Raw genomic sequence first — 57,671 nt, 5'->3', positions numbered from 1 at the left:
CATGATACCGGGCGGCATCAATGAGCAGATGCACAGCGAACTCTGTCGTCGAGGGGCATGCGCCCTGTACAAGGACGCACTTGATGGGGTGCTGAAGCGAATCCAGGGCACGCATAGCAGGCAGCCGCGAAGCGTAATATAGACAGATGGGGCGGCTGACATTGGCTGCCTGCTCTCGTCAGCTAACCCGAAGACTCACAAACCATTTCTGCGCGAGAGCGCTTTGGCTCGGACGTGGGCTCGACGCACCGTCAGGGGCACTGCGCGGCGTTCACGGCGCTATCTTCAGGCCGCCCGGGCGCTTCCGCTTCACAGGGTGATAGCCATGCAAAAGAAACAGGTGTTTGCCGACCGATTGCTCACTCAGATGCCGTCTTTACGGGCGCTCAAATGCTTCGTCACGGCCGCTCGATACGAAAGCTTCACACAGGCAGCCGAGGTGCTGTGTGTTACGCAGGCGGCAATCAGCAGACAAATCAAGGAACTTGAAGACTCGCTCGAAGTTGCGCTGTTCGAGCGCACGGGAAGGCACATCGCGCTCACGGACGCGGGGCGCATTCTGTACAACGCGTCCTATCTGTCCATCATGAACATCGCCGAGGCGGCACAGGCGGTACGCCGGACCGACAAACATGCGCTGACGCTGTGCGTTTCGCACACTTTCTCGGCGCTATGGCTGTCGTTCAGGCTGCGCTCGTTCCGCAAGCGCTTTCCAGATATCCGGTTGCACGTGATGGTGACGGAGCATTTCATGGAACTCGATGATCTGATGGAACCGGACATCATCATCACCAAGAATCCGCCACGCGAATCGGAATACGAAACCGAGCCGCTCTTTCATGATGTCGTGTATCCGGTCTGCAGCCAGTCGTTTTACGAGCGTCATTTTCAAGGCAGGTACGTGAAACCGCTGGACCTTCTGTCGCACGCCACGCTCAATCTTTCGTTGTTGGGGCGAGCCCAGATTTGCGAACACGTCGACTGGTCCGTGTGGCGAAACTGGTTTCAGGAAGGTGATGGTCCGGACAAACTGGTCGAGAACGAACGCCTGGAAAGCAACGACTATCGACTTCTGGTATCGCAAGCTGAAGCTGGCGAGGGCACCTTGCTTGGCTGGCATCACCTCGTCCACCGCCAGGTCGAGCAAGGGATACTGGTTCGTCCGGTACAAAACGCGCTCGAATTTCACGACCGGCACCATTACTTGATAACGCACAAGAACGCAAAGCTTCGTCCGGAATACCTTCAGTTCCGCGCATGGCTCGGGGAGGAAGTGGGCGCAATGATGCGCGAATGGCGAGGGGTCGAGGCCGAAACGACGAAATAAGGCGTGCGGATCTCGGTCGCGGAACGTGCGAACGTCGTTGCATGATGGTCGCGGCCAACTCAGCAAGCATTAATGCAGGCAGTTCATGTTTAACGATCCAATCAGCTCCAAAGCCAGTGCCACGCGGCCACTTCGCTTTGGAATCGTGCTGCTGCCCAACTTCACGTTAACCGCATTTTCCGGGTTCGTGGATGTGCTCAGGTTGGCAAGCGATGAAAGCGACATGAGCAGACACGTTCGCTGTTCGTGGACCATCGTCGGGGAGTCGCTGGTTCCAGTCAGAGCAAGCTGCGGAATTCAGGTAACGCCGTGGACGACTTTCGATGAGGCGGGGTCCTTCGATTACGTCGTGGTCGTCGGTGGATTGTTGCACTCGGGACCGCCCGCAAGCAAAGCCACGATTCAGTTCATTCATGATGCAGCGGCAACGTCGGCGACGCTGGTCGGAATCTGCACCGGGGTATTTGCGTTGATGCGTGCCGAAGTCATGGACGGATATCGGATGTGTGTGAGCTGGTTTCACTATTGGGACTTCGTCGAGCGTTTTCCTGGCGTGGACGAACGCAATCTCGTTGCCGACCGGCTCTTCGTCATCGACCGACGTCGCATTACGTGCTCGGGCGGGCGCGCTTCCATCGACGTTGCCGCAGCTATTTTGCTGCGACATTTTGAGGCGACGATCGTACAAAAGGCGCTGCGTATCATGCTCGTCGATGATGCACAAAAGGGAAACGCCCCCCAGCCATACCCACCGGGGCTCGAACCGGCGACGCATCCCAAAGTAAGGCGCGCAATCCTGCTGATGGAGCAGCACATCGGGCAGCCGCTTTGCATGGCTGAACTGGCGCGACGTCTCGAGATGTCGGTCCGTCAGATCGAACGTCTGTTTACGGCGCAGACAGGCAAGTCGCCCCAGGGGTATGCACGGCAGATTCGGATACGAATGGCGTCGTGGCTGCTTACCAGTTCGGACCGCACGGTCGCTGACATTGCTTCCTCGTGCGGCTTTTCGGACGCTTCTCACCTTGGCCGCGAGTTCAGAAAGGAGTTTGGCGAATCGCCTAACGCTTATCGCGTGGCGCGACCGCCGAGTCAAACACATGCGTTTGCCGATGCTTAGCGATTGACGAGCGTGATGGCCCGGTCGCGAGCGGCGCTGCGCATAGTGACGACAAGGGAAGAGTGGTGCGGCAAAACCAACGTGCTAGACTGCGTCGGTGGTCATTCGCAACATAAACATTGCCGATACCCAACATGAATACTACGTTCGTGAATCCGTTGCCAGGCGTTCCCGATGTCGAATCGCCGTTCTTCGACGAGCTATTCGCCCAGAAGGAGGCATCTGAAAACGTTTTACGTGTGGCCAGACAGCTGCGTGAGAATGGCTTCGCGATTATCGATTTTCCAGATGCCGAGTTCGACGCTCGCGCGGAGCGAATCAAATCGAAATTTCATGGAAGGTTTGATTTCGATCACTGGCGCGACGAGCTCTGGTATAAAAATGACGGCATGAGAGTGCAGGACGCGTGGGAGAGCGACGCGGACGTGAGATCGCTGGCCTCCAATCCACAGATTCTTCATCTTCTTTTCCAGCTCTACGGGCGCCGCGCCATCCCATTTCAGACCTTGAACTTTCCTGTCGGAACGCAGCAGCCTATCCACAACGACGCCATACACTTTTCGTGCGTTCCCGAGCGCTTCATGTGCGGCGTATGGGTCGCCCTCGAGGACGTGGACGGCACCAATGGCGCGCTCGAATACTATCCGGGCAGTCACAAGTTTCCGACCTATGTGAACGAGCATATGGGCGTCTGCTCGGCGACGCAGCACAAGCCGACGGCCCACTACGCTCAATACCTGAACCTCTGGAAGCAGTTGATCGGCAAAGCGGGAATCGCGCCGGCAACGTTCCACGCCCGGAAGGGGCAAGCACTGATTTGGGCTTCGAACCTGCTGCATGGCGGCTCGAAGCAATCCGATCCAACCCGCACCCGTTGGAGTCAGGTCACGCACTATTACTTCGAAAACTGCGTGTACTACACCCCTGTGGTATCTGACCCGGCGTTCGGTCAGACCCACTACCGACAGATCAAGGATGCCAGCACGGGTTTTGTACAGCCCAATATTTATTCTGGAGTCGAGGTCGAGCATGCCGTGATCGAACGCAGCATGCCTGATGCGTTCGAGCCTTCCGCGAGGCCGAAACTCCCAGCGGACTTCGATCCCGCGGTCTACCTGCAACTCAATCCCGACGTCGCGGCAGCCAATGCAGATCCCGCGGCGCACTTCCTCGAATACGGATGTCGGGAAGGGCGTCGGTGGCGGTAGCCTGCCCGTGGCATGCTGGCAACTGATGTCGCGCTGATCGTCACGAGAAGCGCGACGCCCGGCAAGCCTCAGCTCTCGTCGTTCTCACGCAGGTCCCCCGTATCCCCGCGGTTCGCACTCGCCCCCGTGGCAGGTGGACGCCCCCGCGTCGCCCGCCACAGCGGCACCCCCTGCTGGGTCCCAGCCTTGGCCAGCATATGTGCACTGATCGGCGCGGTAAGAAACAGGAACGCCGGAATCAGCAACTCATGCAGGCTCGCGAAGTTGTTATGCGCGCTGAAATACACCACCGACGCGAGCACGATGCCGCCCACACCGAGCGTGGTCGACTTGGTCGGACCGTGCAGCCGCATGAAAAAGTCAGGCAGTCGCGCGAGCCCGAGCGCCCCGATCAGCGTAAACAGACTGCCGACGAGCAACAGCAAACAAACGATCGCTTCGACAAAGGTTTCCATCGGCATACCTCACGCTAGTTGAGTTCGATGATGTCGCCGCGCTGCAGGTACTTGGTGAGCGCGACAGTGCCCACGAAACCCATCACCGCGATCAGCAACGCCACCTCGAAGAGAACCGTCGAGCGCAGGCTGATGCCGTACACGACGATCAACGCGATCGCATTGATGTTCAGCGAGTCGAGCGCGACGATGCGATCGGGCAGCGACGGACCGCGCACGAGGCGCCACAGCGTGAGCAGGAACGCGATGCCGAGGATCGCGAGCGAGATCGGAATCACGATGGCTAGCATGCGAAGATCTCCATCAAAGGGGCTTCATAACGGGACTTGATCAGCGCGATGAGCGCCGCTTCATCGTCGAGGTCGAGCACGTGCACGGTGAGGCGCGTGCGGTCGTCGCTGAGTTCGGCGCACAGCGTGCCGGGGCTCAGCGAGACCACGCTGATGAGCACCGTGAGCGCGATTTCATGGGTGCTGTCGAGCGGCACTTCGATGAACGCCGGGCGCAGCCGCCTGATCGGGCCGAGCACGAGCAGCGCAACCTCGACGTTGGCCACGATGATGTCGACCAACACATGCCAGGCGAGACGCACGAGCAGCCGCGGCCGGCCGAAGCGCATCGGCCGCAGCCACAAGCCTTCGGCGACGCGAAAGGAGATCACGCAGCCGAGCACGGCGCCGAGCAGCAGATTGCCCGGCGAGACGTCGTTCATCAGCAGCACCCAGCAGATGATCAGCAACACGGTGAGCCACGGGTGGGGGAAGAGCCTTTTCAGCATCGTCAGTTCCCCTGAGCGTCGGCCGCGGTCGCGGCGGCCGCCGGTGGCGAAGATCGCGGCGCGGGCAGGATCGCGTGCACATAGGAGGCGCGATCGAATAGCTGCGCGGCGGTATCGGTGAGATAGTGCCGTACCGCGCCCGCGCCGAGCGTGATGGCCACGACGCAGCCGAGCAGGACCGCGCAGGCGGCGAGCTTCGCATTGCTGCCGCGCGGCGCGTGCTCCTCTTTGCCTTCGGCGGCGCGCGCGGCCGGCGCAGCCCACATCAGGCGCGTGCCCGTGCGGCTCAGCGCGACGATCGACAGCAGGCCCGACAACAGTACGGCCGGCCACAGCACGCCTGCCGCGCCGGTCGGCGTCGCGGCCAGCACCATCGCCTTGCCGAGGAAACCCGACAGCGGCGGCAAGCCAGCGGCACCCACCGCGGCGATCAGATAGAGCAGCGCGGCAAGGTTCGACGGCCACGGTGCACGCGTGTGCGAGGCCGCGTCGGGCGGAGCTTCGGCTGCGGCGCGAGCCGGTTCTGCGGCTAGCGCGGCGAGCGCGCCGGCCGTTTCGACCAGCGGCGGCTGCACGCGCGCCTGCGTCGCCACCGCCTCGCCGTCGGGGTCGGGCGAGAAGACCGCCGCGGCCGCGTCGTCGAGCGCTTCGAGGGAGCCGGGCTCGATCGCATTGGTATCGGCATCGGCATCGGCATCGGCGGAAACGGCTGGATGGATGGCTTGCGCGGTCGAAGCTTGCTCGGGTTCCAGCGTGTCGGCGAGCAGGAACAGCGCGCCTGTGCAGAGCGTCGTGCTGATCAGGTAGTAGAGCAGCGCGCTCCATGCAAGCGGCGTCTGTTGCGCGATCGCCGCGATCAGCAGCCCCACCGAAACCAGCACGAGATAGCCCGTCGTGGTCTTGAGACTCGACACCGCCAGCGCACCCAGCGCGCCGAACCCGATCGTCGCGATCGCGAGCCACCATGCCCACTGATGCATGAACGCATCGAGCACGCCGCCCGCTGCGCCGAATACGAGCGCGTCGCAGCGCAGCATCGCGTAGATGCCGACCTTGGTCATGATCGCGAACAGCGCGGCCACCGGGCCGATGGCGCTGCGGTAGGCCTGCGGCAACCAGAACGACATCGGAAACACGGCGGCCTTCAGGCCGAACACCAGCATCAGCGTCGCGCCCGCGAACTGCGCGAGTGGCAGCGTGTCGGGGTCGAGCCGCGCCAGACGTTCACCCATGTCGACCATGTTCAGCGTGCCCGTGACGCCGTAGAGCACGCCGATCGCGACAAGAAAGAACGACGAGCCGACCAGGTTCAGCAACAGATAGTGCAGTCCGTTGCGCACCCGTCGCGCGCCGCCACCATGCAGCAGCAGCGCGTACGACGCGATCAGCAGCAGCTCGAAGAACACGAACAGGTTGAAGAGATCGCCCGCGAGGAAGGCACCGTTCAGACCCATCAGCTCGAACTGGAACAGCGCGCGGAAATAGCGGCCGCGCCTCGCGTCCTCGCTCGATGTGCCGAGCAGGCAGCAGACCGCGAGCACGGCGGTGAGCACCAGCATCAGCGCGCCGAGCCGGTCGAGTTCCAGCACGATGCCGAACGGTGCGGGCCATGCGCCGAGCGCGTAGCTGGCGATCTCGCCTTGCGCGGCGCGCGCCATCAGCAGGCACGCGACGGGCAGCAGCGAGATGATGGCGAGCGCGTTCAGCGCACGCTGCAGGCGCTGAACGCGCAGCGGCAGCGCGACGATCACGCCAGCGGAAAACAGCGGAATCAGGATCGGGAGCAGGAGGACGTGGTTCATTCGCCGCGCGTCTCCTCGCCATCGACGTGATCGTTGCCCGTGCTCGCGAACGAGCGCAGCGCGAGCACCACGGTGAAGGCCGTCATCGCGAAGCCGATCACGATGGCCGTCAGCACGAGCGCCTGCGGCACCGGGTCGACGTATTGCGCCCCGGCCGTAATGACCGCTGGTTTGCCGATCGCAAGCCGGCCCATGCCGAGCAGGAACAGGTTGATCGCATAAGAGAACAGCGTGATGCCGAGAATCACCGGCAACACGCGCGCGCACAGCAGCAGGTAGATGCCGCACGCGCAAAGCACGCCGATCGCGACGGCAAAAGCGGCTTCCATCAGCTTTTCTCCACGGACTGCATGTCCTTGTCGCGCACGCCGAGGTGCGAGACGATCGTGAGCGTCGTGCCGACCACTGCGCCCATCACGCCGAGATCGAACAGCATCGCCGTGGACAGTTCGATTTCGCCGATCAGCGGCACGTGCAGATGCCCGAACGCGCTGGTCAAAAACGGCTGACCGAACGCGAGGCTGCCGAGTCCCGTGGCCGCGGCGATCAGAATGCCGAGGCCCGCGAGCGCGCGGTAGTTCAGGTGGATGCGCGACTCCGTCCACAGCACCCCGCTCGCGACGTACTGCAGCAATAGCGCGATCGAGACGATCAGCGACGCGATGAAGCCGCCGCCCGGCAGGTTGTGGCCGCGCAGGAACACGAACACGGCGACGAGCACGGTGAGCGGCAGCATCAGTCGCGCGAGGATCGCCAGCATCAGCGGATGCGATTGCGACGACCACGGCCGGCCGTCCGGCCCCGCCTCGGGCGACTTCAGGCGCAGCCCGCGCAGCAGCGCCTTGACGGCGAGCCCTGCGACCACGAGCACACTGATTTCGACCATCGTATCGAAGCCCCGGAAATCCACGAGGATCACGTTGACGACGTTATGGCCGCCGCTGCCGGGCAGCGCGTTGGCGAGGAAGTACGGTGCGATGCCAGCCAGCGGCGCGCTCGTCATGATCCTGTACGACACGGCGCCGAGCAATGCGCCGCCCGCGAGCGCGAGCACGCCGTTGCGCAGCCGGACCGGGAGCGGCTCGACGGCGCGTTGCAGCGCGGGCAGGAAATAGACGGCCAGCACGAGCAGCAGGATCGTGACCACTTCGACGGAGATCTGCGTGAGCGCGAGATCGGGCGCGGAGAAGCGCACGAAGGCAAGCGACACGAGCAGACCGCAGGTGCTCAGCATCACGAGTGCATAAAGCGTGCGCGCACGCACCAGCACTACGCCGACGGCGAGCAACGCCATCAGCACGAGGCCGGCAAGCGTGAACGGATCGGGTGGCAGGCGCGTGTAGTTGCCGCTCCACGTGTCGAGCGCGACGAGCGGCACGCCCGGCACGATCAGCATCGCCGCGATCAGCCATGCGAGGTAGGCCGGCAGCGAACGCGTCTCGAACACGCGCACGATTACGCCGGCGCTCTGTTCGAGACGCTGCACGAAGCGGTCGAAGATCTCGCTCGCGTTCAACTCGGTAAGCGCCGTGCGACGGTGGCGGAACGTATTGCGGCGCAGGAAAAAGAGCGCCGCGCCCGCCGCGAACGACACCACGCTCATCACGAGTGGTGCGTTGACGCCGTGCCACAGGCTCAGGCTGTAGTCGGGCAGCTTGCCGCCGAGCGTGATCCACGCGGCCGACTCGAGCAGCCTGCCGATGCTTTGCTGCGGGAACAGGCCGATCAGCAGGCACAGCGCCACCAGGATCTCGACCGGCAGCCTCATGAAGCGCGGCGCCTCGTGCGGCGGATAGTGCGGCAGGTCGCGCGGCGTCTCGCCGTCGAAGAACACGCCCCAGACGAAACGCAGCGAGTACGCCACGGACAGCGCCGCCGCCGCGATCGCGATGACCGGCACGGCGAGGTTCAGCGGCCCGAACATGCTTTGCGCGAGCGTTTCGCCGAAGAACATTTCCTTCGACAGAAAGCCGTTGAGCAGCGGCACGCCGGCCATCGACAGCGACGCCACGCTCGCGAGCAAGGCCGTATGCGGCATGTACCTGCGCAGGCCGCGCAGACGGCCCAGATCGCGCGTGCCCGTTTCGTGATCGACGATGCCCGCCGCCATGAAGAGCGACGCCTTGAACACCGCGTGATTGACCGTGTGAAAGAGCGCGGCGACCGTCGACAGTTGAGTGTCGAGACCGAACAGCAGCACGATCAGGCCGAGATGGCTGATGGTCGAATAGGCGAGCAGGCCCTTCAGATCGCGCTGGATCAACGCCATCCCCGCGCCGCCGACGAGCGTGACGAGCCCGGCCACCGTCGCCGTGTACGCCCACAGGTGGGTGCCTTCGAAGACCGGATAGAGGCGCGCGAGCAGGAACACGCCGGCCTTCACCATCGTCGCCGAATGCAGATAGGCCGACACGGGCGTGGGCGCCGACATCGCGTGCGGCAGCCAGAAGTGGAAAGGAAACTGCGCGGACTTCGTGAACGCCGCGAAAAGCGTGAGCAGCAGAATCGCCGGATAGAGCGGATCGTGCTGGACCTTGGCAAGCTGGGAGAGCACATCGTTCAGCTCATAGCTGCCGCAAATGTGGCCGAGTAGCAGCACCGCCGCAAGCAGCGCGAGCCCGCCCGCGCCGGTGATGGTGAGCGCCATGCGCGCGCCGCGCCTCGCGTCGGGCCGCGATGGCCAGAAGCCGATCAGCAGGAACGACACGAGGCTCGTCAGTTCCCAGAAGATGACGAGCAGCAGCAGGTTGTTCGACAGCACGATGCCGAGCATCGCGCCCATGAAGAGCAGAAGCTGCAGGTACAGACGCGGCAACGTATCGCTGCCGGCGAGGTAGTAGCTGGCGTAAATGAAGATCAGCAGGCCGATCGCAAGTACGAGCAACGCGAACATGAACGACAGGCCGTCGAGACGCAGCGACAGCGCGAGGCCGATGTCGGGCACCCACTGATGGCGCCATTGCAGCACGTCGCGGTCGGCCATGCCCACGCGTTCGCTGAGCAGCAGAGCGCAGCCGAACAGCGCCGTCGCGAACGCGATCCAGGTACTGAGCGCGGCGGCGCGCCGCCTCGTGAGCGCGATGAGCGCCGCGGCCATGAATGGAAGTAGGACGAGCCACGCCAATACCATTCGATGCCCTCCGGGAGTTCGAGTGTCAGGCGGTGTCGCTGGCCGGTGGGAGTGGGCCGGAGTGCCGCCTGCCGGACGGCTGCCCACGGGGCACAATCATAGCCGCAAACAGACCGGCAGTTCACATCGATCCATGAAGCATAAATATACGCAGTGCGAAGCGCGCGCGGCGATCCCGACCGATGTCAAATCATGTCCATTAATGCGGACGCGCGTTCGATTTGACACCGCTTGCGTGACGTGCGGCGCGCGAATGCAAGGTTTGCGTGATTTATCGCCTGAGCGTGCCATAATCGGCAAACTTGACGACCGATCGAGGCGCCAAATTGAAAGGAACTGAACTGGATCTGTATGCCACGGAAGAGCCGGGCCACACTTTGGCTTTCAATCTTTTCGATGGCACTTGGGTGTCCGATGTGCCGGGCTACGGTTTAGGTATGGCGCCCCATTTCGACGATGGGCGTCTTCACTGGTTCGAGACGATGTGCGGCGGCTTTTCCGGAAAAAGCGTGCTCGAACTCGGCCCGATGGAAGGCGGCCATACGTTCATGATGGCCAAAGCCGGCGCTTCACGTGTCCTTGCAATCGAGGCGAATTCGAAGTCCTTTCTGAAATGCCTGCTCGTGCAGAATGCATTGAAGTTCAATGCCGAATTCATGTATGGCGATTTCAGAGAATTGCTGAAAAAGCGCGATCAGCGATTCGATCTGATTCTTGCGAGCGGCGTGCTCTATCACATGACCGATCCGGTATCACTACTGGAAGATATGGCGTATGCGTCGGACTCGATCTGCATCTGGACGCACTATTACGACGCCGAAGTCGTGCGCACGAATGCGAATTTGCGGACGCACTTCGATCCGACGCCGACCATCTCGGAGTTTCGTGGACGCGAAGTCCATCTGCACCGACACAGTTATCTCGACAGCATCAACAACGCAAAATTCATCGGCGGGAGTGCTCCGCAAGTCAACTGGATGACCCGCGAAAGCCTGATGGCGGTCCTCGACGCGCTGGGTATGACCGTGGTCGTCGGCATGGACGATCGCGATCGACATCCGGCCGGCCCGTCGATTCTGCTTTATGCCGCTCACATTCCGCATTTCGACGAGGCGCAATATCTTCAGCGCAACCCCGACGTGGCAGAAGCCGTTGCGCAAAAGCACATCAGCTCTGGCGCGGAACACTACATCCGTTATGGCCGTACGGAAGGGCGCTCGTTCGGGTGACCGACACCGCACCGCCAGCGTCCTGTTCAAGCCAGGTACCCTGAAACGCTAACCCGGAAAGTTTCCCGATACAACATGAACACTCTCGAGACTCAGCGTTTTTTCGATAAGCCCGTCGTCGCGGACGTTCCGATCGACACTCAGACCCAGGTCTTCAAATTCGAAAAATTTCCCGCGGCGGGCCCGGTTCCCTGGCTCGATCGACCGGATGCGCTGGAGCGGGTCGCCGAGTTGTTGTCCCAAGGTGTAATCAGCGAGCAGGAAGCCGAATGGTGCCGGAAATGGGTCAGCGACGGCTATCTGATCATTGAAGGCTTCTTCGGGCACGAACAGCTCGATGCGACGTGGCAAGCCTACGAAAACGCGATCGCCGACGGCACGCTGCGGCCGCCGCACGAGCCGCTTTTCGAAGGCGATACGCTGCCGGGGCGCACGCTGAATCCGCATTTCAACGTGCCCGCGATTCGCGACATGCTGTTCGATGCGCGCATGAACGAGATCGTGGGCTTGCTGCTGGGCGCGAAATCGGCGCCGTTCCAGACGATCGGCGGTCACAAGAGCAGCGAGCAACTCGAGCATTCCGATTCGATCCACATGTCGACCTATCCGAACGGGTATCTGGTCGCGAACTGGATCGCCTTCGAGGACATCCATCCGGACTCGGGGCCGCTCGTTTATCACCCCGGCACGCACAAGCTGCCGTATCTGATGTCGACTGAATTGGGCATGCCGTTCGGTTGCGGTTATTCCGCTTATCACGACATCTACGAACCCGCGATTCAGAAGCTGATCGCTGACCATTCGGCGGGCCCGAAGTACTTCTATCCGAAGAAGGGCGATGTGCTGTTGTGGCATGCGAACCTGCTGCACGGCGGCAGCAAGATGCGCGATCCGGAGCACGTGAGCCGCAAGGCGCTGGTTTGCCATTTCTTCGCGGACGGCTGTCTGTGCTATCACGACCTGACCGGCATGCCGTCGAGCCTGACGCCAATCGTCGACTTCGACGGCGAGGCGTATCTCGACGCCAATCCGGACGTCGCGGCGAGCGGCGGCAATGCGTTGCAGCATTACATCTACTACGGTCGATTCGAAGGGCGTCCGTTGAGCAGCGCCGAATCGTTTCAGCGCAAGGCGCGGCTTGCCCAACTGCCCGTGGGTTTCGATCCGAAGCTTTACCTCGAAGCGAATCCCGACGTCGCCGCGGCAGGCGTCGACCCCGTCGATCACTTCGTCGAGTTCGGCCGCGCGGAAGGCCGGCCCCTGCAGCCCTGAGTCATGCGTGGCGCCGAAGCAGGCGAGGGCGGCCTGCTTCGTTCGAGCGTGCCGGCCCCGGCGCGGGCCGCCCCATCGCCTCCCACCACGCCGCCCGCCCGTGCCCGCCGCCTTTCTGCACGCCCCCCGATCTTGCTCTAAACTAGCGACCGCCCAATCCACGCTCCGATGCTCCCCGTCACGAGCAACAATCGATGCCCCCAGCCTCCACCGATCCCGCCGATTCCCCGCATTTCAGCCTGCCGAAACACCCGCCGTTCCAGCGTTTCTGGTGCACCCGCATCCTGTCGTCGCTGTCGTTCCAGATGCTCGCCGTCGCGATGGGCTGGCATGTCTACGCGCTCACGCATAGCGCGTTCGCACTTGGCCTCGTCGGTCTCGCGCAGTTCCTGCCGATGTTCCTGCTGACGCTCGTCGTCGGTCATGTCGCCGATCGTTACGATCGGCGCCGCATCGCCGCCGTCTGTCAGAGCCTCGAAAGCGTCGCTGCATTGCTGTTCGCGATCGGCACCTTCAGCGGCTGGATCAGCGCGCCGGTGATCTACGTGCTGGCTGCCTGCGTGGGCGCGTCGCGCGCGTTCGAATCGCCGGCCGTGTCGTCGCTGCTGCCGGCCGTCGTGCCGCGCGGCTATCTGCCCAAAGCGACCGCATGGTCCACGTCCGCCAATCAGACCGCGCAGATCGCCGGGCCGGCGCTCGGTGGTCTGCTGTACGGCATCGGCCCCGGTGCCGCTTATCTCGCGTGCACGCTGTCGTTCGCGGCCGCGGCGGCGTCGGTGTGGAGCATTCCGCTGCAAGTGAAGCCGGCGAGTCGCGCGCCCGTCACGCTCGAATCGATCTTCTCGGGCATCGCGTTCATTCGCCGCGAGCCGGTGATTCTCGGCGCGCTGTCGCTCGATCTGTTCGCGGTGCTGTTCGGCGGCGCGACCGCGTTGCTGCCGATCTTCGCGCGCGACGTGCTGCACGCGGGCCCGATCGGTCTTGGCCTGCTGCGCTCGGGCACGGCGATCGGCGCGCTCGCGGGCACGATCTGGCTCGCGCATTTTCCATTGCGCAACCGGCCCGGCGCAGCGATGTTCGGCGGCGTGATCGCGTTCGGCATCGCGACGATCGTGTTCGGGCTGTCGCATCAGTTCCTCGTGTCGCTGCTCGCGCTGATGGTGCTCGGCGCGTCCGACACGATCAGCGTGGTGGTGCGGCTGTCGCTCGTGCAACTGCGCACGCCCGATGAAATGCTCGGCCGCGTCAGCGCGGTCAATTCGCTGTTCATCGGGACGTCGAATCAATTGGGCGAGTTCGAATCGGGCCTGACTGCCGGATGGTGGGGCGCGCAGCCGGCCGTGCTGGTCGGCGGTGTCGCGACGATCGCGATCGCGCTGTTGTGGATGCGGTTCTTTCCCGAACTGCGGCACACCCGCACGCTCGAGCGAGAAGAAGAAGCGCTCGCGGCGAGCGCCTGATCGATTGCCGGGCCTTGGGCGCCATCGCCCGATCAATGAACGACGCGGAGACGATACCGATGAGCCGATCCGAACTGCAACCCGCCGCGCCGGTCGCGGCGACGATCTATCGCGGCGAGTCCGTCGAGAACACGCATCTGGCGCATGTCGCGGTCGTCGATGCGGACGGCCGTCTGCTGTATTCGTTCGGCGACGCTGCGCGCATCACGCTCGCGCGTTCCGCGGCGAAGCCGGCCCAGGCGCTCGCGGTGCTCGAAACCGGCGCGCTCGAGCATTGCGGTTTCGACGAAGCCGATCTCGCGCTGATGTGCGCATCGCACAGCAGCGAGCCGCGTCATATCGAACGCACGCGCGCGATGCTCGCGAAAGCGCAGGCGAGCGAGGCTGATCTGCGTTGCGGCGGTCATCCGCCGTTGTCGGATGCGGTATATGTCGACTGGATCCGGCGCGGCTTTACGCCCACCGGGGTGTGCAGCAACTGTTCGGGCAAGCATGCGGGCATGCTGGCCGGCGCGCGGTCGATCGGGGCGGCGCTCGCCGGCTATGAACTGCCCGCGCATCCGTTGCAGGTGCGCGTGAAGCAGACGGTCGCGAGCGTGTGCGACCTGCCGGACGACGGCGTGCAATGGGCGATCGACGGCTGCAATCTGCCGACCCCGGCGTTCCCGCTCGACCGGCTCGCACGTCTGTTCGCGAAGCTCGCGGCGGCGCAGGATCAACACGAAGCCGGAGCAGCCGCGACGCCGCCACGCACGGCCGCGCTCGCGCGCATCTATCGCGCGATGACGTCGTACCCGGAACTGGTCGGCGGGGAAGGGCGCTTCTGCACGCTGCTGATGCGGGCGTTCGGTGGCGCGCTGGTCGGCAAGGTCGGCGCGGACGGCAGCTATGCGATCGGCGTGCGCGCGTCGCGGCAAACCGCGCGGCTGGGTGCGAAGGGCGCGCTAGGCATCGCGCTGAAGATCGAGGACGGCAATGCCGCCGCGCTCTACGCGGTCACTGCCGAGTTGCTGGCGGTGCTCGATATCGGCACGCCGGAACAACGCGCGACGCTCGACGGCTTTCATGCGCCGAAGCGGCTCAACACGATGGGCGTCGAGATCGGCCGGATGGATTTCTCGATCGAGCTTGCCGCGCATCGTTGAGCGCGGCGATGCGCTTCACTGCCCGGCACACGAGACCTCAAGCCGCCGTCGCTTTCGACGGCGCGCAGCCCAGCGCTTGACGGATCGCATCGGCGAGCTCGCTCGCCGCGAACTTCGCGACATAGCCGTTCGCGCCCGCGTTCTTCACATGCGCCTCATTCGCCGCGCCCGTCAGCGACGAGTGGATGAGCACCGGAATATCGCGCGTGCGTGCGTCGGCCTTGATCTGGCGCGTCAGCATGAAGCCGTCCATCTCCGGCATCTCCAGGTCCGTCAATACCAGCGCGATGGTGTCTTTCGCGCGCACGCCTTTTTGCTGCGCTTCGCGTGCGACCTGCTGCAGCGTTTGCCACGCTTCCTCGCCGGTCTTCGTCATGATGTAGTCGGCGCCGATCGCGGTGAGCGCCTGCTCGATCAGCTTGCGCGCGAAGCCGGAGTCGTCGGCGGCAAGGATCTTCGCGCCGCGGGGGATGCCGAGCGCTTCACCTACCGAAGCCGGATCGACGCTCGGATGCTGCGACGGGAACACGTCGCGCAACACCTGTTCGACGTCGATCACCTGAGCGAGCCGCGAGTCGCCGGTATTGCCGTCGATGCGCGCGATGCTCGTGACGAGCTTGCCGCCCGCCGAGCCATCGGCCGACAGCACCTGGTTCCATTCGAGCCGCACGATCTCGTCGACTTCTTCGACCGCGAAGGCCTGCGTCGAACGCGCGAATTCGGTGACCAGCAGGATGTTCAGGCCGCGCGTCGGCTCGCAGCCCATCAGCCGCGGCAGGTCGATCACGGGGATGATCTGCCCGCGAATGTCGACCGCGCCCATCACGTACGGCGACGATCCGGCGATCGGCGTGATGGTCGGCATCGTCGAGATTTCGCGCACCTTGAACACGTTGATCCCATACAGCTCGTGCGCGTCGCTGTCCGGCACGTGGCCGAGGCGGTATAGCAGCAGCTCGAATTTGTTGGAGCTCGTCAGGTTGCTGCGTTCGGTGTGGCGCTCGTGATTGGCACGGTGGTCGTCTGCCATCGGAATCGTTCTCCAGAGTTGCGGTGCTGAGCGGTGCTAAGTGGTGCCTGTCTCTGGTTATCGGCGTCGATGGCGAAAAATTCAGCACTGCGTCGCAGTGGCGAGCGGCGCGCGTGATTCACATCAATCAGGCAAACGTGTGCGCATTCATATGAGGGTTACCTAAGGTTACAGAAGCGACAGCAGCGTTTCACCTGCCAGACGGCATGGCTTCTAGAATCGGCAGCGATGAAAGCGTGGCGCCCCGCTGGGCTCGCAAGCAGTCCGCAGCGTTTTGCATCGCACGCTTTGTTCGCGGCGCACACGTGTCCTTCGTTTTGCTTTCAGATGCTTTCACCTCAAGGAGAACGTATGATCCGCCTGCCTTCCGTCCCTTCGGTCGCTTTGGCCCGCATCGCCGCCGCTGCCTGCTTCGGCGGTCTTCTGACGGCCGCCTCGGTGGCCAGCGCGCAGAGCGCCGCGCCCGCGGACGCAGTCCGCCTGCATGCGGCCGATCAGACATTCGTCGCCGACGGCACCAAAGCCGTCGCGACGCAGCGCGACGCCGCGCGTATCGCCACCGCGCGTTCGGCCGATCGCGACGTGAAGGCGTTCGCCGAGCGCGTGTCGGATGACGACGCGAAGATCACCGACGCATTGCGGGCGGCGAGTCCGCGCGGTGTCGACGTGCCGAAGAACGATCCCGATGAGGCCGTGCTCGCGAGCATCAACAATCTGCGCGGCGCCGACTTCGACAAGAGGTATATCGAGCAGGTCGCGCTCGCCGGTGAGCAGAAAGCGTTGTCCGCGTTCCAGGCGGAAATCGCCTCGGGTCGCGACGAGAAGTTGAAGACCGCGGCGAAAGAGGCGCTGCCGACGATCCAGCAGCACTACGCGATGGCGCAGGAACTCGCGAAGCGCAAGCATCTGTCCGTGGCCGCGCAATAAGCGGCGTCACGTCGCGACGCGGCGGCGGTACTTCGAATACAGGCTTTTCAGCGATAATCGTGCGCTTTATCCGACGATTCTTCGCGCCTTCGATTCCAGGTACCGCATGAGCAAGCAAGCCAGTCTGCCGCAACAGTTGGACCATCTGCTTCGACAAGCCGTCGCGCTTCAACAGAACGGCGCGCTCGTCGAAGCAGAAGAAATGTATCGCGAGATTCTCGAACTGAAGCCGAAACACGGCGACGCGTTGCGCTGGCTCGGCGAACTCGCGCTGCAAACGGGCCGCTTGCAGGAAGGCGTCGATCTTCTGAAGAAGGCGCTCGCTGTGAACGCGAGACAGCCGGCCGTGCATTCGAATCTCGCCTATGCGCTGAACGCGTTGCAGCGTCATGACGAAGCGCTTGCGTGCGCCGAGCGGGCGCTCGTGATGCAGCCGAAATTCGCCGATGCATTGAACAATCGCGGCAACGCATTGGCGGCGCTGCATCGTCCGCTCGAAGCGCTCGCGAGCTACGAGCGCGCGCTTTCTATCGCGCCGGAGTTCGCGCCGGCCTGGAACAATCGCGCATGCGTGCTGCGCGATCTCGGCCGTTATACCGATGCACTCGATAGCTGCGACCGGGCGCTCGCATTGCAGCCCGGCTATCCGGATGCGTGGAGCAATCGCGGCAACGTGCTCGGCGATCTGAACCAGCCGCACGAAGCAGAGCGCTGCTACCAGCGCGCGCTGGAACTCTCGCCCGGTTTCGTCGATGCATGGAATAACCTCGGTCTCGCGCAGATCGATCTGAATCAGCGCGAACAGGCGTTGTCGAGCTATCAGCGCGCGCTTGCGTTGAATCCGGCGTCGGTCGAAACGCATTGGAACCAGGCGCTGTGCCTGCTGCAAATGGGCCGCTTCGAGAGCGGCTGGCGCGAATACGAATGGCGTTGGGAGCGTAGCCGCATCAAGGCCGGCCGGCGCGCGTTCGCGCAGCCGCTGTGGCTCGGCGATTTTGCGCTCGACGGCAAAACGATCCTGCTGCATGCGGAACAGGGCCTCGGCGACACGCTGCAATTCTGTCGCTATGCGACGCTGGTTGCGAAGCTTGGCGCGAAGCTCGTGCTCGAAGTGCCGGGTCCGTTGTTGCGGCTGCTGTCGACGCTCGATGGTGTCGATCAGTTGATCGAAGCGGGCCAGCCATTGCCGCCGTTCGATTGTCATTGCCCGTTGCTGAGCTTGCCGCTTGCGTTCCGCACCAACGAAGCGAGCATTCCGGCAGCCACACCGTATCTTTTTGCGCAGCCAGCGGCCGTCGGCGAATGGCGCGACCGTATCGAACCGCACGGCAACACCAATGCGGATGGCAACGCAATCAAACCGCTGAATGTCGGCCTCGTGTGGGCCGGCGAGAACCGCGCGCAGGTCGCGGAACTGCGCAAGATCGATGCGCGTCGCTCGCTCGCGTTCGAGCAATTCGCGCCGCTCCTCGACGTGCCGAACGTGCGCTTCTTCAGCGTGCAGAAGGGCGCGGCCGCAGCGCAACTCGCCGAAAGCGCGTACCGTGAACGCGTCGCCGATTACACGGAGCTGCTGCACGATTTCGCCGATACCGCCGCGCTCGTCGCCAGTCTGGATCTGGTGATTACGGTCGACACGTCCACCGCGCATCTGGCCGGCGCGCTCGACAAACCGGTCTGGATTCTGAACCGCTTCGACACATGCTGGCGCTGGCTCCTCGAACGCAGCGACACGCCGTGGTATCCGTCCGCGCGTCTATTCCGTCAACCGCAGCTCGGCGCCTGGGACAGCGTGATCGACGCCGTGCGTGATGCATTGGCCGATCTGAGCGCGTCGCTTTCATGACGCCTTCTCGCCGACGCGCGTAGACTGAATCTCCGTTCATCGACGGCAATGTCACGGAGATTCTGCAATGGAATACAGACATCTGGGTGCATCGGGGTTCAAGGTGCCGGTGTTGAGTTTCGGCACCGGTACCTTCGGCGGCAAGGGTGAATTTTTCGAGGCCTGGGGCGCGACCGACGTCGCCGAAGCGCGGCGTCTGATCGACATCTGCTTCGACGCGGGCGTCACGATGTTCGACACCGCCGACATCTATTCGAAGGGCGCGTCCGAGTCGGTGCTCGGCGAAGCGCTGAAAGGCAAGCGCGACAAGGCGATCCTGTCGACCAAGGCGACCTTCCGTTTCGACGGCGATCCGAACGGCGTCGGCTCGTCACGCTTCCATCTGATCAACGCGGTCGATGCGGCGCTCAAGCGTCTGCAAACCGATTACATCGACCTGTTCCAGTTGCACGGCTTCGACGCGAAAACGCCGATTCCCGAAGTGCTGTCCACGCTCGACGACCTCGTGCGCGCGGGCAAGATCCGCTATGTCGGCGTGTCGAATTTCTCCGGCTGGCATCTGATGAAGTCGCTCGATATCGCCGACCGCTACGGCTATCCGCGCTACGTCGCGAATCAGACCTACTACTCGCTGGTCGGGCGCGACTACGAGTGGGAGCTGATGCCGCTCGGCGTCGACCAGGGCGTGGGTGCGGTGATATGGAGTCCGCTCGGCTGGGGGCGTCTCACCGGCAAGCTCAAGCGCGGCCAGCCGCTGCCCGAGACGAGCCGTCTGCACAAGACCGCCGAATCGGGCCCGCCGGTGCCGGAAGAGTATCTGTTCCGCGTGCTCGATGCGCTCGACGAAGTCGTCGCCGAGACCGGCAAGACCGTGCCGCAGATCGCGCTGAACTGGCTGCTGCAACGGCCGACCGTCGCGACGCTGCTGATCGGCGCGCGCAACGAGGAGCAACTGCGGCAGAACCTCGGCGCGGTCGGCTGGAATTTGACGGCCGACCAGGTCGCGAAGCTCGACGCGGCTAGCGCGGTGCGTCCCGCGTATCCGTACTGGCATCAGGAAGGCTTCGCGGAACGCAATCCGAAGGCGGTTTGAGCGGCGGGTCGATCACGTTCCAGGCGCCGCAGCCGGCGCAACGCAGGGGTCCAGCGCGGCAGCACGCTGGACCAGCGCATCCCATCAAGCCAAACCGCCATTGGTCCGCAACGTCTGGCCGTTGACCCAGCTCGCATCCGGGCCGACCAGAAACGCGACCACGCCCGCCACGTCTTCCGGCTCGCCGAGGCGTTGCAGCGGCGGCATCTTCGCGAAGGTTTCGATCTGCTCGTCGGTCTTGCCTTCGAGGAACAGCGCGGTCGCAATCGGTCCCGGCGCGACCGCATTCACCGTGATGTTGCGCCCGCGCAACTCCTTCGCGAACACGCGCGTGAATGCTTCGACGGCCGCCTTGGTCGCCGTGTAGATGCCGTAGCCGGGCAAGTTCAGCGCCAGCACGCTGGTCGAGAAATTGACGATGCGTCCGCCGTCGTTCAGGCGCGCGGCCGCTTCGCGCAGCGTGTTGAAGGTCCCGCGCACGTTGATGTCGAAGGTCTGGTCGTACAGCGCGTCGGACGTGTCGGCGAGCGGCGTGGGCTTCATCACGCCCGCGTTGTTGACGAGCACGTCGACCTTGCCGAATTCGCGTTCGGTGATCTCAAACATGCGACGCACGTCGTCGGGCTTCGACACGTCCGCTTGCACTGCGACCGCCTTGCCGCCGGCTTCGCGGATCGCGCCGACGAGCGCGTCGGCTTCGCCCGCGCTCGATGCGTAGTTGACGGTGACCGCGTAGCCGTCATTCGCGAGGCGCTGTGCGATCGCCATGCCGATGCCGCGCGATGCGCCGGTGACGATGGCGACTTTCGGTTGTTGGTTCGTGCTCATGATTCGTTTCCTCACAGAAGGGGTGGTGGATCGGTGAGGTGAATGATGAAGGCTTTCCGCGTCGAGATAATCCGGTTAGACTCGCGATCATCATTCCATTCGCTTTAATAATCCGCCGATATGGACCGTTTCGAGGAAATGCGGGTATTCGTGCGGATCGCCGAGCGCCAGAGCTTTACGCGCGCTGCCGACGATCTGCAAATCCCGCGCGCGACCGTCACCAACCTGATGAAGCGTCTCGAGCAGCGGCTCGGCGCGCGGCTGCTCGAACGCACCACGCGCACGGTGCGGCTCACGCCTGACGGCGACGCGCACTACCAGCGCTGCGTGCGCCTGATCGCCGACATGGAGGAGGCGGAGGGGGCGTTCTCCAATGTCGCGCCGAAGGGACTGTTACGCGTGAACGTGCAGGGCACGCTCGCACGGCACTTCGTGGTGCCGGCGCTGCCCGCGTTTCTCGCGCGCTTTCCAGACATCGAGCTGATGATCGGCGAGGACGACCGGCTCGTCGACCTCGTGCGCGAGGGCATCGATTGCGTGCTGCGCGCGGGTGTGCTGCAGGATTCGTCGATGGTCGGGCGGCGCGTCGCGCAGCTGCAGCAGGTGACGGTCGCGAGTCCTGCGTATCTGGCCGCATATGGCGAGCCGGCCGATCCCGGCGCGCTGTCGACGCATCGCGCGGTCAACTACGTGTCGAGCGCGACCGGCAAGCCGCTGCCGCTCGAATTCCGCGTGGACGGGCGGGATACCGCGCTCGTGCTGCCGTCGGCGGTGTCGGTCAGCGGCGCCGAACTGTACGCGGGCGCGGCGATCGCCGGGCTCGGCATCGTGCAGGTGCCGCGCTACCGTGTCGCTGACGAACTGGCGGCCGGACGGTTGCGCGTCATTCTGGCGGACTATCCGCCGCCGCCGATGCCGGTGTCGGTGCTGTATCCGCAGAACCGGCAGTTGTCGTCGCGGGTGCGGGTGTTCGCGCAGTGGCTGCGGGAGATTTTCGAGCCGGTGAGTTGAAGGAGCGCAAACGCAAGGTAATGCTTTGACGTGGTTAACACCTGTACATCTGCGTCTCGCATAGTGTCATTCTCAAGCGCGCAGAAAGCCACCCGTGAGCGAGGGTGGACGCACAGAACGACCGGGGGATCTGATGATGGAGCGTTTTCGTTCGCTGGGTGTGGCGACTGGCGCGGCGCAATTCGCCAGCGCCGACATCCTCGGCCGGATCAGCACGGCGTCGCGCCGGCCAGGTGCCGCGCAGACCTTCGATCTGATTCTCGAACCGCGCCCGTGGTCCGGGCCCGCCGCGCCCGATGCGACGGACGCGCGGTTCAAGATCCACATGCTCGACACGATGCGCGCGTTCGAAAAGCGCGGTGTGGACGCGATCGTGCTGCCATGCTTTCTGAGCCATACCTTCATCGACGAACTTACGGCCAACGTCACCGTGCCGGTCGCCAACATCATGACCGCGCTGTCTGAGCACGTGCGGCGCATCTATCCGTCGGCGCGGCGCGACGGCGCCCGGCGCATCGGCGTGCTGACGTCGGCGGCGATTCGCGCGAACGGCCTGTTCGAGCGTTACTTCGAAGCCGGCCAGTTCGACGTGTGCTATCCGCGCAACGACGCTGGTTTCGACTGCGTGACGAGCGCCGTTTTCGGCGACGAGGGCATCCGCGCTGGCCGCCTGCAAGGGCGGCCGGTCGAGTTGCTGCGCGCGGCGTGCGCCGACCTGGTCGCACAGGGCGTCGACGTGATCGCGCCGGGGCTCGCGGAAATCGGCCTCGTGCTGCGCGCGCTCGGGCCCATCGAGGTGCCGCTCGTCGATTCGAGCCAGGTGTACGCGCGCTATGTCGCGGCGGCGCGGTACACACAGCCGCAGCGGGCGTTCCGCCTCGGCGTGGTCGGCGGCATCGGGCCGGCCGCGACCGTCGATTTCATGGCCAAGGTCGTGCGCAACACGCCGGCCGCGCGCGATCAGGACCATATCCGGATCATGGTCGAGCAGAATCCGCAGATCCCGGACCGCACCGCGGCGCTGTTCGGTCGCGGCGACGACCCGACGCTCGCGCTGTACGCGGCCTGCAAGACGCTCGAAGAGGGCGGCGCGGATCTGATCGCGATTCCGTGCAATACCGCGCATGCGTTCATCGAGCGGCTTCAGCCGGCGCTGCGCGTGCCGATCGTCAATATGCTGACCTGTACTGCCGATTACTTGCGCGAGACCTTTCCGGGTCTGCGCGAAGTGGGCGTGCTGGCCACCTCGGGCACGCTCGCGAGCCGCGTCTACGAACAGGCGCTCGACGCGCGCGGCTTCGTGCAGATCGCACCGTCCGCGGCCGCGCAAGCGCGTCTGATGAACGCGATTTATGGGCCGCGCGGCGCGAAGGCTGGGCATACATCGGGCGAATGCTGCGACGACCTGGCGGCGGCCGTCGACGATCTGGTCATGCGTGGCGTGCAGGTCATCGTGCTCGCGTGCACCGAGCTGCCGTTGCTGTTGCGAGAGCAAGCGCTCGCGTGTGCGGGCGGGCGGGTGGTGCGACTCGTCGATCCGACCGACGTGCTGGCGAGGCGTTGCGTCGAATATGCGCTTGGCGATAGTGCCGCGCGCGAGACCCTGGCGGGTCGCGCGGTGCTGGCGGTGACAGGGTGCGCGTCGCCGAAGGAAAGCGCGGTCGGCTAACGAGGTATTGTCCTTCCAGTGTTCAATTACGGTTCGCGAGAGCAAGTCTCGCCTGTTTTCGGCCATGTATCGGCCCGTTCCGGGTCGTGTTATGCCTCTTGCATGAAGCAAGATTGATGAACCACCACCGTGCGCGCGTGAGTCAATCCTTCGCCCACGCAGCGGCCATGGCAACCGCAAAATCGCGGTAAGACCTGGGCGGGCGTCCCAGTAGGGTCGACAAGCGCCCGATCTGTTCAGTCGAAGCCACGGCACCGTCTTGCTGGTATCGCTGCATCATCAAGCGCATGTCATACGCCAGCCACGCCGGCGCGACTGACTTCAAACGCTGCTCGAGAATATCGAGATCGTCACCGCCATGGCGAACAGGGCGTCCGAGTGCATCCGCCCAGATACGGACAATGGATTGCGCCGTCAGCGCGTCCGGGCCGACCAGTTCGTAGGTTTCTCGCGGTAGCGGGCTGGCAGCGAACTCGCGCCGCAGCAACTCTTTGGCTGCTGCCTCTCCGATATCGCGAACGTCCACCATGGAAATGCCCTTCTCGCCAATCGGCATCCCATAGATGCCGTGCTTCAGCAACGCATCTTTCTGCCGCACATCGTTCTGAATGAAGTACGCGGGACGAAGCACAGTCGCCGGCATGTCGCACTGCTCGATCATGCGCTCGACCGCGTGCTTGCCCGCGAAGTGTGGCACGTCGACAAACTCTGCGCCCTTGAATACGGACAGATACACCACGCCATTCACATGCGACTCTCGCGCGATGCTCAAGGCCTGCAGCGCCTGAGTCAGTTCGTCTGCGGCGTTTGGCGCCAGCAGGAACAACGTGCTGATGCCCTTCATGGCTTGCCGTACCGAATCCGCATCGGACAACTCGCCTTTGATTGCCCTGATGCCGTCAGCAAATTGGGCTTTCTGGGGCGAACGCGTCAGGGCGTGCACCTGAACTCCACGGCCTTGCAGGTGTTCAAGAACTTGCTTACCCACTGTGCCCGTACTTCCAGTAACAAGAATTGTCATGACTGTCTCTGTAATGAAAGGCCCAAAGCGGCCCGGTGAAGCCAGGTTACTCGTTCCGAATGTGAGTCGATAGATATAGAATCGAAACACGTCGTCTCAAAAATGGAACTTTCATGAATCTAATGGCGCTTTCTGATTTCAATGCGGTCGCCACGCACGGCGGCTTCGGCCCAGCTGGCCGCGCGCTGGACCGACCCAAGGCCACGCTATCGCGGCATGTAGCAGAGTTGGAAGACGAACTCGGAGTGAGGTTGATTGAGCGCGGCTCGAGACGAATGCGCCTGACGGAAGATGGCATCGCTCTCCATGAGCGTACTCGAGGCCTTCTGGCAGAGCTTGAGGAGGCGGGCGACGCGGTGGCCTCGCGTGCGCCCGTCGCGCGTGGACGGCTACGCATCAGTGCTCCCATCGTTTTCGCGCACGTCGTGCTATGCAGGATCGCTGCGCGCTTCGCGTTGGCTTACCCGCAGGTCGAGGTCGAGATTGTCGCGGAAGATCGTGTCGTGGATCCGGTGGAAGACGGCTATGACCTGGTGATTCGTGTCGATCCGCCGCAAGACGATCTGCTCGTGGGAAGGCGCATTCTCGATGATGAGCGATGGCTTGTGGCAACGCCGGCCGTATCGGTTCCTACGATGCGCAAACAGGATGTGAGCCCGTTTCCGGTCCCGGCGGTCTTGTCGGCGGCTGCGCCATCGGGAGCGATCTGGAGCGTACGGACGAAATCCAAAGGTACAAAGACATTTGAGCCGATGCCGGTCCTCCGGCTATCGTCGCTACTGATGGTGCGCGAGGCCGTTCTCGCCGGCGTGGGAGCGGCGATGTTGCCGAGACTGCTAGTCGAAGAAGATGTGATGGCCGGACGACTCGTCTGCTGGGGTAAAGAAGAGGGTTCTCCGGTGGAGATATGGGCGCTTTACCATTCTCGTCGGCTGTTGAGCGTCAAGGTCAGAGCATTCCTGGATGCGCTTCAGGAATTACCCGCGCGAGCGTGAGAAAACGTGGCGGTGTGCGACGCAGTTCCGCACCAAACAGTGGACATTCGTGGACACATGATTTTAGGGCGCCACCTTACGCATTCCGGTAGGTGTTTGGTGAACGGTCGCGTGTTGGCATTGCAGGCATCTGCGATGGTATTTATGCGATCGCTAACGCTGCGCAAAACGTCCCTTGTTTCGGACATCAGGTGTTGGGCGCGCTAGCCAGATTTACCCCGGTAACGTAGAGAAGACGACGGCGATTCACCGAAGTGCCGCTTATAGTCCAGTGAGAATCGGCCGAGATGCGCGAATCCCCATCTGGTTGCGACCTCAGTAATTGATGAGGCGTTGGATGCTTCCATGGCGAGCAGATCGGCTCGGACACGTTCGAGACGCAACTGTCGCACATAAGCCATTGGGCTGAGGCCATAGTAATTCCTGAATCCGGCGAACAAGGTGCTGGCGCTGACGCCGGCGTGCTCCGCAAGTCGCTCGATGGTCAAGGGCTCCTGCACGTTTGCGCGAATATACTCCTCGACACGCCGAACGAAAAACGGCGCGAGCGCGCCGACGGAATGACGAAGTCCAGGCCGGGCACTGTTCGGTTGGCCGTATAGCAACGCATTGATCAGAGTGGACTCGAACTGACTGAAGGCCAGCGGATTGCGCAGTGGGTGGTCCGGGAAACTCAACACGTCCGCCAACGACGGCAGCAGTTGCATCACGCAAAGGCCTCCGGGGGATCCCAGTTGCAGTTCCGGATCGAATTCCACCGGTCGCCTGAACGCCTCTCCCAGATGTTGCTCGCAGTGACGCTCTATGGTCCCACGTTCGATTTTCAGGAGAACTTGGGGACACGCGTCGCTCCAGCGCATCCGTAAGGGCAGCGACGGAGACAAGAGGGACGCTACGAGCGCGGACGAAACGAACCGCTTGTTGCCGCATTCGATTTCAGCATTGCCATGAACCGGAATCTGCAGCAGGAAAAAGCTCTCCAGGTGTCCAGGATCTATGGTCACCTCGCTCCCATAATCGAGCAGATTCAGCGAGAGATCGCCATACCGCGCGTGGTGCATGCGTCCAAACAGGCGATGGGAGCCGCCCGCCAACTCGAGTCCGTGCGGCTTGAAGATGCGTCCGACGCTCGCGCGGACTTCCTCCAGGTCGTTTGACTGAAGCAGAAGGTTGTCGCGATTGAAACAGGGCGCGGTTGCCAGCCGCTGCCCATCGACACCGAAGGCCGACCAGTGCTCCATCAGTTACTCCACTAAAAGCCCGCACGTGCTTGTGCGATGCAACACGTTCGCGTCTTCGCGGAATCGTCGTGCTATTCGGATAGTACTGCGAGGATTCGGATATCGCTGTCGCATTACCTGCTATATGACTCTTCGCGCCGGCAATAAACGGGCCATTTCCTTTTGATCGTAGTGAAATCCGCGTCCCTCCACATCGGCAAATACCCGGGACGCGGGTCCACAAATGCCCGGCCCGGATGAAGTCAATTTCTGGACTCTCCGGACATCGATTGGATTCAGTGGATAGATCGGCGGGTGCCGGCGCCCCATGCTTTGATCATGGCCCCAGCGCCTACGGAGGTGTGCCATGGCATCCGAGCAGTTCAATGCGAGAGTCGACAGGACCGTCGTGCGGGTCGGATCTGAACGCGTGCGATCAAGATCTCTGCCGATCGGCATTGAACCGGATGAGGGCAGCCACATTGTTGCGCGCCGTTCCGCATACGACCATCACGGCATCTATGTGGGAAATGGAATGGTGGTGCACTACGCCGGTCTCTGCAGATCTCTGCACCGAGGTCCGGTGGAGGAAACCACGATCGAGTGCTTTGCCTCAGGTCACGAAATCGCGGTCGTGCAGAACTCGATGGCGAGATACGTCGGCGCCGATGCAGTTCGCCGCGCCCGCTCGCGACTAGGCGAAAACCGCTACCGGCTGCTGAGCAACAACTGCGAGCATTTTTGCAACTGGTGCCTGTATGGGGAAAGCCGAAGTGAACAGGTGGAAGCATGTTTCGCCCATCCCCTGCGGGCGCTGCGCGCCTTAGCGATCCTTTTCCTCCAGACCTTCGGACCGAGACTGCACAGCGTGGACTGCACGGCGCGCGCAGTGTGATCGATATCCCGCGGAGAACGACATGCGCGGCCCGGAAAAATCCCTGCGTGGCCAGGTTGATAAATGGCTTGCACCGACGAACGGAATGCGCATGCGTGTGATTCAGTTCAGTCGGCTCTCGCTGCATCGCAGACGCTATGTATGCGTTGAGGCGTCGGGGCCGATGGGGACGCTAGCACTTTTCTTCTTCAGGCATGACGACAGATCGTGGCGGGTCTATCCGCCTGAGACGCAAAGACCTGCGATGGCCCCCTGGCTGTGACTTGCACACGGACCAGCGGCATCAACGACAAATTCTGCATTTCGTGGATACCCGTCGCAGGCAACGGATAGTGCACCCAGTATTGGCCGCCAATACTTGATTCACAAACCACCCTATGTCGAGGCTCAAATGAAAGGTCGATACATCGAAATTCCATGCGCGGGCGGCGCCACTTTTCGCGGCTACCTGGCAACGCCGGCGAACGGGAAAGGTCCCGGCATCGTGCTTTGCCACGAGATCTTCGGCGTCAACGGGACGATGCGCGAAGTGGCGGACTACTACGCCGAAGAAGGATATACCGTCCTTGCTCCCGACCTGTTCTGGCGCACCGAGCCGGGCATTGAACTGGGTTATTCGGCCGAGGACGCCGAACGTGCTTTCGCACTGTATCGCGCCTTCGACCACGACAAGGGCGTCGAAGACATCGATGCTGCTATAAGTGCGCTCGGTTCGATTCCTGAATGCGTCGGTCAAATCGGTGTGCTTGGTTTTTGTCTGGGTGGCAAGCTTGCTTATCTCGCTGCGTGCCGCCTGCCGCGCGTCGCTTGTGCCGTCAGCTACTACGGTGTCGGTATCGAAACGGCTCTTGGGGAAGCCGAGAACCTGCATGGACGCCTGGTGCTTCAGATCGCCGAACAGGACCGCTTCTGCCCTGCCGAAGCCCAGCAGCAGATTAAGGCGGCTTTGTCCACGCGGGAGTGCGTCGAGATTTACACCTATCCCGGCGTCGATCACGCGTTTGCCCGAACACGCGGCGAGCACTGGGACAAGGCTGCTGCGACGATGGCGCATCAACGCTCGGTTGCGGCGTTCAGGCGGGAGATCGGTCCGACCTACGATCTGTCTTCGCTCTGGGAGGCGCATCTCTCTCATGAATTCACCACGCGCGACGTGGACGCAACCATGCGCACGATGGTGCCAGAGCCCTACGTCAATCACATTCCCACGATGACGGGCGGTGTCGGGTACAGCGAACTCAAGCGCTTTTATCGCCATCACTTCGTCCATAACAATCCGCCCGATACGACGATCACCCCAGTGTCGCGCACGGTTGGCGCAACGCAGATCGTCGATGAACTGCTGTTCTGCTTTACCCACACGACGGAAATCGACTGGATGCTGCCAGGCGTTGCACCGACTGGAAAGCGTGTCGAGATTCCCCTCGTCGCGATTGTGAAATTTCGCGGCGACAAGCTCTATCACGAACACATTTACTGGGACCAGGCGAGTGTGCTGGTGCAGATCGGTCTGCTCGAGCCGGAAGGCTTGCCGGTCGCGGGGGCCGAGACGGCTCACAAACTGCTCGACGAAACCCTCCCATCGAACACGCTGATGAACCGCTGGCTGCGCGACGACAGCGCAGAACGGTGAACCACGCCGACGAATCCACGGAGAACACCATGACATCACTGACAGGCAAGGTGGCGATCGTCACCGGCGGCGCTACGCTCATTGGCGCGGCCGTCGCGAAGGATCTGGCCGACGCCGGCGCGAGGGTTGCTGTTCTGGACATCGATGAGGAAAACGGTCAGCGCGCATCACGCGCGCTTGGCGAAAGCGCCATTTTCGTCCGGACCGATATCACCGACGACAAGGCCATCGATCACGCGATTGCCAGAACGGTCGACAGTTTCGGTGCGGTCGACATTCTTGTGAACCTCGCATGCAGTTACGTGGATAACGGCTTTACTGCGAGCCGCAACGACTGGCTCGGCGCCATGGACGTCAACGTGATTTCCGCCGTGATGCTTGCGAAAGCGGCCTATCCGCACATGAAGCGACAGGGCGGCGGCGTGATCGTGAATTTCAGTTCGATTTCGGCCCAGTGCGCACAAACGGGGCGGTGGCTTTATCCGACATCGAAGGCCGCGCTCAGGCATTTGACCCGCAGCATGGCGATGGATCTCGCCGTCGACAACATCCGGGTGAATTCCGTGTCTCCGGGCTGGACGTGGTCTCGCGTGATGCATGAACTCACACACGGCAATCGCGCGAAAGCCGATAGCGTCGCTGCGTCGTTTCATCTTCTGGGGCGGCTCGGCAATCCAGAAGAGGTCGCCCGGGTCGTCGCGTTCCTGTGCAGCGATGCGGCCAGCTTCGTGACGGGTGCGGACTACGCGGTCGACGGCGGCTACTCGACGATGGGACCGGAGCAGAACCTACCCGCGATCCCCAGGCTTGCGGAATGACACCTCGCGTGGGTTTGCGAGCGGATACGCAGCGAAGCCCATGCGCTTTATCCAGACAACAACCTATTCAGGAGACATCGTCCATGAGAAACATTGCAATCGTTGGAGCGGGACAGGCTGGCCTGCAACTGGCTTTGGCCTTGCTCGATCAGGGTTATCGGATCACGCTCGCCACCAATCGCAGCGCAGAGCAGATTCGCACCGGCAAGGTCATGTCCAGCCAGTGCATGTTCAATGAATCCCTGCAAACCGAGCGCGATCTCGGTCTTAACGGGTGGGAAGAAGCGTGTCCTTCCATCGAGGGAATCAGTGTCGCTGTCCCACATCAGGAAGTGGCCGGCGAAAAGATCATCGACTGGTCGGCGCGTCTGCATCGCTATGCTCAGGCCGTCGATCAACGGATCAAGATGGCGGCATGGCTCGAACAAGTCGAGCGGCGAGGAGCCGATGTGCGCATTGTCGATGTCGGGGTTCCGGAACTAGAACAGTTGAGCGCGAGCCACGATCTTGTGCTGCTTGCGGCAGGCAAGGGCGAAGTAGTCAATCTGCTCGGACGCGACCCGGTGCGTAGCGCATTCAGTCAGCCGCAGCGCGTCCTGGCCCTGACCTATGTGACGGGCATGACGGCGTCGACACCCTATTCACGGGTGCGCTTCAACCTGTTGCCCGGAATAGGGGAGTACTTTGTGTTCCCGGCCCTGACGGTGACGGGGCCCTGCGAAATCATGGTCTTCGAAGGCATTCCCGGCGGACCGCTGGATTGCTGGGGCGACGTAAAAACACCGGCGCAGCATCTGCAAAAGAGTCTCGACATTGTCCGCCGATACGTTCCCTGGGAAGCAGATCGTTGCGCGCATGTGCAGTTGACGGATCCCAACGGTGTTCTCTCTGGTCGTTTTGCACCCACCGTGCGCAAACCGTTCTTCCGGCTGCCATCGGGGCGGACCATCTTTGGTATGGCCGATGCGGTGGTGGTCAATGACCCTATCACCGGGCAAGGTTCGAACGGCGCAGCGAAATGCAGCAAGGTGTACCTGAACGCAATCCTCGCAAGAGAAACGGCTCCCTTCTCCGAGGACTGGATGCAGCAGACGTTCGACCGTTACTGGGACTACGCGCAACACGTAGTCAGGTGGACCAATTCGATGCTGACGCCGCCGCCGCCCCACATCCTCGAACTGCTTCGCGCTGCTGGCGATTCGCAGGCGCTTGCGGCCGCGATCGTCAATGGTTTCGACGATCCGCGAACGTTTTCGCCGTGGTGGTTCGATCCGGCTGCATGCAATGCTTTCATCCGCGAAAAGACCAGGGCTGCCGCCTGAGCACGAACGTCCCGCAGGAGAACATACATGACCGCTCACCTCAATCTCGATGCGCTCGCGCCGGGCGGGCGCCGGTTCGATTCGAAGCATTTCCGCTCCGCACTCGGCCAGTTTCCGACAGGCGTCACGGTCATCACGACACGCACGACAGATGGCCGAAGAATAGGGCTGACGGCGAATTCATTTTCTTCGCTGTCGATGGACCCTCCGTTGATTTTGTGGAGCCTCGCGAAGCCGTCACCGAGCATGGCAGATTTTGTTGCGACTACGCATTTCGCCATCAACATGCTGGCCGACGATCAGCAGCATCTGTCGCGTACTTTTTCAACGGCGTCTGCCGACAAGTTCGCAGGCGTGCCTTGCGTCGATGGCACCGGGGGCGTTCCGCTTATCCACGGTAGTGCTGCCCACTTCGTTTGTCGAAACGTCGGTCAATACGACGGTGGCGATCACCTCATCTTCATTGGCGGTGTGGAGGAGTACGAGTCGTTCGGCAGAGCACCTCTCGTCTTTCATGCAGGCGCTTATCGGGTTGTTTCGCCGCATCCGCATGCGCACATTTGATGCTTTACGACCGTGAAAATCTGATAGATGGTGCTGCCAATGAGAATCAACAGTGTTCGACTCTTGCCATGGCTCGTGTCAGTGGCGGTATCGTGTCTCACTTTGCCGGCATCCGCTAACGATCTGCCGGCTGTCAATCTGGGCGCGACAAGTTTTCTGGACGGCTTGCCGCCTGCGGGATCGGGTTGGTATGCGCAGCAGTACTTCGAGTACTACACAGCGGGACGGATCAACGACAACGCGGGAAACCGCGTGCCGCTGCCGAAGCAGGATATCGATATCTTTGCGGGCATCACGCAGCTCACATACCAGTCGCCTCTAACATTTGCGACAGCGCATCCGGGTCTCAATCTGATGCTGCCGTGGATCGGATCGGCGCAAGTGGATGATGGCCTGGGCAATGCGGCGCTGAGCGCACAGAACGGTATCGGTGATTTGCTGATTGGACCGTTCATCCAGTTCGATCCCGTGATGGGCGCCAACGGTCCACGTTTCGCGCAGCGCGTTGAGTTCCAGTTCATCGTGCCGACGGGGGCATACGATCCGCGCAAGGCGATCAATCCAGGCAGCCACTTCTGGTCGTTCAACCCGTATTGGGCGGCGACCGTCTGGCTGACACCGAAATGGACCGTTTCATGGCGTCTGCATTACCTGTGGAACGCGACGAACCACGAACCAGCGACGGTGCTCGCACCCGATGTCACGTCATCTCAGGCGGGCCAGGCCGTTCATGTAAACATCGCCACCGAGTACGAAGTTCGCCCAGGTCTTCGGATTGGACTGAACGGATACTGGCTACGGCAGATCACCGAAATGAAGGTGAATGGCGTGGACGTGCCGGGTACTCGAGAAGCAGTCTGGGCGATCGGGCCAGGAGCGATGTACAGCTTTTCGCAGCAGGACCATGTGTTCTTTAACAGTTACTTCGAGCGGGACGCCAGAAATCGCCCCCAGGGGACGAGGGTCGTCCTACGGTATGTGCATCATTTCAATTAGAGATGTATCACAAAGCACCCTGCATTTTCTTTGGTTACGAAAAGTACGGTGATGGTTCCAGGTTCGGATTGCATTGGCGAGCGCCTGAATTAAGAAGGATGCCGTTACCCAGCACTATGTGAAGCGACGCAGTGTTACAAACGCCGACGGAAAGCATGCGGTGCGCGCCTTGCACCGTCAGCCGGCAGCAGACATGAGAGGACGATGATGGATACAGCAAGAAACGTGGCTGAATGGAAGGAGTTTGTGAGCGGCTGTCTGGACTTTCGTCCGGCAGAGGGCGTGTACCGGATCGCCCGCGAAATGTTCACGGAGCCTGAGCTGTTCGCGCTGGAGATGGAACTGATATTCGAAAAGGCATGGATTTACGCGTGTCACGAGAGCGAGATTCCGCAGCCGCATGATTTCGTCACGATGCAGGCGGGCCGCCAGCCGCTGATCGTGAGCCGGGACGGCAGTGGTGCGCTCCATGCGATGGTCAATGCCTGTCAGCACCGCGGCGCCACGCTCACGCGCATGAGCAAGGGCAACCAGTCGACCTTCACATGCCCATTCCATGCATGGTGCTACAAGAGTGACGGGCGGCTCGTCAAGGTGAAAGCGCCGTCGGAATATTGCGAAGATTTTGACAAAGGCGCGCGCGGCCTGAAGAAGGCACGCGTTGCAAGCTATAAGGGCTTCGTGTTCGTTAGCCTTGATGTGGCAGCCACAGATTCGCTCGAAGACTACCTTGGCGATACGCGCGTCTTTCTCGACATGATGGTGGCGCAGTCGCCCACCGGTGAACTTGAGGTGCTTCCAGGCAGGTCGACCTATACATACGACGGTAACTGGAAACTGCAAAACGAGAATGGCCTCGACGGCTATCACGTAAGTACAGTCCACTACAACTATGTGGCGACGGTCAAGCATCGACACGAATCGAATGTGCAAAAGGGTGCGGCGGCCAACGGCACGCTCGACTACAGCAAGCTCGGTGCTGGCGACGCGGATACCGATGACGGCTGGTTCTCGTTCCGCAACGGGCACTCAGTGCTATTCAGTGACATGCCGAATCCGCAAGTGCGACCCGGCTATGCGAGTGTGATGCCGCGCCTCGTTCAGGAGTACGGCCAGCAGCGCGCTGAATGGATAATGCATCGGCTTCGCAACCTGAACGTGTATCCGAGTCTTTTCTTCATGGACCAGATCAGCTCGCAGTTGCGCATCGTGCGTCCGATCGCGTGGAACAAGACCGAGGTGATCAGCCAGTGCATCGGCGTGAAGGGCGAATCGGACAGCGACCGTGAGAGCCGCATCCGACAGTTCGAGGATTTTTTCAACGTGTCCGGCATGGGCACACCGGACGATCTCGTGGAGTTCCGTGAAGCTCAGCGGGGCTTCCAGGCGCGCCTTGAGCCCTGGAGCGACATTTCGCGGGGCCATCACAAATGGATCGAACAGGCAACACCTAACAGCACGTTGTTGGGCATCTCACCCGCATTAACAGGTTCCGAGTTCACGCATGAAGGTTTGTATGTGAACCAGCACGGCGCATGGCAGGCGCTATTGCTGAAAGGGTTGCGGCAGAAGTCATTGAGCATTAAGGAGATCTGAGATCATGAACCCGTTGCAGCATTCGATCGAACAATTCTTTTATCGCAAGTCCGAACTTTGCGATGCGCGGGACTGGGATGCTTACCTCGCCCTTTTTGACGAGCAATGCGAATTCCATGTGCCGCAGTGGGACTCTGAATTCGAGTACACGACAGATCCCCGGCGCGGTCTATCACTGATCTATTATTCGAACCGCTCCGGGCTGGAAGATCGTGTTTTTCGACTGCGCACCGGCAAATCTGCCGCGTCGACACCGTTACCGCGTACCCTCCATCAAATCACCAATGTACGTGTTACTGGCGGGCCGGACGGGTTGACGGAAGCAAAGGTCAACTGGGCGACGTTTTACACGCGCCATGGCGTGTCGGAGCACTTTTTCGGCCATGGGACTTACCAGCTGCGTGCCGACGGCGATAGCTGGAAGATCGTGCGCAAACACACCCTATTGCTCAATGACCGCATCAACGCGGTCCTCGACTTTTACCATCTTTAACGAGGGCATTGAGATGAGTCACAAGGTAGCCTTCAGTTTTGCCGATGGTAAGACATTGTTCTTCGATGCCGGCGCAAACGAGATCTTGCTGGACGCGGCATTGCGCAATGGCGTGAAGATTCCATTCGACTGCCGCGAAGGCGTCTGTAGCACTTGCAAGGGGCGCTGTGAATCGGGCGAATATGAGCAGGACTACGTGGACGATGAAGCGCTCTCTGCCGAGGATCTTGCGCAACGCAAAATGCTGTCGTGCCAGACCAGAGTCAGATCGGATGCGTCGTTCTTCTTTGACTTTGACTCGACGTTATGCCGTAGCGAGGATACAGCTCGCATGACGGCGACCGTCACCCGTATGGAGAAAGTATCCGGCTCTACGGCAATTCTGCATCTCGACGCGAGTGGCGTGCGCAGACGTCTGGACTTTCTGCCCGGTCAGTATGCTCGCCTCCTCGTTCCGGAGACGGACGCATGGCGTTCCTATTCGTTCGCGAATCAGCCAAGTTATGACAATCAGTTGCAGTTTCTGATCCGACTGCTGCCTGACGGCATCATGAGCAATTACCTGCGCGAACGCTGTACGCCCGGTCAGTCAATCGACTTCGAAGCGCCATTTGGGACTTTCTACCTGCGACACGTCGAGCGACCGCTTGTGATGGTCGCGGGCGGAACGGGCCTCTCGGCGTTCCTCGGCATGCTGGATGAGATGGCTTCGCGTGGCGGTTGCGGTCAACCCGTCACGCTGTATTACGGGGTGAACAACGTCGGCGATCTGTGCGAGTATGAACGGTTGAAAGGGTATGTTGATCGTATCGAGGGATTCTCGTACGTGCCCGTGGTCGTGAATTCCTCGCCCGATTGGAGCGGGAAGACGGGATACATTCCGGATCATTTCGACGTGAAGGCACTAGCCGCGCGACCTTTCGACATGTACGTATGCGGTCCGCCCCCGATGGTTGAAGCGATCAGGAAGTGGTTGGCGACTTCAGGCCTTCAAGATTTTCAGCTGCATTTCGAAAAGTTTGCAAGCACCGGGGGCCTTGAGTGACGTACGGAATGACCCCTCCGATCTGATACCTGCCTTTGGAACAGCGTCGGGCCGACCGTTCAGGGTCGGTTTGCGTCGATCCCGCATCCGAGCCGTGCGTTCGGCCAACGCCTCACCGGGTTGGCTGTCGCGGACCAGCATCTTCCCAGTGTGCCTTGACGAGATACTTGCCCCCGCCGCAGATCCGCCGGGACGCAAATCCCGGCAGTCTCTCTAATGCGGTTCGTCCAGCCTCGAAAATCCGCTCGAGTCCCACGAATTCCGTCCCCAGGCACCACGCGCGAAGCGCACCTTCACCTGTCATGGAAAACTGTATAAACATACAGTATAGTATCCACCTACAGCCAGGCTTCCGGGCGCTCGTCGCGCCGTTCCGGCTGCACCGAACTTGCGCGGTCGCGAGAGCCGGCCGTGAGAGGTGAACCACTCCTTCAGACGGTCGGAAAAATTGTCCTCCAACGACGCAACCCCTGACACCCTCGCTGACACCCCCCAAGGCGGCAAGCCGAGCAGCAACAAGACCCAGGGCACGATCCGCATTCGCGGCGCCCGCCAGCACAACCTGAAAAACGTCGACCTCGACGTGCGCACCGGAGAAATGACGGTCGTCACCGGGCCATCGGGCTCGGGCAAGTCGAGCCTCGTGTTCGACACGCTGTATGCGGAAGGCCAGCGCCGCTACGTCGAAACCTTCAGTGCGTACGCGCGCCAGTTCCTCGACCGGATGGATCGGCCGCAGGTCGACCGCGTCGACGGCGTACCGCCCGCCATCGCGATCGACCAGACCAACCCGGTGCGCAGCTCGCGCTCCACGGTCGGCACGATGACCGAGCTCAACGACCATCTGAAGCTGCTGTACGCGCGCGCGGCCGAGCTGTTCGACCGCCAGACCGCGCACCCGGTGCGGCACGACACGCCGGAGACGATCTACGCGGAACTGCTCGAGCGCACTGCGCAGGAGGAGCCGCGGCTCGTCGTCACGTTTCCGGTCGAGCTGCCGGAGTCGGCGTCCGAGCAGGAGGTCGAGCAGTGGCTGTCGGCGAGCGGCTATACGCGCGTGCAGGCGCAGCGCGAAGTCGATTCGCCCACCGGCAAGCGCAAGCTGCTCGACGTCGTCGCCGACCGCTTCCGGCTGCGCTCGGTCGACAAAGCACGCGCGATCGAGGCGATCGAGGCATCGCTGAAGCGCGGCGGCGGGCGCGTCAATATCTACGTGCTGCCGGCTACCTCGGACGAACCGCATGCCGAAGCCGCCGAGCCGCGCATCTGGCGTTTCTCCACCGGACTGCACAGCCCCGAAAGCGATCTGCGCTATGCCGACCCGCAGCCCGCGCTGTTCTCGTTCAACTCGGCCTATGGCGCGTGCGATGCCTGCCGCGGCTTCGGCCGCGTGATCGGCGTCGACCTCGGTCTGGTAATTCCAGACGCGCGCAAGACGCTGCGCGAAGGTGCGGTCAAGCCGATGCAGACGCCCGCGTGGAAGGAGTGCCAGGACGATCTGATGCGCTATGCGGCGAAAGCCGATATCCGCCGGGACACGCCGTGGGGCGAGCTCAGCGAGCGCGAGCGCAACTGGGTCATCAACGGCTCGCCGGACTGGAACGGCAAGTGGCAGACGCATTGGTACGGCGTCAAACGCTTCTTCGACTATCTCGAATCGAAGGCGTACAAGATGCATATCCGCGTGCTGCTGTCGAAGTACCGCAGCTATACGCCATGCGAAACCTGCGGCGGCGCGCGTCTGAAAACCGAATCGCTGCTGTGGCGCCTCGGCAGCAAAGCGAACGCGAACGACGTGCTCGCGCCCGAGCACCGCTTCATGCCGCGCGGCGTGCAGTGGTCGCGCGCACAGCTCGAAGCGTTGCCGGGTTTGACCGTGCACGATCTGATGCTGATGCCGATCGAGCGCATCCGCCGCTTCTTCGACGACATCACGCTGCCGAGCGCGTTGCTCGACGACGCGCTGAAGCTGCTGCTCGCCGAAGTGCGCACGCGCCTCAAGTATCTCTGCGACGTCGGCCTCGGCTATCTGACGCTCGATCGGCAAAGCCGCACGCTGTCGGGCGGCGAGGTGCAGCGTATCAACCTGACCACCGCGCTCGGCACGTCGCTGACCAAGACGCTGTTCGTGCTCGACGAACCGAGCATCGGCCTGCATCCGCGCGACCTGAACCGCATCGTCGAGGCAATGCACCGGCTGCGCGACGCGGGCAATACGCTGGTCGTGGTCGAGCACGATCCGTCGGTGATGCTCGCGGCGGACCGGCTCATCGACATGGGTCCGGGGCCTGGCGAGCGCGGCGGTTCGATCATTTTCGACGGCGCGCCCGACGCGATCCGCTCGACCGGCACGCTGACCGGTGAATACCTCGGCGGCCGGCGCCATGTCGCGGATGCCGCGCACTGGTCGCGTCGCACGGTCGATTCAAGCACGCCGCGCATCGTGCTCGAAGGCGCGAACGAGCACAATCTGCGTGACGTCACGGTCGAAATTCCATTGCAGCGGCTCGTCTGCGTGACCGGCGTGTCCGGTTCCGGCAAATCGACGCTGCTGCAGGACGTGCTGTATCCGGCGATGGCGCGCCACTTCGGCCTTGCCACCGAAGCGCCGGGCGCGTTCAAGTCGCTTCAGGGCGCCGACCAGGTCACCGACGTCGTGTTCGTCGATCAGTCGCCGATCGGCAAGACCGCGCGCTCGAATCCGGCCAGCTACGTCGGCGCGTTCGACGAAATCCGCAAGCTGTTCGCGAAGGCGCCGCTCGCGCAGCAGCGCGGCTACGGCCCCGGCATGTTCAGCTTCAACTCGGGCGACGGCCGCTGTCCGACCTGCGGCGGCTCGGGCTTCGAGCACATCGAAATGCAGTTCCTGTCCGACGTGTACCTGCGCTGCCCCGATTGCGACGGGCGTCGTTATCGCGCGGAAATCCTCGAGGTGAAGATCGAGCGAGGCGAGGCCGCGCGCTCGATGAGTATTGCCGACGTGCTCGAGCTGACCGTCAGCGAGGCTGCCGCGTATTTCGCAAAGGATGCCGAAGTATTGCGCGTGCTGCAGCCGATCGTCGACGTCGGGCTCGAATACGTGAAGCTCGGCCAGCCGGTGCCGACGCTGTCTGGCGGCGAGGCGCAGCGGCTCAAGCTCGCGGGCTTTCTCGCGGAATCGGCGCAGGCGCGCAGCACGCGTGGCGCGAAGCAGGCGGTCGCGAAGCGTCTTTTCATGTTCGACGAGCCGACCACGGGCCTGCATTTCGACGACATCGCGAAGCTGATGCAGGCGTTCGGCAAGCTGCTCGCGAGCGGTCATTCGCTGATCGTGATTGAGCACAACCTCGACGTGGTCCGCGCGGCCGACTGGATCATCGACCTCGGTCCCGAAGGCGGCGACGGCGGCGGCCGCGTGTTGTGCGCGGGCACGCCGGACGAAGTGAAAGCGTGTGCCGAGTCGCATACCGGCGAGGCGTTGCTGCAATACGACCGCGCGATGGGCGTCGCAGCCGAAGCGGAGCCGCAAGGCATCCCGCTGCAGAAGGCACTGAGCGCGGCCCGCGCGCGTCGCGCGATCGAAGGCGAGGACGTGGTGCGCATCGTCAACGCGCGCGAGCACAACCTGAAGGCGCTCGACGTCGATATTCCGCACGGCAAGTTCAATGTGATTACCGGCGTGTCGGGCTCGGGCAAATCGACGCTCGCGTTCGACATCCTGTTCCACGAAGGTCAGCGGCGCTACCTCGAATCGTTGAATGCGTACGCGCGCTCGATCGTGCAGCCGGCCGGGCGCCCCGAAGTCGACGCGGTGTACGGCATTCCGCCGACCGTCGCGATCGAGCAGCGGCTGTCGCGCGGCGGCCGCAAGAGTACCGTCGCGACCACCTCGGAGGTGTGGCACTTCCTGCGTCTGTTGTACGTGAAGCTCGGCTTGCAGCACTGCATTCACGACGGCACGCCGGTCACGTCGCAAAGCGCCGAATCGATTGCCGCGCAGTTGCTGCGGGATCACAAGGGCCAGCATGTCGGCTTCCTCGCGCCGCTCGTCGTGAACCGCAAGGGCGTCTATACCGACCTCGCGAAATGGGCGAAAGCGCGCGGCAATACGCATCTGCGGGTGGACGGCGAGTTCGTGCCGGTCGATCCGTGGCCGAAGCTCGACCGGTTCCGTGAGCACACGATCGAGCTGCCGGTCGCTGATCTCGTCATCTCGGCCGATCATGAAGCGGTGCTGCGCGAAGCGCTCGATCAGACGCTCGACATCGGCAAAGGCATCATGCATCTGCTCGCGCCGCTCGACGGCCTGCACGACGCGATCAACGGCGGCGAGTCCACCGCGAAGCTCGGCGACGTGAAGGTGTTATCGACGAAGCGCGCGTGTCCGGTGTGCGGCACGAGCTATCCCGAGCTCGACCCGCGCATGTTCTCGTACAACAGCAAGCATGGCTGGTGTACGAGTTGCGTCGGCACGGGGCTGTCGCTCACGCGCGAGCAGCGCGCCGCGTATGACGACACGATCGTCGTCGACGACAATCGCGGCCGTGAACAGAGCTTGCCATCGGAGGAGCAGGAACCGGAAGGGCTCGTCGACGAGCCATGTCCGGATTGCGCGGGCACGCGTCTGAATCCGGTCGCGCGTGCCGTGACGTTCGACTCGCAGGCGATCGTCGATGTCGCGCAATGGACCGTGTCCGACACCCGCGCATGGATCGATACGCTGCAGATGACGGGCCGCGATGCCGAAATCGCGCGCGACGTGGTCAGCGAAATTGGCAGCCGGCTGCAGTTCCTCGAAGAAGTCGGGCTCGGTTATCTGAGCCTCGATCGCGCGGCGCCGAGTTTGTCGGGCGGCGAAGCGCAGCGCATCCGGCTTGCCGCGCAACTCGGCAGCAATCTGCAGGGCGTGTGCTACGTGCTCGACGAGCCGACCATCGGCCTGCATCCGCGCGACAACCAGATCCTGCTGAACGCGCTGCGCAAGCTCGGCGACAAGGGCAATACGCTCGTCGTCGTCGAGCATGACGAAGATACGATCCGGCGCGCCGATCACATCATCGATATCGGGCCGGGCGCAGGCAAACGCGGCGGCACGCTGATCGCGCAGGGCAGCGTCGCGGACCTGTCCGCGCAGGCCGATTCGCTGACCGGGCGCTTTCTCGCGCAGCCGATCGTGCATCCGCTGCAGTCGCGTCGCGAGGTCGTCGCGCCGGGCAAGCGTGCAGCCGCGGTGCCGGAGAACTGGCTGACCGTGCACGGCGGCAAGTTGCACAACCTGCGTGACGTAACGGTCGGCATTCCGCTCGCGCGGCTCGTCGCGGTGACGGGCGTCAGCGGCTCGGGTAAATCGACGCTCGCGCGCGACGTGCTGATGACCAATCTGCTCGACGCGGTCGGGCGCTCGGTGCTGTCGTCGCCGGCCACCCGCCGCGCGCGTGCGGCGGCCGAACAGAAACCGGCCGCGAACCGGCGCTCGAGCGTGCTCGTGCGCTCGGCGCCGCGCGCGCCGCTGAACGTCACGCACACGTGGCAGGGCTGCGATTCGGTCACCGGCTGGGAAAGCATCGACCGTGTGCTGGAAGTCGATCAGACGCCGATCGGCAAGACGCCGCGTTCGTGTCCCGCCACCTACATCGGCGTGTGGGATGCGATTCGCAAGCTGTTCGCGGGCACGCTGGAGGCACGCGCGCGCGGCTATACCGCGTCGCGTTTCTCGTTCAATACTGGTGAAGGCCGCTGCCCCGCGTGCGAGGGCCAAGGCGTGCGCACGATCGGCATGAGTTTCCTGCCCGACGTGAAAGTGCCGTGCGATGTCTGTCACGGTCAGCGCTTCAATCCGGAGACGCTCGCGGTCACGTGGCGCGGCAAGAATATTGGCGACGTGTTGACGATGGAAATCGACGAAGCGGTCGAGTTCTTCGCGTCGATCACGAACATCGGGCATCCGCTGCAACTGATGAAGGACGTCGGGCTCGGCTATCTGACGCTCGGCCAGCCATCCCCTACGTTGTCGGGCGGCGAGGCGCAGCGCATCAAGCTCGTCACCGAGCTGAGCAAGGTGCGCGACGATCTCACCCGGCGCGGCCAGAAGCCGCCGCACACGCTATACGTGCTCGACGAGCCGACGGTCGGCCTGCATATGGCGGACGTCGCGAAGCTGATTCGCGTGCTGCATCGGCTCGTGGATGGCGGGCATAGCGTCGTCGTCATCGAGCACGATCTCGACGTGATCGCCGAGGCGGACTGGATCATCGACCTCGGTCCGGAGGGCGGCGTGGGCGGCGGTACGATCGTCGCGGCAACCGATCCGGAAAGCCTGTCGCGTGTGGCCGCGAGTCACACCGGCGCGGCTTTGCGGCCGGTGCTCGCGCGCACGGCCGCCACGGCGGCGCTGGCCGGCGAAGGGACGAATGGCTGAGGCAACCTGACAAGCAGCGGCGCGGCCGTTGCGGGCCGCGATTTGCGGTCCCCAACACACTGTTTGCTCGCATTCCACGCGCTTGTCAGATGTGCCGTTGCAACCTTGCAGGTTGCAACGGCCGGCGCTTCGTCGCGTCTGCGCCACACCTGATTGCTGCACTGCATCCAAGCGGCAGGGATTCGCCGAACGCGATGCATCCGGGCGATTAATTCATACGAAAGCGGCCGACGATGTTTCAAAATAGAAACGTTTTTAGAACCCCCGATAAATCAGCATATCGATATTAATTTTCGGCCCAGCACGAATGCCGCCGATATGCCTAATGGCGCGGGGAATAACTTTACGCTTTGCGAATAAACTACCGAATTGCGCGGACATAATCAGGACGATAAGCAGTTCACAATTGAAACATTTTTGATCCGGCAAGAAACGTACTCGGTAAGGTGGGTCCACTTCGCTTCGCATTATCGGCAACTTTGCCCGAACGGGCGAGAGTGCCGTCCACCAAGGCTTTGCGGTAAGATATCCTCATCCTGTGCGATCAACCTTGCATAGTTGCCGGCCCCGCCGGGCGCTCATATCAATCGCTCAATAACCGCTTTTCCTCAGACATGGATATTCGTGATGAAATATTCTTTTCAAATTTACTATAGCGATCCATTCCGCTAACATCACGCTTAATCCTTTATGCGGCGTTAGTCCGTTTTCCCGCCGTAATAACGCATTCTCTCGTTCCGTCTGTTGACGGGGCAAATCGGGGTCCACAACGTATGCCCGTTTGGGGAAGATCATGCCGCACATGCACCTTGATACAACGAGAATTACGTGGCTTCACACGCCTGCATTGAACGTCCGTACTGCAGCGCGGCGAATCGGCATTCTGCTGTTCGACGGCTTCTGGCTGCTCGGCCCCGGTACCGTCGTAGAAATGTTCCAGACCGCCAATGAGTTCGCGGGAACGCGCGCGGGCGAAGATCCGCCCTACGAAGTGCAGTTTCTGTCGATGGAAGGCGGCAATGTTGCCAGCTCGTCGTCGGCGCGCATCTGGACTGATCGCATCGACACGCGCTTTGGCGGCGGTTTCGACGTGCTGTTCATCGCGGGCGGCTACGGCGCCCACGTGGCCGCACGCGACGAACGCCTGCTGAACTGGCTGCGCGCCGTGCAATCGCGCACCCGCGCGATAGAAACGATCGGCGAGGGACGCCTCGTGCTCGAAGCGGCCGGCCCGACCGAGCATGATGGCCTGATGAGCCGCTATCCGGGCGCGAGCGCGAGCGAAGGCGCGTTCAGCGCGGCCAACGACCGTCACGACTGCGCGCGCAGCGCGCTGATGTTCATCAAGCGCGACCTGGGCGCGGAGCTCGCACGCAGCGTCGCCGATCGCGTGATGCCCGGCATGGCATCCACGTGGGTGCCGCTGCCGGCCGAGGGCGGCACGCTGAGCGTCGCCGAAAAGATTCGCGCGGCCGCGCGCTGGATGGAGGCGAACTGCGACCGTCCGGTCTCGGTCGCCGATGCCGCGCAGGTCGCCGCAATGAGCGAGCGCAATTTCCTGCGCCGTTTCAAGCACGAGATGCAGGTCACGCCGTCGGACTACCTGCTGCAGGTGCGGCTGCGCATCGCGTGCAACTTCCTGACCGAGACCGAATTGCCGGTCGACAAGATCGCGCGTCGCAGCGGCACCGGCAACGGGGACCGTCTCGCGAAAATCTTCCGCAAGCGCATGGCTTTGTCGCCAACCGAGTATCGCGCCCGAAGCCGGGCGGCCACTGAGGCGTAGCATGTATCAATAGCATGCGATAGCGCGCCCGCGCCGCGGGCGCGCCTCGTCTGTTGGACGCGGTCGCGAGAGCGGCCGTAGGTTCGCTGGCCAGCCTTCTTACGAGCACAGTGGCGATGGGCAACAGGGTCATGGCGACGGCATTGCCGGAGGTGAAACTCATCGAGCCGGAAGTGTTCATCGACGAATTCGGCTTCTGCTTCGAGAGTTTCAGCGCGGACGAGTTTTCGGACGACGTCGCGCAAGGTTTCAACTTCGTGCAGGACCGCCATCTGCGCGCCGTGCATGGCGTGCTGCGCGGCTTGCACTACCAGGTGCAGCGTCCGCAGGGACGGCTGCTGCGCGTCGTGCGCGGCGAAATCTTCGACGTCGCGGTCGACGTACGCCTGAACTCACCGAACTTCGGCAAATGGAGCGGCGAGTATCTGAGCGAAGGGAACCAGCGGCAAATGTGGGTGCCGCCCGGTTTCGCGCACGGCTTCGTCGTGCTGTCCGATGTCGCCGAGTGCGTGTGGAAGACCACCGAGTACTGGTTTCCCGAACTCGAACGCTGCCTGCTGTGGTCCGATCCCGACATCGGCATCGAGTGGCCGATCGACTTTCAACCCATTCTCGGCAGCAAGGATGCGGCGGGTCGTCGTCTGTACGAAGCCGAAAACATGTCGTGAACGACAGGTGATCGGCCAGAGTTTTTTACGACATTTTTTCTTGAGACGCTCACGGGCCGACCCTACACTTCGGGCATCCAGTCAGTACGAGGTGCTCAACGTGAAGCGTCGCGCAAGCCGTCCGCAATCCGTTCCGGTCCACTATGCATGTCGTGCCGGCCACGTCGAACTCAGGCGCTTCGACGCGTCGCGCGATTCGTTCGTTGCGTTGACGGCGCTGCTGCATCGCGCATTCGCGCCGCTCGGCGCGCAGGGGCTCAATTGCACGTGCGTGGATCAGACCATCGAAGCGACCCGCGAGCGCGTGCTGCGCGGCGATTGCCATGTCGCGGTATGCGACGGACAGATCGTCGGCACGATGACGCTTTATGCTTCGGATGGCGAAGCATCATGCGAGCTATACAGGCACGACGATGTTGCGAGCTTGCGCCAGTTCGCAGTCGATCCCGCGTGGCAGGGGCGAGGCATCGGCACGTTGCTGATCGCGTTCGCCGAACACTGGGCCGCAACACGCGGCTATGCGCAACTCGCACTCGATACCCCGCAACCGGCCACGCAGCAGATCGCGTTCTATCGCGGGCAGGGGTTTCGCATCGTCGACTTCATGCGCTTCGCGCACAGGTGCTACGACAGCGCGATTCTGAGCAAGCCGCCGGTAGCGATGCGCACGCTCGCGAACTGGTCGCGGCGTCTGCATGCGACGCCGCAGATCGCGCGTGCGGCCTGAAGCAATGCCGCATACGTCCGCGGCATGCGGAGAAAGCAGTGGAACAGCAGCGCAAGAGAAGCGGAAGAAAAGCGGAGTTGAAGCGCCCGATGCTTCGGCAACTATTGCAATATGCTGCGGCAAGTATTGCAACGGCGGCAACGGCGGCAACGGCGGCAACGGCGACCGCAGCGGTGCAATCCTTAACGCCGCACGAACGCAGCGTCGCCGGTTCGCATCGGGCGAGGGGTGAATTCACCGAACGCTGTGTGCAGCCGTCAGCGTCGGATCACGCCCATCAGCAGGGTGACGAGGAAGATCACCAGGAAGATGAAGAACAACACCTTGGCGATTTCGGTTGCGCCCGCGGCAATGCCTCCAAAGCCGAACACTGCGGCGATGATGGCGATGATGAAGAAAATCACAGCGTATCGAAGCATGGTGCCTCCACCGGTGGATTGTTGAAATGACGTTTGAACGGCGCCCCGTTGCGTGCGTCACGCGGCTTCACGGGTGAGATGCCGGCGAGCGGAATTCAGCAATACATGTGCCATAGTTTCATTGACGCCAACGTTTGCGTGACGAATATTTCGCGGCAGGCGAAATTACCGTCGAGCCGACGCTAACGTTTGCATTCCCTCTCGTCAGGCGCGCAACGTGCCAACCATGCTGCGGACTACGTAGAACCCGTCACGCGTCATCCACGCAGCCAGTGATACGCCAGCGGCCCGCACAACACGCCCCACGTCAGCACACACATCAGCAGCGCGATGGTCACGGCCGCGCTGCCGCAGTCCTTCGCGCGCTTCGACAATTCATGCCGCTCGAACGAGATCCGGTCGATGGCTGCCTCGATCGCCGAATTCAATAGCTCCACCAGTAGCACGAGCAGCACCGATCCGATCAGCAGCACGCGCGCGATGGCGTCGACCGGCATCAGGAGCGCGGCCGGCACCAGGATCGCCGCGAGCGCGGCTTCCTGACGGAAAGCGCTTTCCGCGCGCAATGTCGCGACGATGCCGGCGTACGAATGCCGCAACGCGAACAACCCGCGCAGCGGACCGCTGCGCTTCGCAGGCGGCGCGATGGTCGAGTGAGCGGAGGAGTCGGCCGGGTCAGGCATGTTTCGGCATGATCTTTGATGTGCAACAAATGACCGCCGATGTTACAAGATATCAATGAGGTTGCAAATTGTGATATCTTTGCGCCGCCCAACAGCGGCGGGCACGTGGCACCTTCTCGCCTGACCGACCGGCTTCGGAAAAATCAAAGGAACGTATAACCGGTTAGGGCTGCTGCCGATTGCGTTCAAATCTCAAATGTTGGTCATCCCCGTTGCTCGTTCCGCTCAAGGTTTCGCCGGATTTTCCGTATACGAGGAATGGTGCGCCGCGTGTTTCTCTTGTGCGTGCCGGCAGTCCGTTTTCCCACTTCGCGCGTTCGCGCGGCAGACCGGATTCGCACCGTAAGTGGCGCACTCGCGCGCGCACGGTCCAGGTCCAACAAGCTGAGCTGTTCATGAAACCAGTTGTGTCGTTGTGCGTCTCGCTGAGCGCCGTTGTCGGCGCGTTGTATGCCGTCGCGTCGGGCGCCGCGCCATCGGTGCCTGTCGTCGCCGCCGCGGCGATCGCGCCGGCCGCCCCCACTGCCGCGAGCGCGAGTGCCGCCAAGACCAATCCCAGCGCCAGCCCCAGCGCCAACTACCTCGACAACGATGCCGGCGTCCCGACGCCCGCATCCGGCTCCAGCACATCGCGCGTTTCATTCGCGACCCTGGGCGCGTATCAGCCGCTGACGCTGCGCGGTGTAGAAGACGCGCGCACCGTCAATCTCGGCGTGCGGCTCGATCGCGTGGTCACGGCCGCGCGCCTGCGCTTGCGCTACACGTATTCGCCGTCGCTGGTGTTCGCGATGTCGCATCTGAAGGTGTCGGTCAACAACGAAGTGGTCGCGACCGTGCCGTTCGATCGCGAGCACGCCGGCAAGATCGTCACCCAGGACATCCCGCTCGATCCGCGCTTTCTGACCGACTACAACCAGGTCGGTCTGCGCCTGATCGCGCATTACACGCTCGAGCATTGCGAAGACCCCGAGAACTCGGCGCTGTGGGCCGACGTGAGTCCGTCGAGCGAATTCATCGTCGATACCGCGCCGATCCGTTTGCCCGACGATCTCGCGCTGCTGCCCGCGCCGTTCTTCGATCACCGCGACGCGAACCGGCTGCGTCTGCCGTTCGTGCTGCCGGCCGCCGCCGACAACGCGACGCTGCGCAGCGCGGGTGTACTCGCTTCGTGGTTCGGTGCGCAGGCCGATTATCGGCAGGCGCGCTTTCCGGCGCTGTCGACGTTGCCTACCGACTCCCACGCGGTCGTCGTCGCGCGCAGCGAGCAGTTGCCCGCCGGCCTCACGCTGCCGCCGATCAACGGTCCGATGCTGATCGTCGCCGACAATCCCGTCGCGCCCAACCGCAAGCTGCTGATCGTGACCGGCCGCAGCGCCGCCGAAGTCGATGAAGCGAGCACCGCGCTGGTGCTCGGCACGACCGCGCTAGCGGGTCCCGCGGTGCGCATCACGCAGCTCGCCGCCGGCGCGCCGAGGAAGCCCTACGACGCGCCGCGCTGGCTGCCGGTCGACCGGCCGGTCTCGTTCAAGGAACTGATCGACGATCCGTCGCAACTGCAGGTGCGCGGCAGCACGCCCGACGCGATCCGCTTGAACCTGCGCGTGCCCGCCGATTTGTACTCGTGGAACGGCGCGGGCGTGCCGCTGAATCTGAAGTACCGCTACACGGCGCCGACCGTGCAGAACAACTCGGCGCTCGCGGTGCAGATCAACGATCAGCTGGTCAAGTCGTACCGGCTCGCGCTCGCGACCGCCGACGACGCGCAAGGCCGCCTGCAATTGCCGGTGCTGTCGAACAACGCCAATCGTGCGACGAGCGCGCTCGACATTCCCGCATTCCGGGTCGGCAGCTCGAACCAGTTGCAGCTGCGCTTCAATCTCGATTCGCAGAAGACCGGGCTCTGCCAGGGCGTCGCGACGAACCCGGTGCAGGCCGCGGTGGATCCCGACTCGACGATCGACTTCTCGGACTTCGTCCACTACGCACGGATGCCGAACCTCGCGTTCTTCGCGAACAGCGGCTTTCCGTTCACGCGTTACGCGGACCTATCGCAAACGGCCGTCGTGATTCCCGAGCATCCCGCGCCGCAGGAGCTCGAAAGCCTGCTGACGATGCTCGGCCACATGGGGCAATGGACCGGCTATCCGGCGCTGCGCGTGCAGGTCGCGCGGCCGCGCGAGCTCGCGCAGCTGAGCGGCAAGGATCTGCTCGTGATCGGCGGCAACGGCTCGGCGCCGTGGCTCGCGCGCTGGCCGCATGCGTTGCCGCTGACGATCGGCGCCCAGGCGGACGACGCCGCCGCGTCGGGCGCCGCTGCGTCGAGCCCGCTCGCGCGCGCCTCGTTCGCGGTCGACGAACAGTGGCACAGCGCCGCCCGGCGCGACGGCGCCGCGCACAGCGACGCGCATCGGCCGGACGGCGGCGCGCGGATCGAACGCGACGGACCGCTGGCCGCGCTGATGGGCTTCGAATTGCCGGACAGCCACGGACGCAGCGTCGTCGCGCTGAGCGCCACCGATCAGCAACAGTTGTCGCTACTGCTCGACATGCTCGAAAAGCCGGACCGCGTCGCGCAATTGCAGGGCGACGTCGCTTTGCTGCGCGATGGCAAGGTGGACAGCATGCGCGTCGGCGACACCTATCTGGTCGGCTACGTGCCCTGGTATGCGCGGCTGTGGAGCAAAGCGATCCAGCATCCGGTGCTGCTCGGCGTGCTCGGCGCGCTCGCCGGCTTGCTGCTCGCGATCGGCGCGTTCACCGCGTTGCAGGAACTGGCCGCGCGGCGCCGGGGAGTCTGATCGATGAGTCAGTCGAAGGGCGGGGCGCTGCGGCGGGCAGTGCGCGGCGGGGTGGGCGTTGAAAGTGGCGCGGACCTGCACGCGAGGTTCGCGAGCAGGCTCGTGCGAACAACGGTGAGCGTTTCAGCAACGGTGCTGACGCTCGCGAGCAGCCACAACGCGTTCGCCACGCAAGCGCCGCTGCCGAGCCACGCCGACATCACAGCTTGCACCGCCGCGCCCTGGCCGCGCTGGCAGCAATTCAAGCGCGACTTCCTTTCCGCCGATGGCCGCGTGATCGACGTCGGTTCGTCCGACGAGCGCACGGTGTCGGAGGGCCAATCGTACGCACTGTTTTTTGCGCTGGTCGCGAACGACCGCGCGGCCTTCGACACGATCCTGCGCTGGACCGAGCAGCATCTCGCGCAAGGCGATCTGACCGCGCGTCTGCCAGCATGGCTGTGGGGCCGCTCGTCCGACGGCAACTGGGCCGTGCTCGACGCGAATGCATCGTCGGATGCCGACCTGTGGATCGCCTATGCGCTGCTCGAAGCGGGCGACGCTTGGCGCGAGCGCAGCTACACGGCGCGCGGCGCGGTGCTCGCCCGCCGTGTGCTCGACGAGGAGACGGCCAACGCGCCGGGGCTCGGCTTGACCTTGCTGCCGGGCCCGGTCGGCTTTCATCCGGACCCGGACGTGTGGCGCGTCAATCCGAGCTACATGCCGCCGCAGGTGCTGCGCGGCCTCGCTACGCGGCTGCCCGACGATCGGCGCTGGCCGCGTTTGCTCGCGAGCACGAGCCGCATCCTGATCGATACCGCGCCGCAAGGCTTCTCGCCGGATTGGGCGCTGTACCGCGCGAACCGCGGCTTCGCACCCGACGCCGAGACCCACGCCGAGAGCGCCTATAACGCGATTCGCGTGTACCTGTGGACCGGCATGCTCGACCGGCGCGATCCGCTCGCGCCGACGCTGCTCGCGCGCTTCGCGCCGTTCGCGGACTTCATCGCCGCGCACGGCGCACCGCCCGAGAAAGTCGACGCGACGAATGGCCGTGCCGGCATCAACATGGGCAACGCCGGTTTTTCAGCGGCGGCCGTGCCGTTTCTCGATGCGCGCGGCCAGCGCGCGCTGGCCGATGCGCAGATCGCACGCGTCGCCGCGCTCGATAGCGAGACGGCCGCCGGTTACTACACGAGCGTGCTGAGCCTGTTCGCGCTCGGCTGGCGCGAAGGCCGCTATCGTTTCGCCGCCGACGGCACCCTCGATCCGCACTGGAGCACGTCGTGCAGCGCCGCGCCGCAGTAACGCGCGTGGCGCGTTTCAGCGTGCTCGCGTGCGCGTGCGCGGCTGCGATCACGGGTCATGCCTACGGCAACACCAGGCAAGCCGAAGCGATGCGCACGACGGCCGCGCGCACGGCTGCCATCGGTACGCTGGCGGCACCCGCTGCTCAGCGGACCATAGCGCCGCCACAAAACCCCGCCGCGCAACGTCTGCTCGCGACCGCGCGCATGTGGTCGACCAAACATCGCGACGACCTTGCGTTGCAGGCGATCGACAAGGCGCTGCTAGCCGCGCCGGGCGATCCGGTGTTGCTTGCCGAACAGGTGCGCATCGAATTGCGTCTCGGGAAAGCCCAAGCCGCGCAGGCGACGCTCGCACGCTTGCGCGCCAAAGCGCCAGACAGCGCGCCGATCCAGCAGCTCGACGACGAATTCCGCGTCGCCACCAACGGCCGCGAGGAATTCGCGACCGTGCGTCTGCTCGCGCGTAGCGGCCAGTCCGCCGAAGCGGCGCGGCGCTTGCAACTGCTGTTTCCGCACGGCGCGCCGTCGGGCTCGCTCGGCGCCGAGTACTACCAGATTCTCGCGGGTACGCCCGAGGGCCGCCAGCAGGCGCTGGTCGCACTGCATCGGCGGATCGCCGCCGATCCGTCCGACGTCGATGCCGCGCTGGTGCTCGCGAATCTGCTGAACGCGCGCGGCGATACGCGCGCGGAGGCCAACCGCATCGCGTGGAATCTGGCGACGCGGCCCGACTCCGATCGCACGGCCTCGCTCGACACGTGGCGTCACGTGCTGCAATCGGCGGGGGTGGACCTCGCGTATCTGCCGGCGTTGCGCGCCTATCTGCAACTCGTGCCGGACGACACCGAATTCCGCGAGCGGGTCGCGACGCTCGAAGCGCGCCTCGACGCGCAACGGCAACTCGAACACAACCCTGACTTCATCGCCCAGCAGCGCGGTCTGCGAGCGCTCGAGCGCAACGATGTCGCGGCCGCCGAGCCGCTGCTCGCGCGCGCCGCGAGCGCGCGTCCCGACGACGCCGACGCAGTCGGCGGTCTCGGCATCGCGCGCATGCGGGCCGGGCGGCACGACGAAGCGCGCACGCTGTTTCTGCGCGCGGCCGCGCTCGCGCCCGACAATCGCGCGAAATGGCAGAGCCTCGCGCGCACCGCGCAATTCTGGGGCACGCTCGCGCAAGGCCGCGCGGCTGCCGCAGCGGGCCACGCGCAGGAGGCGGAGCGGGCGGCGCGCGCGGCGCTCGCGATGGAGCCGGACAACGCGGACGCGAAGCTGATGCTCGCCGACGCGCTGCTCGCGCAGCACGACTGGAGCGCGGCCGAGCCGCTCCTGCGCGACATGCTGAGCGGGCATGCGCCGAGCGTGGCGGCGCTGCGCAGCACCCAGACGCTCTTCGAAAACACCGGCCGCGCGGCGCAGGTCGAGCCGTTGATCGACGCGTTGCAAAGCCGCTTCACCGCTGCCGACGATCGCCAGAGCCTCGCTCGTCTGCGTGCCGATCTGCTTGGCAAACAGGCGGACCAGTTGCTCGCCGACGGCGAGCGCGGTCCCGCCGCGCAACGCTATGAAGCCGCCTTGCGCAGCGAGCCCGACGCAGCGTGGACCCGTTTCGCGCTCGCGCGTCTGTACCGCGATCTCGGCCTGCCGCAACTCGGCCGCAACGTGATGGACGAGGGGCTCGCGCTCGCGCCATCGGCCGAGATGCGCTATGCGAGCGCGCTTTACCGCAATTCGCTCGATGACCTGAGCGGCGCGCAAGCGGTGCTCGCGCTGATCCCGGAGCAGGAGCGCACCGAGGGTATGCGGGCGCTCGATCGCAATCTGCAAACGCAACGAAAGCTTGCCGACGCGCGCGCCGCATTCGGCCGCGACGATCGCGCAAGCGCGCTCCGCCTGCTCGACGACGCACGCGCTTTGGCCGGCGACGATCCGAATCTGCTCGCGTCGGTCGGCGCGCAGTGGATCGACGTGGGCGACGCCGGACGCGGCCTCGCGTTGCTGCGCGACTGGATCGAAGCGCATCCGGGCGAGGCCGACGCGGACGTGCGGCTGCGTTACGGCGATCTGCTCGGCAGTGCGCGACGCGACGCGGAGCTGTCCGCATGGCTTCAGCAGTTGCGTGACGATCCGCGGCTGAAGCTGGACGCTGCGCAACACGCGCGCCTCGAGGATCAGGCGCTGCGTGCGGCCCTACGTCAAACCGACGAAGCGATCGATCATGGGGATTACGAAGCGGCCGGGCAGCGACTCGCGGCGGTCAGTGCCGCCGGTCGGCGCGACAAACGCTATACGCTCGAACTCGCCGACCTCCAGCGCGTGCAGGGCCACTACGCGGCCGCGCGGGCGACGTTGGCGCCATTGCTCGCCGCGCAGCCAAACGATCCGGAAGTGCAGCTCGCGCTGGCCCGTGTGCTGGAGCAGAGCGGTCAGCGCGGCGCCGCGCTGCGCGTCGTGCACGATGTGCTGGACGGCGCCGCGCCCGACGACGTCGACACGCGGCTCTCGGCCGCGCGCCGGCTCGCCGCGTTGAACCAGGCGCGCGACGCGCAGCAGATCACGACGGCACTGCGCGCCGCGTATCCGACGCGGGCGGACGTGACGGTGCAAAGCGGCCGCATCGCCGAAGATCTCGGGCAGTACGAGGATGCCGCTTCGCTGTACCGTTTGTCGCTCGCGCAGGAACGCTTGGCGGGCGTGCGCGCGGGACCCGATGGCACGCCCGCGCGAGCCGCGCTCGACGATCTCGAACAGCGCCGCAATCCGTCGATCGAGACCGGCTGGCTGCCCGCGTATAAGTCCGGCGACGCGGGCATCTCGCAGCTGCGCGCGTGGCAGGTGCCGGTGTACGTGCAGATCCCGTATCGCTATGACGGCCATTTCTTCGCGCACATCGATACCGTGCATCTCGACGCGGGCACGCTGGATGTCAGCGATGCCAACGCGTTCACGCGCGATACGTTCGGCAGCTTCGGCGCGGCCGACAAGCTCGGCACGTCGCTCGGCCTGTCGCCGCAGCAACTCGCCACGCTGGCCGCGGGCTTGCCGTATCTGCATCAGTCGGCCACCGGGGTCGCGCTCGGCGCGGGCTACACGTCCGACGCGTGGCGCTTCGACTTCGGCACGACGCCGCTCGGATTCCCCGTGTCTTACCTCGTCGGCGGGGTGCGCTACCGCTTCGACGCGGGACCGGCGAGCTTTTTGGTCAGCGGCTCGCGCCGTCCGGAAACCGGTAGCCAACTGTCGTATGCCGGCATGCACGATCCGGCGACCGGCACCGTGTGGGGCGGTGTGCGCCGCGATGGCATCGACCTGCATTCGTCGATCGATCTCGGTGCGGCGAACCTGTTCGCCGATCTCGGCGCGGGTGAGCTGACCGGGCGCAATGTTGCGAGCAATCAGGAATTCACGCTGCGCACCGGCTTCACGATGCCGGTCTACCGGCGCGCGAATTCTCTGGTGAGCACCGGCCTCGTCGGCAACGCATGGCACTACACGAACAACCTGCGCTTCTATTCGTTCGGGCAGGGCGGCTACTACAGTCCGCAGCGCTATCTGTCGCTCGGCGTGCCGCTCGAATGGCTGGGGCGGCATGGCGCGCTGAAGTGGGATCTGAGCGCGACCGTCGGCGTGTCGAATTCGTACGAGCGGGATTCGCCGTACTACCCGAACGGTCTGCCAGCCGGCCTCGGCGCGGCACCGGGGCTCGACAGTCTCGTCAATGCGGGCAGCTCGACACGCGGTGTCGCGTTTTCGTATGGGCTCGCGGGCGTCGTCGAGTATCGCGCCGATCCGCATCTGGTGTTGGGCGCGCAGTTGAGCATCGATCGCTCGCACGACTACGCACCGAGCGCCGCGCTCGTCTATCTGCGCTACACGTTCGATGCCCGCAGGCAGGACAACCGTCTGTCGCCGCAGCCGGTACGGCTTTATTCGAGCTATTGAACGGCGATGCAACGAGACCTGGAACAGCAGACGTGAACACCGTTTCGAATCCAACCCAAACTCCTGGGCGCACTTTCATGCGACGCTGGCTGCGCATGTTCGGCGGCACCGGTGCGCAGCGTCGCGCACGGCAGGTCGGCCGTCTCGCGATCGAGGCCTTGCCGGGCGAATGGGCCGCGCTCGAAGCGGGCAAGCTGTATGCGATCTACGCGGCGCCGCGCACGCCGGGGGGCGACACGCTGATCTGGGAAAGCGCGCGCACCGCGCTCACCCGCGACGTGACGGTCGTGCTCGCGCGTGAACGCGCGGCCGTTGCCCAGCGTTTGCGCGAGCTGGGCTTTAGCGTCAACGCGCCGGCCGCGGGCTGGCCGCGCAATCTGAACGTGCTGGCGATGCCGGCCGTCGATGATGCGCAAGAGTCGGAGCAGCAAGCCGACAGCGCCGCGACGCACGGCAAACTGTTCGGCGGTCTGCGCGCGCTGAAGCGCTTCGGTTTTCGTGCAGGCTCGCTGTATTTCATCGAAGGCGCCGAACGCTGGTTCAACTGGCACGACGCCGCCGCGCTCGCGCACGAAGGCCGCATGCTCGCGAACTGGTGCGCGGCACGGCGTATCACGCTGGTGCTGCTGCTCGGCGTCGATGGCAATGGCGAAGACGATTCACTCGATACACGCGGCGCGCCGGATGGCGTCATCGATGCATCACGCCGCAACGCGTTCCATGCGGCATGCGCGGGCGTCGCACGGATGGAGCGCACGCACGGCGAGCTGCTGTGGCATGCCGACTTCTGGCGCGCGGATCGCACGCTGGTGACGGGCGAAGTCCGCTCCCTGCGCTTTACCGACAGCGGCCACCTCAGCGTCGCGCCCGATGCTCTGGCCAGCAGCGTCGCGCGCGGCGAACGCCTGCTCGCGCGCGACGAGCAGCGGGTCGTCGTGAGCCGCGCGGTGGTGCGAGGTCACGAGGCGTGGCTGCCGCCGCATTGGGAAGTGTGCGCCGATCAGGCCGCGGTGCTGAGCGCGTGCGCCCATGCGCAGGCCGCGACCGTGGTGCTCGATTACGCGGGCGGCGCGCAGCTCGACGCGTTGTGCGCGACGGTTCATGCGCTGCGCCGCCAGACCGGGCGCGCGCTGAAGATCGTCGTCGTCGAGCGGGGCGAAGTGCTGCGCCATCAATACGAGCTGCTCGTGCTGACGCTCGGCGCGAACCTCGTGCTCGGCCGCGACCTGCCGTTCTCGCGCATGCAGTCGCTGCTGCAGTCGCTGCAGGGGCAGCTCCATACGCGGCCGGTCGCCGCCGACTACCGCAGCGCATTGAGCGCCGCGTTGAGCGACGACGTGCGCGGCTATCTGCCGGCCGGCGCGTTCTGCGAGCGCGTGCGCCTCGTGCTCGCACGCAGCGGCGTGCTGCAACTGCCGCATGTGCTCGTGAAGCTGACGCTGCTGCCGCAATGCGCGCACGTCGATGCGCTGAAGCACTGTGTGCCGCGCCGCGCGGGTGACGTGCTGACCGTCGACGCGTCGCATCTGTATGTGTTCCTGTTCGCCTGCCGGCTCGCCGATGCGGACGCCGCGCTGGCGCGGATCATCGATGTGCCGGTCGAACAGCTCGCCGATTCGCTCGTGCACCTGGCGGAGCAGAGCATCGGCGCCGAACTCGACGCGCTGGACGCGGCCAACCGGCGCAACCGGATCGCCGATTACAGCGATATGTTCGCGGCGTCGATACGTGATCGCGCGCCTTTGAGCTCACCGCTCGCCGCAGCGCCGCACGAAGCCGCGCACGTGGCCGCCGTGCAACTCGCGCAAGTGGAAGTGGCGTTGGTTCATGCGCGTGCCGAGCTCGAAGTCGATGCCGCGCCAACGTCTGCGCCAACCCGGCCTGCCGGATCAGCCGAAGCGAAACCGCTCGCTAGTGAGCGCCGCCGACCCCACCCCATGCCACCGCGTCGTCGCGCCGAACCCAGCGCAATGCCGGTGCGCGCGAGGAGCATCGAATGATCGAAGTGGTTCTGATGTGTTTCGTGGCCGGCATGGTCGTCGCGCTGCCGGTGTGGATCGTCTGGCAGCGCGTCGGCGCGCGGCGCGCTCTTGCGGCCATGCGCGGCTTCGATCCGCGCGACGCGGTGCCGTGCGAGATGGAGCCGGTCGCGCTGCGCGCGCGTCTGCTGCCCGCGCTCGACACGACCCAAGACGAGGTGGCGCGATGAAAACGATCGCCGTCGTCTCGACCGCGGGCGGCACCGGCCGTACCACCTTGACCGCCGTGCTCGCGGTATTGCTCGCGCGCCGCGGCCGCCAGGTCGTCGCGCTCGACTTCGATCCGCAGAACATGCTCGGCGCGCAGCTAGGCATCGACGGTCTCGCGGCGACGGGTCTGTCGCAGGCGCTGCTCGATGCGCACACCGCATGGCATGCCCACACGTGGCGCAACGCGGACGGCGTGCTGTTCGTGCCGTACGGCGCGGTGTCCACCGCGCAAAGCACGCAGTGCGACGCACGCCTCGCCGCCGAGCCGCGCTGGCTCGCCGACGCGCTCGCCGAGCTCGATCTGCCGCGCGATGGCGTCGTGCTGATCGACACCGCGCGCTATCCGTCGCAGCAGGCCGAGCACGCGCTGCGTTGCGCCGACCTCGCGCTGTGCGTGACCCCGCCCGAACCGGCCGCCTGCGCGACGCTGGTCGCGCGGCTCGCGGCGCTGCGCGAAGCGTGCGCGCAACTGCGCATCATCGTGAACCGGCTGAACCCCGCGCGCGACATGCAGCGCGACGTGCTGGCGATGCTCGGCGCGGCGCTCGGCGACAAGCTGCCGCTCGCGCAGCGCGTGCATCTCGATGTCGCGTTGCCCGAGTCGTTCGCGCGCGGCACGTGGCTGTTCGACGACGCCCCGCATTCGCAGGCGTCGCACGATCTGCAGGGGCTCGCGAATTGGCTCGACGCGTGGCTTACCGAGGCCACGGCGCCGCTCGATTGGCGGGACGGCGGCTCATGAGCGAACGGGAAACGCGTTCGGTGCGTACGCGAGCGCTCGACTGGGT

Annotated in this window: 45 protein-coding genes (1 of these 45 cut by a window edge); 33 read left to right on the top strand and 12 right to left on the bottom strand. The window is 64.1% G+C overall.

The genetic code is table 11. The features are described 5' to 3' along the window. Positions 1–325 precede the first annotated feature (325 nt). The 3 genes from QFZ91_RS09835 (at position 326) to QFZ91_RS09825 (ending at position 3,655) form a co-directional block, all read left to right on the top strand. The gene (locus tag QFZ91_RS09835; RefSeq protein ID WP_429567125.1) at positions 326–1,327 is read left to right on the top strand and encodes a LysR substrate-binding domain-containing protein; all 1,002 of its coding nucleotides are present in this window, start codon (positions 326–328) and stop codon (positions 1,325–1,327) included. 85 nt (positions 1,328–1,412) lie between these two features. Beyond that, a complete protein-coding gene (locus tag QFZ91_RS09830; protein WP_429567124.1) occupies positions 1,413–2,447 on the top strand; it encodes a GlxA family transcriptional regulator in 1,035 nt (344 codons plus the stop codon). A gap of 134 nt (positions 2,448–2,581) precedes the next feature. Then, entirely contained in the window at positions 2,582–3,655 is a 1,074-nt protein-coding gene (locus QFZ91_RS09825) for a phytanoyl-CoA dioxygenase family protein (protein WP_429567123.1), read from the top strand. Between the two features lie 68 nt (positions 3,656–3,723). Here the strand turns inward: QFZ91_RS09825 and QFZ91_RS09820 are convergent, their stop codons facing one another. From QFZ91_RS09820 to QFZ91_RS09795, 6 genes are read right to left on the bottom strand one after another with little or no spacing between them, the layout of a single operon-like run. After that, positions 3,724–4,116, bottom strand: coding sequence for a Na+/H+ antiporter subunit G (locus QFZ91_RS09820; protein WP_429567122.1), 393 nt, complete (start codon positions 4,114–4,116; stop codon positions 3,724–3,726). A gap of 8 nt (positions 4,117–4,124) precedes the next feature. Continuing rightward, positions 4,125–4,400: a K+/H+ antiporter subunit F gene (locus QFZ91_RS09815; protein WP_429567121.1), complete on the bottom strand. Its 276-nt coding sequence runs from the start codon at positions 4,398–4,400 to the stop codon at positions 4,125–4,127. After that, on the bottom strand, positions 4,394–4,888 hold the full coding sequence (locus QFZ91_RS09810) for a Na+/H+ antiporter subunit E (protein WP_176123430.1): 495 nt from the start codon (positions 4,886–4,888) through the stop codon (positions 4,394–4,396). Before QFZ91_RS09810 ends, QFZ91_RS09815 begins: the two co-directional genes overlap by 7 nt. Before the next feature lie 2 nt (positions 4,889–4,890). Beyond that, positions 4,891–6,690 (bottom strand): monovalent cation/H+ antiporter subunit D, encoded by a 1,800-nt coding sequence (locus QFZ91_RS09805; RefSeq protein ID WP_429567120.1) that lies wholly within the window; start codon positions 6,688–6,690, stop codon positions 4,891–4,893. Further along, a complete protein-coding gene (locus QFZ91_RS09800) occupies positions 6,687–7,019 on the bottom strand; it encodes a Na+/H+ antiporter subunit C (RefSeq protein ID WP_184225532.1) in 333 nt (110 codons plus the stop codon). The genes QFZ91_RS09805 and QFZ91_RS09800 overlap by 4 nt, the downstream gene beginning before the upstream one ends. Continuing rightward, positions 7,019–9,820 carry a monovalent cation/H+ antiporter subunit A gene (locus QFZ91_RS09795; protein ID WP_429567119.1) on the bottom strand — a complete coding sequence of 934 codons (2,802 nt, stop codon included), beginning with the start codon at positions 9,818–9,820 and terminating at the stop codon, positions 7,019–7,021. The genes QFZ91_RS09800 and QFZ91_RS09795 overlap by 1 nt, the downstream gene beginning before the upstream one ends. Before the next feature lie 326 nt (positions 9,821–10,146). Here QFZ91_RS09795 and QFZ91_RS09790 point away from each other — a divergent pair, with 326 nt between their 5' ends. The 4 genes from QFZ91_RS09790 to QFZ91_RS09775 all read left to right on the top strand — a co-directional run bounded on the left by QFZ91_RS09790 (position 10,147) and on the right by QFZ91_RS09775 (position 14,926). Next, the gene (locus QFZ91_RS09790) at positions 10,147–11,049 is read left to right on the top strand and encodes a class I SAM-dependent methyltransferase (protein WP_429567118.1); all 903 of its coding nucleotides are present in this window, start codon (positions 10,147–10,149) and stop codon (positions 11,047–11,049) included. A 75-nt stretch (positions 11,050–11,124) separates the two neighbouring features. After that, positions 11,125–12,321 carry a phytanoyl-CoA dioxygenase family protein gene (locus tag QFZ91_RS09785; protein ID WP_429567117.1) on the top strand — a complete coding sequence of 399 codons (1,197 nt, stop codon included), beginning with the start codon at positions 11,125–11,127 and terminating at the stop codon, positions 12,319–12,321. Positions 12,322–12,515: 194 nt separating this feature from the next. Continuing rightward, complete coding sequence (locus QFZ91_RS09780) at positions 12,516–13,781, top strand: MFS transporter (RefSeq protein WP_176109029.1); 1,266 nt, start codon at positions 12,516–12,518, stop codon at positions 13,779–13,781. Positions 13,782–13,840: 59 nt separating this feature from the next. Then, on the top strand, positions 13,841–14,926 hold the full coding sequence (locus QFZ91_RS09775) for an asparaginase (RefSeq protein WP_429567116.1): 1,086 nt from the start codon (positions 13,841–13,843) through the stop codon (positions 14,924–14,926). Between the two features lie 37 nt (positions 14,927–14,963). On the opposite strand, the gene QFZ91_RS09770 is transcribed toward QFZ91_RS09775, so the two are convergent. Then, the gene (locus QFZ91_RS09770; RefSeq protein WP_429567115.1) at positions 14,964–15,956 is read right to left on the bottom strand and encodes a chemotaxis protein CheV; all 993 of its coding nucleotides are present in this window, start codon (positions 15,954–15,956) and stop codon (positions 14,964–14,966) included. 351 nt (positions 15,957–16,307) lie between these two features. Between QFZ91_RS09770 and QFZ91_RS09765 the strand changes: the two genes are divergently transcribed. From QFZ91_RS09765 to QFZ91_RS09755, 3 genes are all read left to right on the top strand, one after another. Further along, entirely contained in the window at positions 16,308–16,883 is a 576-nt protein-coding gene (locus QFZ91_RS09765; protein WP_176109026.1) for a DUF4142 domain-containing protein, read from the top strand. A gap of 106 nt (positions 16,884–16,989) precedes the next feature. Then, positions 16,990–18,729, top strand: coding sequence for a tetratricopeptide repeat protein (locus QFZ91_RS09760; protein WP_429567114.1), 1,740 nt, complete (start codon positions 16,990–16,992; stop codon positions 18,727–18,729). Positions 18,730–18,796: 67 nt separating this feature from the next. Next, entirely contained in the window at positions 18,797–19,822 is a 1,026-nt protein-coding gene (locus tag QFZ91_RS09755; protein WP_176378098.1) for an aldo/keto reductase, read from the top strand. A gap of 84 nt (positions 19,823–19,906) precedes the next feature. Here the strand turns inward: QFZ91_RS09755 and QFZ91_RS09750 are convergent, their stop codons facing one another. Then, positions 19,907–20,650 (bottom strand): SDR family oxidoreductase, encoded by a 744-nt coding sequence (locus tag QFZ91_RS09750; RefSeq protein WP_429567113.1) that lies wholly within the window; start codon positions 20,648–20,650, stop codon positions 19,907–19,909. A gap of 120 nt (positions 20,651–20,770) precedes the next feature. Here QFZ91_RS09750 and QFZ91_RS09745 point away from each other — a divergent pair, with 120 nt between their 5' ends. Then, entirely contained in the window at positions 20,771–21,661 is an 891-nt protein-coding gene (locus QFZ91_RS09745) for a LysR family transcriptional regulator (RefSeq protein ID WP_368598870.1), read from the top strand. 136 nt (positions 21,662–21,797) lie between these two features. After that, on the top strand, positions 21,798–23,330 hold the full coding sequence (locus QFZ91_RS09740; protein WP_429568618.1) for an amino acid racemase: 1,533 nt from the start codon (positions 21,798–21,800) through the stop codon (positions 23,328–23,330). A 142-nt stretch (positions 23,331–23,472) separates the two neighbouring features. Here QFZ91_RS09740 and QFZ91_RS09735 read toward each other — a convergent pair whose 3' ends face one another. Further along, the gene (locus QFZ91_RS09735) at positions 23,473–24,351 is read right to left on the bottom strand and encodes an SDR family oxidoreductase (protein WP_429567112.1); all 879 of its coding nucleotides are present in this window, start codon (positions 24,349–24,351) and stop codon (positions 23,473–23,475) included. 113 nt (positions 24,352–24,464) lie between these two features. Here QFZ91_RS09735 and QFZ91_RS09730 point away from each other — a divergent pair, with 113 nt between their 5' ends. Then, positions 24,465–25,346, top strand: a complete 882-nt coding sequence (locus tag QFZ91_RS09730; protein WP_429567111.1) for a LysR family transcriptional regulator — start codon at positions 24,465–24,467, stop codon at positions 25,344–25,346. Between the two features lie 203 nt (positions 25,347–25,549). Here QFZ91_RS09730 and QFZ91_RS09725 read toward each other — a convergent pair whose 3' ends face one another. After that, the gene (locus tag QFZ91_RS09725; protein ID WP_429567110.1) at positions 25,550–26,587 is read right to left on the bottom strand and encodes an AraC family transcriptional regulator; all 1,038 of its coding nucleotides are present in this window, start codon (positions 26,585–26,587) and stop codon (positions 25,550–25,552) included. 346 nt (positions 26,588–26,933) lie between these two features. Between QFZ91_RS09725 and QFZ91_RS09720 the strand changes: the two genes are divergently transcribed. The 13 genes from QFZ91_RS09720 to QFZ91_RS09660 all read left to right on the top strand — a co-directional run bounded on the left by QFZ91_RS09720 (position 26,934) and on the right by QFZ91_RS09660 (position 45,506). Further along, positions 26,934–27,461, top strand: coding sequence for a lecithin retinol acyltransferase family protein (locus QFZ91_RS09720; RefSeq protein WP_429567109.1), 528 nt, complete (start codon positions 26,934–26,936; stop codon positions 27,459–27,461). A 391-nt stretch (positions 27,462–27,852) separates the two neighbouring features. Beyond that, the gene (locus QFZ91_RS09715) at positions 27,853–29,094 is read left to right on the top strand and encodes a dienelactone hydrolase family protein (protein WP_429567108.1); all 1,242 of its coding nucleotides are present in this window, start codon (positions 27,853–27,855) and stop codon (positions 29,092–29,094) included. A 29-nt stretch (positions 29,095–29,123) separates the two neighbouring features. Then, entirely contained in the window at positions 29,124–29,912 is a 789-nt protein-coding gene (locus QFZ91_RS09710) for an SDR family oxidoreductase (RefSeq protein WP_429567107.1), read from the top strand. 83 nt (positions 29,913–29,995) lie between these two features. After that, on the top strand, positions 29,996–31,234 hold the full coding sequence (locus tag QFZ91_RS09705; RefSeq protein WP_429567106.1) for a styrene monooxygenase/indole monooxygenase family protein: 1,239 nt from the start codon (positions 29,996–29,998) through the stop codon (positions 31,232–31,234). A 27-nt stretch (positions 31,235–31,261) separates the two neighbouring features. Beyond that, positions 31,262–31,798: a flavin reductase family protein gene (locus QFZ91_RS09700; RefSeq protein ID WP_429567105.1), complete on the top strand. Its 537-nt coding sequence runs from the start codon at positions 31,262–31,264 to the stop codon at positions 31,796–31,798. Between the two features lie 27 nt (positions 31,799–31,825). After that, the gene (locus QFZ91_RS09695; RefSeq protein ID WP_429567104.1) at positions 31,826–32,794 is read left to right on the top strand and encodes a SphA family protein; all 969 of its coding nucleotides are present in this window, start codon (positions 31,826–31,828) and stop codon (positions 32,792–32,794) included. Positions 32,795–33,001: 207 nt separating this feature from the next. Then, positions 33,002–34,390: an anthranilate 1,2-dioxygenase large subunit gene (gene antA, locus QFZ91_RS09690; protein ID WP_429568617.1), complete on the top strand. Its 1,389-nt coding sequence runs from the start codon at positions 33,002–33,004 to the stop codon at positions 34,388–34,390. Between the two features lie 4 nt (positions 34,391–34,394). After that, on the top strand, positions 34,395–34,883 hold the full coding sequence (gene antB / locus QFZ91_RS09685) for an anthranilate 1,2-dioxygenase small subunit (protein WP_429504355.1): 489 nt from the start codon (positions 34,395–34,397) through the stop codon (positions 34,881–34,883). A gap of 13 nt (positions 34,884–34,896) precedes the next feature. Then, positions 34,897–35,928 carry an anthranilate 1,2-dioxygenase electron transfer component AntC gene (antC, locus tag QFZ91_RS09680; protein WP_429567103.1) on the top strand — a complete coding sequence of 344 codons (1,032 nt, stop codon included), beginning with the start codon at positions 34,897–34,899 and terminating at the stop codon, positions 35,926–35,928. Between the two features lie 448 nt (positions 35,929–36,376). Continuing rightward, positions 36,377–42,325, top strand: a complete 5,949-nt coding sequence (gene uvrA, locus QFZ91_RS09675; protein ID WP_429567102.1) for an excinuclease ABC subunit UvrA — start codon at positions 36,377–36,379, stop codon at positions 42,323–42,325. Positions 42,326–43,118: 793 nt separating this feature from the next. Next, complete coding sequence (locus QFZ91_RS09670; RefSeq protein WP_176123405.1) at positions 43,119–44,111, top strand: GlxA family transcriptional regulator; 993 nt, start codon at positions 43,119–43,121, stop codon at positions 44,109–44,111. Positions 44,112–44,227: 116 nt separating this feature from the next. Continuing rightward, complete coding sequence (gene rfbC, locus QFZ91_RS09665) at positions 44,228–44,779, top strand: dTDP-4-dehydrorhamnose 3,5-epimerase (protein ID WP_176368793.1); 552 nt, start codon at positions 44,228–44,230, stop codon at positions 44,777–44,779. 100 nt (positions 44,780–44,879) lie between these two features. After that, the gene (locus tag QFZ91_RS09660; protein ID WP_429567101.1) at positions 44,880–45,506 is read left to right on the top strand and encodes a GNAT family N-acetyltransferase; all 627 of its coding nucleotides are present in this window, start codon (positions 44,880–44,882) and stop codon (positions 45,504–45,506) included. A gap of 257 nt (positions 45,507–45,763) precedes the next feature. On the opposite strand, the gene QFZ91_RS09655 is transcribed toward QFZ91_RS09660, so the two are convergent. Together QFZ91_RS09655 and QFZ91_RS09650 are read right to left on the bottom strand one after the other, a co-directional pair. Beyond that, complete coding sequence (locus QFZ91_RS09655; RefSeq protein ID WP_013089029.1) at positions 45,764–45,925, bottom strand: DUF1328 domain-containing protein; 162 nt, start codon at positions 45,923–45,925, stop codon at positions 45,764–45,766. Positions 45,926–46,182: 257 nt separating this feature from the next. After that, positions 46,183–46,608, bottom strand: a complete 426-nt coding sequence (locus tag QFZ91_RS09650; protein ID WP_254905957.1) for a diacylglycerol kinase — start codon at positions 46,606–46,608, stop codon at positions 46,183–46,185. A 395-nt stretch (positions 46,609–47,003) separates the two neighbouring features. Here QFZ91_RS09650 and bcsB point away from each other — a divergent pair, with 395 nt between their 5' ends. The 7 genes from bcsB to bcsA form a co-directional block, all read left to right on the top strand. Beyond that, positions 47,004–49,406, top strand: a complete 2,403-nt coding sequence (gene bcsB / locus QFZ91_RS09645; protein WP_429567100.1) for a cellulose biosynthesis cyclic di-GMP-binding regulatory protein BcsB — start codon at positions 47,004–47,006, stop codon at positions 49,404–49,406. 3 nt (positions 49,407–49,409) lie between these two features. Next, positions 49,410–50,693 carry a cellulose synthase complex periplasmic endoglucanase BcsZ gene (bcsZ, locus tag QFZ91_RS09640; protein ID WP_429567099.1) on the top strand — a complete coding sequence of 428 codons (1,284 nt, stop codon included), beginning with the start codon at positions 49,410–49,412 and terminating at the stop codon, positions 50,691–50,693. After that, positions 50,672–54,634, top strand: coding sequence for a cellulose synthase subunit BcsC-related outer membrane protein (locus tag QFZ91_RS09635; RefSeq protein WP_429567098.1), 3,963 nt, complete (start codon positions 50,672–50,674; stop codon positions 54,632–54,634). Before bcsZ ends, QFZ91_RS09635 begins: the two co-directional genes overlap by 22 nt. A gap of 77 nt (positions 54,635–54,711) precedes the next feature. After that, complete coding sequence (bcsE, locus tag QFZ91_RS09630; protein ID WP_429567097.1) at positions 54,712–56,634, top strand: cellulose biosynthesis protein BcsE; 1,923 nt, start codon at positions 54,712–54,714, stop codon at positions 56,632–56,634. Continuing rightward, entirely contained in the window at positions 56,631–56,843 is a 213-nt protein-coding gene (locus QFZ91_RS09625) for a hypothetical protein (RefSeq protein WP_429567096.1), read from the top strand. Before bcsE ends, QFZ91_RS09625 begins: the two co-directional genes overlap by 4 nt. Continuing rightward, positions 56,840–57,625: a cellulose biosynthesis protein BcsQ gene (bcsQ, locus tag QFZ91_RS09620; RefSeq protein WP_429567095.1), complete on the top strand. Its 786-nt coding sequence runs from the start codon at positions 56,840–56,842 to the stop codon at positions 57,623–57,625. Before QFZ91_RS09625 ends, bcsQ begins: the two co-directional genes overlap by 4 nt. Beyond that, positions 57,622–57,671 carry the beginning of a UDP-forming cellulose synthase catalytic subunit gene (gene bcsA / locus QFZ91_RS09615; protein ID WP_176378075.1) on the top strand. Its footprint extends 2,482 nt past the window's final position, so the window shows 50 of its 2,532 coding nt (coding positions 1–50); its start codon is at positions 57,622–57,624; its stop codon lies beyond the right edge, outside the window. The genes bcsQ and bcsA overlap by 4 nt, the downstream gene beginning before the upstream one ends.

The sequence above is a fragment of the Paraburkholderia sp. JPY419 genome, assembly GCF_050435705.1.
In the GTDB taxonomy this organism is placed as follows: domain Bacteria; phylum Pseudomonadota; class Gammaproteobacteria; order Burkholderiales; family Burkholderiaceae; genus Paraburkholderia; species Paraburkholderia youngii.
The sequence above is the reverse complement of the archived record's forward strand: the minus strand, read 5'-3'. Positions and strand labels throughout refer to the sequence as shown.

What these genes read in the sequence shown, in the direction of transcription:
- QFZ91_RS09765 (WP_176109026.1), top strand. Translation starts at nt 16,308, where the DNA reads ATGATCCGCCTGCCTTCCGTCCCTTCGGTCGCTTTGGCCCGCATCGCC.
- bcsQ (WP_429567095.1), top strand. Translation starts at nt 56,840, where the DNA reads ATGAAAACGATCGCCGTCGTCTCGACCGCGGGCGGCACCGGCCGTACC.
- QFZ91_RS09825 (WP_429567123.1), top strand. Translation starts at nt 2,582, where the DNA reads ATGAATACTACGTTCGTGAATCCGTTGCCAGGCGTTCCCGATGTCGAA.
- antA (WP_429568617.1), top strand. Translation starts at nt 33,002, where the DNA reads ATGGATACAGCAAGAAACGTGGCTGAATGGAAGGAGTTTGTGAGCGGC.
- QFZ91_RS09715 (WP_429567108.1), top strand. Translation starts at nt 27,853, where the DNA reads ATGAAAGGTCGATACATCGAAATTCCATGCGCGGGCGGCGCCACTTTT.
- QFZ91_RS09760 (WP_429567114.1), top strand. Translation starts at nt 16,990, where the DNA reads ATGAGCAAGCAAGCCAGTCTGCCGCAACAGTTGGACCATCTGCTTCGA.
- QFZ91_RS09755 (WP_176378098.1), top strand. Translation starts at nt 18,797, where the DNA reads ATGGAATACAGACATCTGGGTGCATCGGGGTTCAAGGTGCCGGTGTTG.
- QFZ91_RS09705 (WP_429567106.1), top strand. Translation starts at nt 29,996, where the DNA reads ATGAGAAACATTGCAATCGTTGGAGCGGGACAGGCTGGCCTGCAACTG.
- QFZ91_RS09670 (WP_176123405.1), top strand. Translation starts at nt 43,119, where the DNA reads ATGCCGCACATGCACCTTGATACAACGAGAATTACGTGGCTTCACACG.
- QFZ91_RS09810 (WP_176123430.1), bottom strand. Translation starts at nt 4,888, where the DNA reads ATGCTGAAAAGGCTCTTCCCCCACCCGTGGCTCACCGTGTTGCTGATC.
- QFZ91_RS09650 (WP_254905957.1), bottom strand. Translation starts at nt 46,608, where the DNA reads ATGCCTGACCCGGCCGACTCCTCCGCTCACTCGACCATCGCGCCGCCT.
- QFZ91_RS09740 (WP_429568618.1), top strand. Translation starts at nt 21,798, where the DNA reads ATGGAGCGTTTTCGTTCGCTGGGTGTGGCGACTGGCGCGGCGCAATTC.
- QFZ91_RS09700 (WP_429567105.1), top strand. Translation starts at nt 31,262, where the DNA reads ATGACCGCTCACCTCAATCTCGATGCGCTCGCGCCGGGCGGGCGCCGG.
- QFZ91_RS09830 (WP_429567124.1), top strand. Translation starts at nt 1,413, where the DNA reads ATGTTTAACGATCCAATCAGCTCCAAAGCCAGTGCCACGCGGCCACTT.
- QFZ91_RS09730 (WP_429567111.1), top strand. Translation starts at nt 24,465, where the DNA reads ATGAATCTAATGGCGCTTTCTGATTTCAATGCGGTCGCCACGCACGGC.
- QFZ91_RS09835 (WP_429567125.1), top strand. Translation starts at nt 326, where the DNA reads ATGCAAAAGAAACAGGTGTTTGCCGACCGATTGCTCACTCAGATGCCG.
- bcsZ (WP_429567099.1), top strand. Translation starts at nt 49,410, where the DNA reads ATGAGTCAGTCGAAGGGCGGGGCGCTGCGGCGGGCAGTGCGCGGCGGG.
- QFZ91_RS09710 (WP_429567107.1), top strand. Translation starts at nt 29,124, where the DNA reads ATGACATCACTGACAGGCAAGGTGGCGATCGTCACCGGCGGCGCTACG.
- antC (WP_429567103.1), top strand. Translation starts at nt 34,897, where the DNA reads ATGAGTCACAAGGTAGCCTTCAGTTTTGCCGATGGTAAGACATTGTTC.
- bcsE (WP_429567097.1), top strand. Translation starts at nt 54,712, where the DNA reads ATGCGACGCTGGCTGCGCATGTTCGGCGGCACCGGTGCGCAGCGTCGC.
- QFZ91_RS09655 (WP_013089029.1), bottom strand. Translation starts at nt 45,925, where the DNA reads ATGCTTCGATACGCTGTGATTTTCTTCATCATCGCCATCATCGCCGCA.
- QFZ91_RS09750 (WP_429567113.1), bottom strand. Translation starts at nt 20,650, where the DNA reads ATGAGCACGAACCAACAACCGAAAGTCGCCATCGTCACCGGCGCATCG.
- QFZ91_RS09780 (WP_176109029.1), top strand. Translation starts at nt 12,516, where the DNA reads ATGCCCCCAGCCTCCACCGATCCCGCCGATTCCCCGCATTTCAGCCTG.
- QFZ91_RS09625 (WP_429567096.1), top strand. Translation starts at nt 56,631, where the DNA reads ATGATCGAAGTGGTTCTGATGTGTTTCGTGGCCGGCATGGTCGTCGCG.
- QFZ91_RS09815 (WP_429567121.1), bottom strand. Translation starts at nt 4,400, where the DNA reads ATGCTAGCCATCGTGATTCCGATCTCGCTCGCGATCCTCGGCATCGCG.
- bcsB (WP_429567100.1), top strand. Translation starts at nt 47,004, where the DNA reads ATGAAACCAGTTGTGTCGTTGTGCGTCTCGCTGAGCGCCGTTGTCGGC.
- QFZ91_RS09795 (WP_429567119.1), bottom strand. Translation starts at nt 9,820, where the DNA reads ATGGTATTGGCGTGGCTCGTCCTACTTCCATTCATGGCCGCGGCGCTC.
- QFZ91_RS09805 (WP_429567120.1), bottom strand. Translation starts at nt 6,690, where the DNA reads ATGAACCACGTCCTCCTGCTCCCGATCCTGATTCCGCTGTTTTCCGCT.
- QFZ91_RS09720 (WP_429567109.1), top strand. Translation starts at nt 26,934, where the DNA reads ATGGCATCCGAGCAGTTCAATGCGAGAGTCGACAGGACCGTCGTGCGG.
- QFZ91_RS09770 (WP_429567115.1), bottom strand. Translation starts at nt 15,956, where the DNA reads ATGGCAGACGACCACCGTGCCAATCACGAGCGCCACACCGAACGCAGC.
- antB (WP_429504355.1), top strand. Translation starts at nt 34,395, where the DNA reads ATGAACCCGTTGCAGCATTCGATCGAACAATTCTTTTATCGCAAGTCC.
- QFZ91_RS09785 (WP_429567117.1), top strand. Translation starts at nt 11,125, where the DNA reads ATGAACACTCTCGAGACTCAGCGTTTTTTCGATAAGCCCGTCGTCGCG.
- QFZ91_RS09735 (WP_429567112.1), bottom strand. Translation starts at nt 24,351, where the DNA reads ATGACAATTCTTGTTACTGGAAGTACGGGCACAGTGGGTAAGCAAGTT.
- QFZ91_RS09695 (WP_429567104.1), top strand. Translation starts at nt 31,826, where the DNA reads ATGGTGCTGCCAATGAGAATCAACAGTGTTCGACTCTTGCCATGGCTC.
- rfbC (WP_176368793.1), top strand. Translation starts at nt 44,228, where the DNA reads ATGGGCAACAGGGTCATGGCGACGGCATTGCCGGAGGTGAAACTCATC.
- QFZ91_RS09800 (WP_184225532.1), bottom strand. Translation starts at nt 7,019, where the DNA reads ATGGAAGCCGCTTTTGCCGTCGCGATCGGCGTGCTTTGCGCGTGCGGC.
- QFZ91_RS09775 (WP_429567116.1), top strand. Translation starts at nt 13,841, where the DNA reads ATGAGCCGATCCGAACTGCAACCCGCCGCGCCGGTCGCGGCGACGATC.
- QFZ91_RS09820 (WP_429567122.1), bottom strand. Translation starts at nt 4,116, where the DNA reads ATGCCGATGGAAACCTTTGTCGAAGCGATCGTTTGTTTGCTGTTGCTC.
- QFZ91_RS09725 (WP_429567110.1), bottom strand. Translation starts at nt 26,587, where the DNA reads ATGGAGCACTGGTCGGCCTTCGGTGTCGATGGGCAGCGGCTGGCAACC.
- QFZ91_RS09745 (WP_368598870.1), top strand. Translation starts at nt 20,771, where the DNA reads ATGGACCGTTTCGAGGAAATGCGGGTATTCGTGCGGATCGCCGAGCGC.